At 37.7% G+C, this 57671-nt stretch carries 55 protein-coding genes and 1 pseudogene (2 of these 56 running past the window's edge); 39 read left to right on the top strand and 17 right to left on the bottom strand.

What is annotated here, in order from left to right:
• A protein-coding gene (locus H3R21_RS04650) for a M13 family metallopeptidase (protein ID WP_046307844.1) crosses the window boundary here: on the top strand, positions 1-218 show its final stretch. The gene continues 1732 nt to the left of window position 1, outside the view; the window shows 218 of its 1950 coding nt (coding positions 1733-1950); its start codon lies off the left edge, out of view; it ends in the stop codon at positions 216-218.
• Between the two features lie 114 nt (positions 219-332).
• Here H3R21_RS04650 and H3R21_RS04645 read toward each other — a convergent pair whose 3' ends face one another.
• Both H3R21_RS04645 and H3R21_RS04640 read right to left on the bottom strand, forming a co-directional pair.
• Entirely contained in the window at positions 333-974 is a 642-nt protein-coding gene (locus tag H3R21_RS04645) for a hypothetical protein (RefSeq protein WP_198183354.1), read from the bottom strand.
• An 18-nt stretch (positions 975-992) separates the two neighbouring features.
• A complete protein-coding gene (locus H3R21_RS04640) occupies positions 993-1505 on the bottom strand; it encodes a hypothetical protein (protein ID WP_278953950.1) in 513 nt (170 codons plus the stop codon).
• A 177-nt stretch (positions 1506-1682) separates the two neighbouring features.
• On the opposite strand from H3R21_RS04640, the gene lepB reads away from it, so the two are divergent.
• Positions 1683-2324: a signal peptidase I gene (lepB, locus tag H3R21_RS04635; RefSeq protein WP_046307842.1), complete on the top strand. Its 642-nt coding sequence runs from the start codon at positions 1683-1685 to the stop codon at positions 2322-2324.
• 71 nt (positions 2325-2395) lie between these two features.
• On the opposite strand, the gene H3R21_RS04630 is transcribed toward lepB, so the two are convergent.
• The 3 genes from H3R21_RS04630 to H3R21_RS04620 all read right to left on the bottom strand — a co-directional run bounded on the left by H3R21_RS04630 (position 2396) and on the right by H3R21_RS04620 (position 6098).
• A complete protein-coding gene (locus H3R21_RS04630; RefSeq protein WP_198183352.1) occupies positions 2396-4426 on the bottom strand; it encodes a KUP/HAK/KT family potassium transporter in 2031 nt (676 codons plus the stop codon).
• A 122-nt stretch (positions 4427-4548) separates the two neighbouring features.
• A complete protein-coding gene (locus H3R21_RS04625) occupies positions 4549-4983 on the bottom strand; it encodes a hypothetical protein (protein ID WP_198183350.1) in 435 nt (144 codons plus the stop codon).
• Between the two features lie 242 nt (positions 4984-5225).
• Positions 5226-6098: a hypothetical protein gene (locus tag H3R21_RS04620; RefSeq protein WP_198183348.1), complete on the bottom strand. Its 873-nt coding sequence runs from the start codon at positions 6096-6098 to the stop codon at positions 5226-5228.
• A gap of 217 nt (positions 6099-6315) precedes the next feature.
• Here H3R21_RS04620 and H3R21_RS04615 point away from each other — a divergent pair, with 217 nt between their 5' ends.
• From H3R21_RS04615 to H3R21_RS04575, 9 genes are all read left to right on the top strand, one after another.
• Positions 6316-6540: a DUF1659 domain-containing protein gene (locus H3R21_RS04615; protein ID WP_198183346.1), complete on the top strand. Its 225-nt coding sequence runs from the start codon at positions 6316-6318 to the stop codon at positions 6538-6540.
• Positions 6541-6594: 54 nt separating this feature from the next.
• Entirely contained in the window at positions 6595-6870 is a 276-nt protein-coding gene (locus H3R21_RS04610) for a DUF2922 domain-containing protein (protein ID WP_232352316.1), read from the top strand.
• A gap of 498 nt (positions 6871-7368) precedes the next feature.
• Positions 7369-9102, top strand: a complete 1734-nt coding sequence (locus H3R21_RS04605; protein ID WP_198183343.1) for an SLAP domain-containing protein — start codon at positions 7369-7371, stop codon at positions 9100-9102.
• A gap of 131 nt (positions 9103-9233) precedes the next feature.
• Positions 9234-10076 (top strand): hypothetical protein, encoded by an 843-nt coding sequence (locus H3R21_RS04600; protein WP_198183341.1) that lies wholly within the window; start codon positions 9234-9236, stop codon positions 10074-10076.
• Positions 10077-10292: 216 nt separating this feature from the next.
• Positions 10293-10805: a sigma-70 family RNA polymerase sigma factor gene (locus H3R21_RS04595; RefSeq protein WP_198183339.1), complete on the top strand. Its 513-nt coding sequence runs from the start codon at positions 10293-10295 to the stop codon at positions 10803-10805.
• Between the two features lie 122 nt (positions 10806-10927).
• The gene (locus H3R21_RS04590) at positions 10928-12145 is read left to right on the top strand and encodes a glucosaminidase domain-containing protein (protein ID WP_198183337.1); all 1218 of its coding nucleotides are present in this window, start codon (positions 10928-10930) and stop codon (positions 12143-12145) included.
• A gap of 45 nt (positions 12146-12190) precedes the next feature.
• Positions 12191-13333, top strand: a complete 1143-nt coding sequence (locus H3R21_RS04585) for an SLAP domain-containing protein (protein WP_198183335.1) — start codon at positions 12191-12193, stop codon at positions 13331-13333.
• A 185-nt stretch (positions 13334-13518) separates the two neighbouring features.
• Positions 13519-15342 carry a cation:proton antiporter family protein gene (locus H3R21_RS04580; protein WP_198183333.1) on the top strand — a complete coding sequence of 608 codons (1824 nt, stop codon included), beginning with the start codon at positions 13519-13521 and terminating at the stop codon, positions 15340-15342.
• Positions 15343-15731: 389 nt separating this feature from the next.
• Complete coding sequence (locus tag H3R21_RS04575; RefSeq protein ID WP_198183331.1) at positions 15732-16961, top strand: SLAP domain-containing protein; 1230 nt, start codon at positions 15732-15734, stop codon at positions 16959-16961.
• A 179-nt stretch (positions 16962-17140) separates the two neighbouring features.
• Here H3R21_RS04575 and H3R21_RS04570 read toward each other — a convergent pair whose 3' ends face one another.
• The 3 genes from H3R21_RS04570 to H3R21_RS04560 all read right to left on the bottom strand — a co-directional run bounded on the left by H3R21_RS04570 (position 17141) and on the right by H3R21_RS04560 (position 19863).
• Complete coding sequence (locus H3R21_RS04570; protein ID WP_198183329.1) at positions 17141-18109, bottom strand: Gfo/Idh/MocA family protein; 969 nt, start codon at positions 18107-18109, stop codon at positions 17141-17143.
• An 18-nt stretch (positions 18110-18127) separates the two neighbouring features.
• Positions 18128-18943, bottom strand: a complete 816-nt coding sequence (locus tag H3R21_RS04565; protein ID WP_046307826.1) for a DUF6612 family protein — start codon at positions 18941-18943, stop codon at positions 18128-18130.
• 125 nt (positions 18944-19068) lie between these two features.
• Positions 19069-19863 carry a DUF6612 family protein gene (locus tag H3R21_RS04560; protein ID WP_198183327.1) on the bottom strand — a complete coding sequence of 265 codons (795 nt, stop codon included), beginning with the start codon at positions 19861-19863 and terminating at the stop codon, positions 19069-19071.
• A gap of 160 nt (positions 19864-20023) precedes the next feature.
• Between H3R21_RS04560 and H3R21_RS04555 the strand changes: the two genes are divergently transcribed.
• On the top strand, positions 20024-20716 hold the full coding sequence (locus H3R21_RS04555) for a 2,3-diphosphoglycerate-dependent phosphoglycerate mutase (RefSeq protein ID WP_074425900.1): 693 nt from the start codon (positions 20024-20026) through the stop codon (positions 20714-20716).
• 147 nt (positions 20717-20863) lie between these two features.
• Here the strand turns inward: H3R21_RS04555 and lepA are convergent, their stop codons facing one another.
• Entirely contained in the window at positions 20864-22678 is a 1815-nt protein-coding gene (gene lepA, locus H3R21_RS04550; protein ID WP_198183325.1) for a translation elongation factor 4, read from the bottom strand.
• Between the two features lie 6 nt (positions 22679-22684).
• Positions 22685-23341: a TetR/AcrR family transcriptional regulator gene (locus H3R21_RS04545; protein ID WP_198183323.1), complete on the bottom strand. Its 657-nt coding sequence runs from the start codon at positions 23339-23341 to the stop codon at positions 22685-22687.
• A gap of 174 nt (positions 23342-23515) precedes the next feature.
• Here H3R21_RS04545 and H3R21_RS04540 point away from each other — a divergent pair, with 174 nt between their 5' ends.
• The 17 genes from H3R21_RS04540 (at position 23516) to H3R21_RS04460 (ending at position 41479) form a co-directional block, all read left to right on the top strand.
• Complete coding sequence (locus H3R21_RS04540; protein ID WP_198183321.1) at positions 23516-23953, top strand: MerR family transcriptional regulator; 438 nt, start codon at positions 23516-23518, stop codon at positions 23951-23953.
• Positions 23943-24356, top strand: coding sequence for a cupin domain-containing protein (locus H3R21_RS04535; protein ID WP_198183319.1), 414 nt, complete (start codon positions 23943-23945; stop codon positions 24354-24356). The genes H3R21_RS04540 and H3R21_RS04535 overlap by 11 nt, the downstream gene beginning before the upstream one ends.
• Complete coding sequence (locus H3R21_RS04530; protein WP_198183411.1) at positions 24356-24676, top strand: carboxymuconolactone decarboxylase family protein; 321 nt, start codon at positions 24356-24358, stop codon at positions 24674-24676. The genes H3R21_RS04535 and H3R21_RS04530 overlap by 1 nt, the downstream gene beginning before the upstream one ends.
• A 110-nt stretch (positions 24677-24786) precedes the next feature.
• On the top strand, positions 24787-25755 hold the full coding sequence (locus tag H3R21_RS04525; RefSeq protein ID WP_122036122.1) for an asparaginase: 969 nt from the start codon (positions 24787-24789) through the stop codon (positions 25753-25755).
• A 289-nt stretch (positions 25756-26044) separates the two neighbouring features.
• Complete coding sequence (locus tag H3R21_RS04520; protein ID WP_198183317.1) at positions 26045-27853, top strand: FAD-binding protein; 1809 nt, start codon at positions 26045-26047, stop codon at positions 27851-27853.
• A 225-nt stretch (positions 27854-28078) separates the two neighbouring features.
• Positions 28079-28531, top strand: a complete 453-nt coding sequence (locus H3R21_RS04515) for a MarR family winged helix-turn-helix transcriptional regulator (protein WP_198183315.1) — start codon at positions 28079-28081, stop codon at positions 28529-28531.
• A gap of 57 nt (positions 28532-28588) precedes the next feature.
• Complete coding sequence (locus H3R21_RS04510) at positions 28589-29995, top strand: MDR family MFS transporter (RefSeq protein ID WP_198183313.1); 1407 nt, start codon at positions 28589-28591, stop codon at positions 29993-29995.
• Between the two features lie 165 nt (positions 29996-30160).
• Positions 30161-30916, top strand: coding sequence for a DeoR/GlpR family DNA-binding transcription regulator (locus H3R21_RS04505; RefSeq protein WP_198183311.1), 756 nt, complete (start codon positions 30161-30163; stop codon positions 30914-30916).
• On the top strand, positions 30916-31830 hold the full coding sequence (gene pfkB, locus H3R21_RS04500) for a 1-phosphofructokinase (RefSeq protein WP_198183309.1): 915 nt from the start codon (positions 30916-30918) through the stop codon (positions 31828-31830). Before H3R21_RS04505 ends, pfkB begins: the two co-directional genes overlap by 1 nt.
• 16 nt (positions 31831-31846) lie before the next feature.
• Positions 31847-33817, top strand: coding sequence for a fructose-specific PTS transporter subunit EIIC (locus tag H3R21_RS04495; protein ID WP_187158323.1), 1971 nt, complete (start codon positions 31847-31849; stop codon positions 33815-33817).
• A gap of 460 nt (positions 33818-34277) precedes the next feature.
• Positions 34278-35168 (top strand): metal ABC transporter solute-binding protein, Zn/Mn family, encoded by an 891-nt coding sequence (locus H3R21_RS04490; protein ID WP_198183307.1) that lies wholly within the window; start codon positions 34278-34280, stop codon positions 35166-35168.
• Between the two features lie 20 nt (positions 35169-35188).
• Positions 35189-36331, top strand: a complete 1143-nt coding sequence (locus H3R21_RS04485; protein WP_232352313.1) for an SLAP domain-containing protein — start codon at positions 35189-35191, stop codon at positions 36329-36331.
• A gap of 56 nt (positions 36332-36387) precedes the next feature.
• Entirely contained in the window at positions 36388-37008 is a 621-nt protein-coding gene (locus H3R21_RS04480) for a metal ABC transporter ATP-binding protein (RefSeq protein WP_198183407.1), read from the top strand.
• The gene (locus tag H3R21_RS04475) at positions 37008-37805 is read left to right on the top strand and encodes a metal ABC transporter permease (RefSeq protein ID WP_074425878.1); all 798 of its coding nucleotides are present in this window, start codon (positions 37008-37010) and stop codon (positions 37803-37805) included. The genes H3R21_RS04480 and H3R21_RS04475 overlap by 1 nt, the downstream gene beginning before the upstream one ends.
• Positions 37806-38083: 278 nt before the next feature.
• Positions 38084-39580 carry an ABC transporter substrate-binding protein/permease gene (locus tag H3R21_RS04470; RefSeq protein WP_198183305.1) on the top strand — a complete coding sequence of 499 codons (1497 nt, stop codon included), beginning with the start codon at positions 38084-38086 and terminating at the stop codon, positions 39578-39580.
• Positions 39573-40322 carry an amino acid ABC transporter ATP-binding protein gene (locus H3R21_RS04465; RefSeq protein WP_222710197.1) on the top strand — a complete coding sequence of 250 codons (750 nt, stop codon included), beginning with the start codon at positions 39573-39575 and terminating at the stop codon, positions 40320-40322. Before H3R21_RS04470 ends, H3R21_RS04465 begins: the two co-directional genes overlap by 8 nt.
• A 14-nt stretch (positions 40323-40336) precedes the next feature.
• The gene (locus H3R21_RS04460) at positions 40337-41479 is read left to right on the top strand and encodes an ArgE/DapE family deacylase (protein ID WP_198183303.1); all 1143 of its coding nucleotides are present in this window, start codon (positions 40337-40339) and stop codon (positions 41477-41479) included.
• A 44-nt stretch (positions 41480-41523) separates the two neighbouring features.
• Here H3R21_RS04460 and pepF read toward each other — a convergent pair whose 3' ends face one another.
• Entirely contained in the window at positions 41524-43329 is a 1806-nt protein-coding gene (gene pepF, locus H3R21_RS04455) for an oligoendopeptidase F (RefSeq protein ID WP_198183301.1), read from the bottom strand.
• Between the two features lie 144 nt (positions 43330-43473).
• Here pepF and H3R21_RS04450 point away from each other — a divergent pair, with 144 nt between their 5' ends.
• From H3R21_RS04450 to H3R21_RS04430, 5 genes are all read left to right on the top strand, one after another.
• Complete coding sequence (locus tag H3R21_RS04450) at positions 43474-44682, top strand: LCP family protein (protein ID WP_198183405.1); 1209 nt, start codon at positions 43474-43476, stop codon at positions 44680-44682.
• A 45-nt stretch (positions 44683-44727) separates the two neighbouring features.
• The gene (locus H3R21_RS04445) at positions 44728-45087 is read left to right on the top strand and encodes a hypothetical protein (RefSeq protein WP_198183299.1); all 360 of its coding nucleotides are present in this window, start codon (positions 44728-44730) and stop codon (positions 45085-45087) included.
• 418 nt (positions 45088-45505) lie between these two features.
• The gene (locus tag H3R21_RS04440; protein ID WP_198183297.1) at positions 45506-47053 is read left to right on the top strand and encodes an ABC-F family ATP-binding cassette domain-containing protein; all 1548 of its coding nucleotides are present in this window, start codon (positions 45506-45508) and stop codon (positions 47051-47053) included.
• Between the two features lie 11 nt (positions 47054-47064).
• Complete coding sequence (locus H3R21_RS04435; RefSeq protein ID WP_046307791.1) at positions 47065-47841, top strand: threonine/serine exporter family protein; 777 nt, start codon at positions 47065-47067, stop codon at positions 47839-47841.
• 2 nt (positions 47842-47843) lie between these two features.
• Positions 47844-48320, top strand: coding sequence for a threonine/serine exporter family protein (locus tag H3R21_RS04430; protein ID WP_198183295.1), 477 nt, complete (start codon positions 47844-47846; stop codon positions 48318-48320).
• Between the two features lie 212 nt (positions 48321-48532).
• Here the strand turns inward: H3R21_RS04430 and H3R21_RS04425 are convergent, their stop codons facing one another.
• Positions 48533-49243, bottom strand: coding sequence for a C39 family peptidase (locus H3R21_RS04425; RefSeq protein WP_198183293.1), 711 nt, complete (start codon positions 49241-49243; stop codon positions 48533-48535).
• A 163-nt stretch (positions 49244-49406) separates the two neighbouring features.
• The gene (locus H3R21_RS04420; protein ID WP_198183291.1) at positions 49407-51068 is read right to left on the bottom strand and encodes a multicopper oxidase family protein; all 1662 of its coding nucleotides are present in this window, start codon (positions 51066-51068) and stop codon (positions 49407-49409) included.
• Positions 51069-51430: 362 nt separating this feature from the next.
• Here H3R21_RS04420 and H3R21_RS04415 point away from each other — a divergent pair, with 362 nt between their 5' ends.
• Together H3R21_RS04415 and H3R21_RS04410 are read left to right on the top strand one after the other, a co-directional pair.
• Positions 51431-51973, top strand: a complete 543-nt coding sequence (locus H3R21_RS04415) for a hypothetical protein (protein ID WP_198183290.1) — start codon at positions 51431-51433, stop codon at positions 51971-51973.
• 94 nt (positions 51974-52067) lie between these two features.
• On the top strand, positions 52068-52688 hold the full coding sequence (locus tag H3R21_RS04410) for an LVIS_2131 family protein (RefSeq protein ID WP_198183288.1): 621 nt from the start codon (positions 52068-52070) through the stop codon (positions 52686-52688).
• A gap of 140 nt (positions 52689-52828) precedes the next feature.
• On the opposite strand, the gene H3R21_RS07565 is transcribed toward H3R21_RS04410, so the two are convergent.
• From H3R21_RS07565 to H3R21_RS04395, 4 genes and pseudogenes are all read right to left on the bottom strand, one after another.
• Complete coding sequence (locus H3R21_RS07565) at positions 52829-53131, bottom strand: hypothetical protein (protein WP_341464129.1); 303 nt, start codon at positions 53129-53131, stop codon at positions 52829-52831.
• A gap of 3 nt (positions 53132-53134) precedes the next feature.
• Positions 53135-53335: pseudogene (locus tag H3R21_RS07560) on the bottom strand (cell division protein); the annotation flags it as partial.
• 166 nt (positions 53336-53501) lie between these two features.
• On the bottom strand, positions 53502-53921 hold the full coding sequence (locus H3R21_RS04400) for a helix-turn-helix domain-containing protein (protein WP_198183286.1): 420 nt from the start codon (positions 53919-53921) through the stop codon (positions 53502-53504).
• 152 nt (positions 53922-54073) lie between these two features.
• Complete coding sequence (locus H3R21_RS04395) at positions 54074-55609, bottom strand: O-antigen ligase family protein (protein ID WP_198183284.1); 1536 nt, start codon at positions 55607-55609, stop codon at positions 54074-54076.
• A gap of 284 nt (positions 55610-55893) precedes the next feature.
• On the opposite strand from H3R21_RS04395, the gene H3R21_RS04390 reads away from it, so the two are divergent.
• From H3R21_RS04390 to H3R21_RS04380, 3 genes are all read left to right on the top strand, one after another.
• Complete coding sequence (locus H3R21_RS04390; RefSeq protein ID WP_198183282.1) at positions 55894-56070, top strand: hypothetical protein; 177 nt, start codon at positions 55894-55896, stop codon at positions 56068-56070.
• 298 nt (positions 56071-56368) lie between these two features.
• The gene (locus tag H3R21_RS04385) at positions 56369-56683 is read left to right on the top strand and encodes a YxeA family protein (RefSeq protein ID WP_074425861.1); all 315 of its coding nucleotides are present in this window, start codon (positions 56369-56371) and stop codon (positions 56681-56683) included.
• Positions 56684-56892: 209 nt separating this feature from the next.
• Positions 56893-57671, top strand: partial view of a hypothetical protein gene (locus tag H3R21_RS04380; RefSeq protein ID WP_198183280.1) — the beginning only. It continues 1231 nt past the right edge of the window; the window shows 779 of its 2010 coding nt (coding positions 1-779); its start codon is at positions 56893-56895; its stop codon lies beyond the right edge, outside the window.

Raw genomic sequence — 57671 nt, 5'->3', positions numbered from 1 at the left:
AAGACTTGAAGAAATTGTTCGAGAACTTCGCTCGCATTTGGGCTAACAAGCAATTGACTGAATCAATTAAGAGTCAAACTGCAGTTGATGTTCACGCTCCTGGTCCATTACGTGCTAACGTTCAGACTCAATGTCAAGATGACTTCTACAAGGCTTTTGATGTTAAGCCAGAAGACGGTATGTGGTTAGATCCAGATAAACGCGTTTATATTTGGTAATATAACTTAAAAGACAAAAAACAGTAAAATTAAAAGTCCCATTTCTGTTATAGAAATGGGACTTTTTTGATGTTGCAGATGTGTTTTAGTAAGGGAAGCAACTCTTTCTTTAAGTTATTCGCCTAATACTTTACCTTCTTTATCCAGCAAGCTTACACGCTTATCATTTTTGTCCTTGAGCTTCCAAAAACTTTCACTGTGGAAGCTTAGAGGACTATTATCCGGCTCGATTTTCCAGCCACCTTCTTCTTCGAAAGAGTCAGTGCGATATTCGCGCTCAAATTTCTTGAGGTAAAGGCCTTGCTGAGTAATCAATTGATCAACTATTTTTAGTGCTTCACCAGAGAGATTTCCAAAATAGACATCACAGCCATCCTCAATTTGCATTAAGGAATATTTACCATCATTTTTAAAAAGAATGGTTAGTCCTGACCAGTTTTCCATAATCACTTCTTGGATGAGTTCTGCTAAACTATCTAGTTCCAACTCTTTCAGGTCGTCATCAATCAGGTCAGGATAAACTGGATCGTCACAGTCATTATCCAAATAGACAACTGACTCATAGTAATAAAGAATAGTGAAAGCAGTAAAAATAATACCTTTAGCAAAACCTTTTTTATAGTGTTTTTCTAAATAATCAGCTAATTCCGCGAAGTCCGCATTCTGAAAAGTAATGGGAACAAAGTCAACGTAATAACTATCTTTGTTTTCGCTGAGTATCTTATTAATTATTTCGTAGTCTTTTTCAACTGACATCGGTAAGTTCTCCTTGATTTAATCAATATTTTTAACTTTTTTGAAAAATAAACCTTGGTGAGTTACTAGCTGTTCAATCATCTTTTGTGCTTCCCCAGAAAGACCAAAAAAATGTGTACTGTATTCATCTTCGATACTCATTACAGAAATGTGGTCTTTGTCTTCGGTTTGAAAGAAAATATACAAACCCATGCGGTTTTTAATTATTTTGTCTCTAATTTCTTTAGCGATGCTCTCCAAATCAGTATGGCGCAAGTCTTTATTAGTATATTTTTCTAAATAGTCATCGCCAGCTAAGAAGACTGCTGAATCATAATAACAAAGAATGGTAAAAGCAATAAAAATAATCTTTTTGGCAAAATCTGGTTTGTAATTAATTGCCAAATAATCAGCTAGTTCAGCAAAATCCTCATTCATAAAAGTGATAGGAACAAAATCAACATAGTAATGACCTTGATTTGTTTCAGATGAACAATAAGCATCAAATAGTGTAGTAGCTCGTTGTTCATCGATTAGTAGTTTATCTTTCACAAATTATCCCTCCATATATAAAACTAACACTACAGTTATTATATTTTAAAAAGCTAGAAAATGACAGTTCAATAATAGATATGCGTTTGCTTTTGATTTTTAACTTTTTCATTCTAAAGTTTATAATGTATTTATTGTATAAAATTATTCTCAGTAATAGAAAAGAAAGTTAAGTTCATGAAAGATAACCAGCAAAGTAAAAAAGATTTCTACGATATTTTTAAGTATACAGTTGTTTTATTCATCGCCTTTGTCGTAATCAATTTTTTGTTAACCAAGTTTGTAATAGTTAAATGCTCTGTATCAGGCATTTCAATGCAACCAACTTTTGAAAATCAAGAGCGCGTCATTGCTTATCGCCATAGTGAACTAAAGCGTAACGAAGTTATCATTCTAAAAGCTCCTGATGAACCAAAAGCGTTTTATATCAAACGAATCATTGGCTTACCAGGTGATACAGTTACTGCAAAGAACAATAAGATTTATGTTAATGGCAAAAAGATTGACCAGAGTTATTTAGAACCTGGCTTTAAACTGATAGACCATGAGGATGGTTTCAATGGTACGCACTACTCTGACACTGGAAACTTTTCAATTCGCTCGTTAGCAACTAAAAAAGACTATAAGAAAATTTATACGGCAACGCAGTTGAACTTGATGAGAAAAACTAATAAGGTTCCGAAAGATTCATACTTTGTATTGGGTGACCACCGGAGTGTATCAAAGGATAGTCGTTACATTGGAGCAATTCCTAGAAGTAAAATTGAAGGTGTAGTCAAAGTTCGATACTGGCCACTTAACCGACTTAGTTTGTATTAGTGACAATACGTTGGACACAATTTTATCGACATAAAAAAGCATCTGAAGATTTTTCTTCAGATGCTTCTTTTTTATTCAGTTTCCTGATCTTTTAAATTAGAGTAGTCCTTTGGTGCAACGCGCTTAATGTGCAATTTTGTCTTAGGACGGCCCAGAATTAATGGGACTTGCTCAACCACCGTATCGGTATATTCTAAGCCAAACCAAGATGCTGGATTGGAAGACAAGTTTTGTAGCCAGATACGAGCTTTTAGCATTAGCTTTTCAAAGCCTTTAAGTTTGGTAAGTGGGCTGAAGACTTCATTAACGATAACGAATGAGAAGTCTCCAACTTGGCGACCAGGCGTAGTAGTGTAATCCTGCGGTTGTGCTTCAATTGTTCCATCCTTGATTAAGTCCTGAACGATTTGCCGTAAGTAAACATTCACGCTGGTTTGCTTTTTAAAACCTAAGAAAAGCTGAACGTTGATGACATTTTTGGTGCCATATGTATTAACCGCATAGCGCGCAGTGTAAGGCTCATTAGTAATGTTAACTGATACGAACCAGTAAGCAGCAGCTCTTTTTGGTCGTTTATCCAAAATGGAGTACATGATTTCACGTTTAATAAATTTGTTGTACTTCACCTTAGCCATATAGACCAAGTTAGTTGCGTATACTGGATAATCATCATCATGACTTAAGTCAGTCAACATATCAGTGTATTCGTCCAAACGGACATAAGTTTTTGCCCCTTCGTGTTTATCACGTACTTTGTTACCGAAGTACCAAATGAACATGATTACACCGATAAAGCCGGCAATTAAGACAGTTACGTAACCGCCGTGCATAAACTTGGTTAAACTTGAAAGCAAGAACATGCCTTCGATAAAGCCAAAGACAAGCAAGAAGCAAAGACGCAAAATAAATGGATGATGCTTAGAAGCCAAGTACTCGAATAAGAGCAGGGTGGTCATTAACATGGTGACCGTAATCGACAGACCGTAGGCTGCTTCCATGTGTTCCGAAGTACGGAAGAAAAGAACGACGCCAATGGTTGCGACACAGATCATCTTGTTAACAGATGGAATATAGATCTGACCATGCTCGGTGGTTGGGTAGTTGATTTTCATCCGTGGTAAAAACTTCAAACCACTGGCTTCAGATACAAGTGTGAATGAACCAGTAATCAAGGCTTGTGAGGCGATAATTGCGGCAATGGTTGCCAAAATGATGGCAAATAATCGTAAGTTAGCTGGCACGGCCTCGAAGAATGGGTTTAATTCGCCACCGTTAGTTTGATAATTAGGGTTTTGCAAAATCCAAACACCTTGACCAAGATAGTTTAGGGACAAGCAAACAAATACGTAAGGCCAGGAGCCAAGGATATTACCGCGGCCAACGTGACCAACATCTGAATATAGTGCTTCGGCACCGGTAGTTGCCAAGAAGATTGAACCTAGAATGAAGATACCGGCTTTGTTAGCAGGGCTGAATAAAATTTTAATTGCCCATACAGGATTAAGTGCTTCGATAATTGACCAGTCATGAGCCATATTGCTAATACCGATTACACCTAAAAAAGTGAACCAGACCAACATTATTGGCCCAAACGCTTTACCGATACTACTGGTTCCCAACATTTGAATTGAAAACAGTATCAGCAAAATGATAATGGTAATCACAATGACGGAGTTCTGATTAGGAACAGGAACACTACTGCCAAAATGCATATTTTTCAGACCTTCAATTGAGGTCGTAACGGTAACTGCAGGTGTCAGCGTTCCGTCGGCAAGTAGTGCAGCCCCACCAATTAAGGCAGGCATGACCAACCATTTAGCTCGCTTACGAACGAGTGCATATAAGGCAAAAATACCACCTTCACCACGGTTGGTTGCGTTAAGTGCAATTATGACGTATTTAACAGTCGTTAATAACGTAACTGTCCAAAAAATCAGTGAGATTGAACCTAAAATCAATTCGCGGTTAACGTTGGCGATGCCGCCGTTACCATTAACAATCGACTTCATAACATAGAGCGGACTAGTTCCGATATCACCGTACACAATCCCAATTGTGATTAACAAACCGGCCGCGGAAATCCGCTTCTTCTTGTGATCCATAGTAATCTGATACTCCCATTAGACTATTTCAAGATTTTATTTAATTAAGTAAAAAAGAATGTCAACCGACATTCCCATTTAAGTACCTATTTTGTTCTTTTTTTCGTAATAGTACAAGTAAATTATGATAAAGAAGTAGAAATATTATTACGACGGTCTTCGTACCAGTTGTCCCAATCGCTGTATGAAGTCATTTCTTCAGGCTTAATACTATCTTGCTTAACAATTTCGTCTATTATATTTTGGAAGTTGTTAGCGTGGTATTGCAAAGCATGCTTAACCAATTCATTACGTGAAAATTTGATGTTGTCCATTACATAGTGGTTAATATCAACCATGTTTGAATCAATATCATAAGTGTTCATGATTTCCAAGTCACGTTGATTGAATTTAGCAATGTAGAAGTCAGTGAAAACTCTTAAATAATCAGGTTGTTCAGCAAACTCTTCTTCAGGCATTGTTGTCCATTCAGCCTCAGGCATGACAACCTTTAATTCTTCATTTTCTTGTTCTTGTTCATTATCTTGCTCTTTGATATTTGTTTCTTTTTCAGTCAAAGCAGACACCCCTTTAGTAAAAATAGGAAACGTGAAAGTCAATAGTCATTTTACAGAGTTTAAGCGGTAAAAGCAACTATACAGTAGCTACTTGAAAAAAACCTAGTAGCTCATTTTTTCAGTTAGTCAAATTATAGCATTATTGTTGCACATGATTAAATGGCTAAAAATGCCCAAGTTAAAAGCGTCTTAGCTAAAATACTTAGACGCTTTTAAAACTTTTCTTCATTATAAAGTATCAATTATGGTTTTAGATAGTTTTGCACATCATTCTTAGTAATTTGATCAGGATTTGCACGTCCAGATTTACGGTAAAGATCGATTAAGTCTTGCGGACTCCATGCCATACCTTCGTAGCCAAGTTTAGTTACACGTTTACGCAGTTGAACAATTTGGTCATTTGTAACGGTTTGACCGTGAACCTTGTGGTCGCCCATTGAGCCTTCACCAGTTTTACCTGCATTACCAGTGTCACCGCCATTAGAATTGGCACTGGTAGAACTACTATTAGAAGAAGATTCAGCTTCATTCTTATTATCTTTAGCAGCCTGCTTGTTCTTATCAAGGCCATCGCTAGCTTGTTTCTTATATTTAGCGTAGTACTTGCCATCAATATAAGGTAGGTCTAACACCTTTTGGTATTGGTCAGCAGCTTGATCGTACTGCTTGTCATCTTCGTTTTGCTTAGCAGTTGCAAAAATTGGTTTGATTTCGTGTTCATAATTGTCTTGAACATCCTTGATGGTCTTAGTCAGCTTTTTACCGTGACTGACTAAAACGGAATAACCGTTGCTCTGCTTAATGACATCATTAGTCTTGGCAAGGGCATCGTTGTATTCACCATCTTTAGTTGCTTTAATTGCGGCCGTCATGTTGTCAGCTTGTTCTTTGTAAGCTTGTGCTTGATTGGTCTTCTTAATCGAAAGGGCCTTATCAAATGCATCACTTGCTCTAGTGTAATTTTTATCTTTAACGGCTTCTTTACCAGATTGAATGGCACTGTTATAAGAAGCATCTACTTGATTGCTATTTGATTTTTGTGTTGCGTAAAAGACGCCACCACCGAGGGCAATAATGACCACAGCTGCGATCGTCCAAATCGTGGATTTTTTCATAATAGGAATTTATCCTCCTTACTAATTCTTACATTAATTATAGAGGGTTAATGTTTGTTTGACTACCGATACACGTTTTTTTGCCAATAATATAAAAAATTCTCAAGAAATTTGTTACACTTTGCCGTCTCATTTCGTTAGTAATAGTGTAAGACATCTAGCGCGCTACTTCTTACATTGTTAGTTTCAATAATTCAATCAAAAGGATGGTAAAAATATGAGTTTAGATTTATTAGAGCAAACAATCCAATACACTTTCTACAATCAACAAGATGGCAAAGATAATATTAAGTCGCGTGCCTTTAAAAATGTGAAAAAGGGTGCGTCTGCTGCTGGTTTGGCTAAGGTGGGGGATGCACTTGCAGGTTTGCAAGGTGCTGACTTGACTGCCGCAACCTTAATTCAAAAGCAAGCAATTCCGCTAATTGACACCGTTAACTAAAAAAGATTTTTGCTAGCTAATTAAATAATGGGAAAGAAAAGGAGCGAGATTAATTTGGTAACTAAATCAAAAACTTTACAATTAGTATTTTTAAATGGTGATGATAAAAAGGTCACATTGGCCTTACCGGATGCCGCTGATCACTTGACTTCAGTAGAAGTTAAAACGGCAATGAAGACAATTGCAGAAGCTGATGCATTTGCAAAAGATGGAGTTGATGTCTATAAGATTCCACAATCTGCTTCATATGTTGAACGTGTGGTTACAAATTTGTTCGATGATTCTGCGGGTAATTCAAAAAGGGTTGCAACTGTTCAAACTCACAACTAGTTTGATTAGAAAAATCAAAAAGTTTACTAGTCGAAGATAATTATTTATTAAAAAGTCATGCCTTGTTTAATTAGGCGTGACTTTTTACTTTAGTTCCTGTTAATTTGTTAATGTTTTGTAAAATTAATGTTGCATAAAATAATTTAAGAACACTGGCTGATTTTTAAAAGTAGAAAAATAATTGCTACATAAGCTTTTGCGAATTAATTAAAAAATAATTTTTGCAACAATCTGTAAGCGTTTATTACAAAAGTGTGTAAAATATCCGCTCACCTTGCAATTTTAGCTAAAGGTAGGTACAATATGAAATGTGGTAAGTAATAGCTATGCTTCAGGCACGTAAGTCTGTACGCATGCGCGTTCTTCAGCCTGAAAGCTACCTCATAAGAGTTATAAACTTATGGATTCGGCTTGAAGGATGTTGTAACAATGTAGGCTCTAAACGACTGAACCTATAGCCTATTACTATTTTGTATATACACAAGGAGGAAAGACCACATGAAGAAAAATTTAAGAATTGCTAGTGCTGCTGCAGCTGCTTTATTAGCTGTTGCACCAGTTGCTGCTTCTACTGTATCAACTGTTTTAGCTGATACTACTGTTACTGTTGAAGGTGGTACACAAACTAACCCAACTACTTCAGCTGAGTTGATTTTGAATGTAACTAATGCTGCAACTCTTGTTGATGGTGATACACCAGCTAAGGTTGCTGCCTCAATCTCAACACCATCTATCCCTGCTGGTGCTACAGTTGCTCCAGCCAAGGCACAAGTATATGTATTAAATGCATCTACTGCAACTACTGACAAGTTAACTGCTGGTACAACTTACGTTGTTAAGGTTAAGGTTAACATTACTGGTTTGACTAGCCTTGCAGGAAAGAGTATTACTGTTAATGGTTCTAAAGTTAATGTAAACGCACAAGGTATTTCAGATGAAATTGAATTAACTAGTGCTTCATTCACTATTCCAGATAAATCTCTTGTTGGTGCTCCATTCCTTATGGAAAAAGCTACTGATGGTAAACCAGCAGTAGCGGTAACATCAGGCTCAGTAGATCTTGATGCAAGTGCACTTAGTGTTGACGGTATAGTAAAAGCTATTACAGACAAGTATGCAGTAGCAAACACTAATGCTGGTGCTGCTGGTGCTGCTGAAGTTAACTGGGATGTTAAAAAAGATGTTCGCGCTGCTCTTAAGGCTGCAGGCATTACTGTAAAAGCTGATGGTTCATTTACCAAACCAGCAACTGCATTCCCAGTTACTTTAAACTTAACAGCAACTAATGGTGCTACTTCTACTGCTGTAATTACTGTTAACCCTGCTGCAGTGGCTGATACTAGTTACCCAGTAATTTCTTACAAAGGTGGAAATTACAACAATGGTCAAACTATCGTTCTAGATGCTAATGAGAGCTTTGACTATGTTTCAGTAAACGGTGACATTAACAAGACTGCTCTTGAAGCTGCATTTACTGCTAAGGTAAGTGGTACTAACTCAGCTACTTTGAAGCCAACTTTTGATTACTCAAAGGTTAACACTAAGGTTGCTGGAAAATACCCAGTAGTTGTTAGTGCAACTAACGCTAATAAGAAGACTTCTAGAGTTACTTTCATGTTAACTGTTGGTGTTAAGGGTGCTTCATACAAGACTGTTCAATCAGACGGCGATGTACCAGTTTACGAAATCAACGGTAACACTGTAACTGACACTAAGACTGTTGTTAAGAACGGTGATCAAATTGCTGTCTTTGGCAACCCAATCACGGTTGGTGACAAGACTTATGCACGTATCAATAGTGCAGATTCTAACAAGTACGTAGAAAGCAAATATGTTGACGGTACTTTCAAGCCAGCTAACAAGGTTGCTAAGAAGGTTATGCACAATGCATACATCTACGACAAGGACCACAAGCGCGTTGGTACTAAGACTTTAGCAGCTTACTCAAACGTTAACGTTTACGGTGCAGCTACTAAGCTTGCTGACGGTAGCTTGGTTTACCAAATCGGTGACAACCAATACGTAATGGCTGATAACATCGATGGTACTGTTCGTACTTTAACTCACAACGCTTACGTATACAAGACAAGTACTAAACGTGCTGACCGTCGTGTATTACGCAAGGGTGCTAAGGTTACTACTTACGGTACACCATACAAGTTCAAGAATGGTGTTTCATACTACCGTATCGGTGGCCCAGCTAAGCAATACGTTAAGGTTGCTAACTTTTAATTAATTAGTTAAATTAATTACAGAAACGGAAACGACATTAGTCGCTTCCGTTTTTTGTTTCCTCTTCTATGAAACCGATAACAATTTGTGTATAATTGTATAGGTAAAATCAAATAGAGAGGACTGAATGAATGTTAGCAAAGAAGCAGCAGACTTTAAATCTACCGCGAGAAAAGGAACACCGTGTGTGGTCCAAGGATATTTTGCGACAAAAAGTTGGAGTAGATCAAACAATTGAGATGTATCTTACAAAAGATGCAAATTATCAAATTAACCGGGATACGATTGCGATATATGAATTCCAGAAGGAACCGCTATTAGGTAAATATAAGAGTGTAATTTTTGATTGTCAGGAAGGGATAGTCTTATGTCAAAATAGTACTCGCTCATTATTTACTGCTTTTGGACAGAAATGTCTTTTAGCCGGCTTGGAATTTCAACGTGATTTTGCCAGTAAATTAAACCTGACAAGCCGTAACATTATTGCTACAGGGAGACTGGCATATTTCTCATTGCGGAGTTACAACTCAGGCAGTATTGATTGGGTATCATTGCATCAGATGATTGGTTTTCGAGCCATTAACATATCCTCTGTTGTATTTAAAACGGTACCCTATGGAGAAATAAGCTATATTTTTGCTTATTATGATTGTAGTCGTTATGTGGTTGATCAGGTTTCCAATAGTCTGGTTTATAATCATATTCTCTGTGAGATGCTAATTGCGCACTTTGAGCAGTCACTTGGTTGGCAAGTGCAGCGGCCTACGGGAGAATCCTTAATAGATCAGCCGGAGTACTTTCATCCCCATGATCCATACAATGACCTAGCAATTAAGCCATTACTGCTCGAATTACAGGATAAAAGACAGCAACGATATGGTCGCTGTTTAGCTGATTATTTGGAATTGCCGTTGTTAACTGAATTTCATCGGGCAGTTAGGAAGGCTACTCAGCGCCGTGATACCCTATTTTGATAAAGAAGCGAATTAATTTTGGGTTAATTCGCTTTTTGTTTACACTTTTTTGGCACGGATTATTGGATTTATTAATCCTCAAGTAGCACAGGGCTATGTTTTACTCTTGAATTAAGAATGCGGTTAACTCAATTGTTACCGCTTACGATTATTGTTTTTACGCGGTACTAATAACTTGCTAGGCTACTATATGCACAAGCGCTTGTGACACCAAAGATGAAAAGGAAGATGTCACAAATGGAAATAAGTCAACAAGCTTTTTTACAAGCATGGGAGAACCAAAAACTAGTTAGAGGCGCACTGAAGCACGCACATGTGAGACAGGACTATACTAATTATGAGGATTTTTTGCAGGAAGGGATTATTACTTATGCGCATATGCTCACCCAAAATCAAACCCTTCCACGTGAAGAAGTCGATCGAAACAGTTTTCGCAAGATAATCTGGCGCACAACGGACTTGTTACGCAAGGAGCAGCACTCATCTGAACGTGAGAGTGAACTGATAGACCTGCAAATAGTTGAAGAGAAACATAATTGGGATAATTATTTAGCATTAGAAGCAGAGCTACCATACTTGTCTGACATAGAGCGGAAGCTATTTTTAAAGCACCTGATTGAGCGTGAGTCGGTTCAACAGCTTAGTAGGCAGATAGGTGTTAGCAGGGGTCAATTACAGCGTATTAAAAATCAATTATTAAATCGATTACAGGAAGTTTTAGAAAGATAACTTTTTCTTGTAATAAAAGTCGAGCTATATTACTTTTTGACTACAATTAAATGCAATCTATTGTTTCTCGTGAAATTGCTCGATACAATAAAGATGTCGATTAAGGAGGCAAACACACATCTATGAAAAAGAAACTAATCACTGGTTTTTCGGCGGCGTTACTCGCTGCGTCAGCTGTAATTCCGGTTACCAACAACTTAATTGCCGCTTCGCCAGCTCGAGCTGATCAAGTTTCAGCTGCTACAGCAACAGAAACAACTTTTTTAAATACGGCTACCAGACAGGCACAGAAGGTCGCTAAGAAGTATGGCCTATATCCATCAGTAATGATTGCACAAGCAATTGTTGAGTCGAATTGGGGTCAATCAGGGCTTGCAGTAAATGCTAATAACTTATTCGGTATGAAGGCCGATGATAGTTGGCCAGGTGGTACTTATTCCGCTAAAACGCGTGAAGAAGACAAGAACGGCAAGAGTTACTATGTCACTGCTAAATTCAGAAAATATAAAACCTATCAAGAGTCCTTCGATGACAATGGTAAGAAGTTGCGCCTAGGTGTTTCTTGGCAACCTGACCGTTATCAAGGCGCTTGGCTTGAAAAAGCGTCTTCATACACCGCTGCCACCAAGGCATTGACTGGAACGTATGCAACAGCCAATAACTACAACACAATTTTAAATAGTCGTATTACTGCTTATAATCTTACGCAATACGATCCGACAATTTCCAACGCGTCTAAGTCCTATGTAGTGAAAAAAGCTGGTGCTACCTATGCTTGGCCAACTGACCACTCAGTTTCTGCTAAAACAAGCTCAGTTAATAAGGGTGATGCGGTAACCGTAACAAAGACTATCACTTTTTATAACGGCAAAAAACGGATGTACATCTCAGGCAAAGGTTGGGTTAATGATACATTGTTAGATGCTGGTAGTGCACTGCCTCCTGCTTCTCAAGCACCTAAAGGTGATGAGAAGGTTAATAAGACCTTGATGCACACTTCTTACGTTTATGACGCGGAAGGTAAACGCGTTAAGGGCATGAAAGCAATTAAGGCTGGCGATGAAGGTAAGGTCATCGCAACCTATGGCACTAAAAAGATTAATGGCAAGAAGTACTACCGAATCGGTGAAGATCAATACATTGCAAGTGGCAACATTGACGGCACTTTTAGAACATTAAAGAAGAACTCTTACGTTTATAACGATTATGGCAATCGCGATAATATGAAGGTCTTGAAGAAGGGGCAATCAGTTGCAACATATGGTGCTGCAATAACAATTTATGGACACAAATACTACCGGATCGGTGTTCATCAGTATGTAAAGAAGGCTAATTTTTAAAGTAAAAACCAGCTAACAAAAAGAAATGAGGAATTAACGTTTAGAATGAAGATAAAGAAACTAATAACTACTGTTGCTATCGGAGTAGGTTTAGTTGCGCCTGTTTTTAAAGTCAGCCAGACTCAGACAGTTGAGGCGGCATCGATTAATGCAGTTGCTAAGCAAAACAGCTATGTTGGGGAAACTTACTTGTACAAGATGTTGCAAACAGCCAACATCAAGTACAACAAGTTTTATGCCAATGGCAACATTATCAAGTACAGAAAAGGTAAGCCAGAAGGAATTGTAATTCACGAAACAGCAACACCAAATGCTTCTGCATATAATGAAGCTATCTACTTCAACCGTGAATGGATGAATATGTATTCCTACGTTCATGCCTTTGTTGACAGTAAACAGGTAATTCAAATGATGACACCAAATTATGGTGTCTGGGGTGCTGGTGCAGTTGCCAACAGTCGCTACATCCAAATCGAACTTTGCCAGGAAAACACTAGAGATAAGTTTGCCAAGAGTGTTAACAATGATGCAATCTATGCAGCTAAATTGTTGCACCGTTATGGCATTGTCCCAACTAATGCTTCAAACACTGGTCAAGGAACAATTTGGTCACACCACGCAGTTTCTCGTTTTCTAGGCGGAACCAATCATACAGATCCAGATGGCTATTTTGCTAAATGGGGCTACTCAATGGATGATTTCTTCTCCTTGCTTAAGTCTTACTACAATCTTCAAGCTGGTGAAACAGATTCCTCTACTGGTCAAGACGGCGTGTCTGACAGTGACAACACTGCTACTGATCCTGTTTCACAAGCGCCAACAGGTAAGAAGAAGTTGATGCATGATGCTTACGTCTATGATGCAAATGGTCAACGTACTAAAGCACCACTAAAGACTGCTGGTGTCGAAGTAAACGTAACGGCTACTAAAATGATCAATGGTAAGAAGTACTTGCAAATTGGTGAAAATGAATATGTTGTTGCAAGTAACATCATTGGTACCTCAAGAGTTCTAACTCATAACGCATATATTTACGATACTACTGGCCTACGTGCTGACAATACTAAACTATTGCGTGGCACTAGTGTTCATACTTACGGTGGTAGAATTAATATTGCTGGCCAAGTCTACTACGCAATTAGTGAAAATCGCTTCGTTAAAGCGGCAAATTTCTACTACGCTAGTTAGTTAATTTTTAAAGACTACCAAAAGAGCTAATCGCAAATTTCTATTGCGATTAGCTCTTTGTTACTTTGTCTTCAATTTTTTAAGTAATTAAATAGATTGCAAACTATTACTAAAACTGAATTGTTGTCCGTTTTGCTTGATACTATTTTCGTGTATAATTTTCACAGTATTTAAGGAGGCTTTTCATGGCACAGCTATCTTTATTCTTGGTTGTTTTGTTTGCTTTAATAGTGCCGATTATGATGGCACGGCTTAAAGTAACGGCAATCCCAACTGCAGTGGCAGAAATCATTATTGGCATCATTTTGGGTGCTAGTGGCTTTAACTTTGTTCAACCAACGCATGACTTAAATTTTTTATCCAGTTTGGGTGTAATTTTGTTACTATTTCTGTCAGGGATGGAAATTGATTTTGAATTATTGAAGCCTGGCAAAAAAAAGTCAGATCAGCAAGTCGATCCTTTGAAAACAGCGATTAGTGCCTTTATTGGTGTTACTGTTTTGTCGGTGTGCCTGGCGCTTGTCTTAAAGATGCTAGGGCTATTTAGTGATGTAATGCTCGCAACTATTATCTTTATGACCGTAGCCTTGGGAGTCGTAATTGCGACACTAAAAGAAAAGGATATTTTGGGACGACCAGTTGGACAGACTATTTTGTTAACAGCTGTTTTGGGTGAGGTTATCCCACTGATTCTTTTAACAGTTTACGCCGCAATCAATGGTGGTAACACTAGGCAATTATGGCTGATTATTCTATTGTTTGGCGCGGCAATTTTATTATTGTGGCGCTTTAAGCAACCATATTTATGGTTTGCCAAGGTAACTAAGTCGACAACGCAATTAGATGTGCGCCTTGCCTTTTTCTTGATTTTTGCCTTAGTGACAGTTGCTGAAAAAGTTGGCGTGGAAAATATTCTTGGTGCCTTTTTGGCAGGAATTGTGATGAAACTGCTTGAACCTAGTCATGAAACGGCAGACAAATTAACATCGATTGGTTATGGCTTTTTCATCCCGATTTTCTTTATCATGACGGGAGTAAAGCTTAATTTAAGGTCATTGTTTGCTCATCCTAGTTCATTGATTTTACTACCTGTTCTTGTTGTATTTTTGCTCTTAGCTAAACTACCAGTAGCCCTGATTTTTATGAAAAAGTTTGGTTCGCGTAATGGTCTTGCTGGTGGCTTTTTGACGGCAACCACAATTACAATAGTTCTGCCAGCACTAGAAGTTGCACGTAAGCTAAATGTCATTTCTCGACTTCAATCAGACGTCTTTATCTTGGCAGCTGTTATCGTCTGTATTCTTTGTCCAATTTTGTTCAACGCTCTTTTTAAATTGCAGCCTGAAGATCGCATAAAAGAAGAAGTTGTCATTATGGGGACTAATGCGCTAACTGTGCCAATTATGCATGATTTGCACGACAACTGGTATTCCGTGAAAATGTATACGACAAGCAGTGAACACTACGATATCTATAAGAGTCGGGTGCCCAACTTAACTTTGTTACCGCATTTAGAAGAAGCTGACCTTGATCAAGCCGGTGCATTCAGTGGCAATATTTTTGTTGCTGCTTTACGCTCGGATGAAACCAATTTACATTTAGGTGAGCAGGCAAAAGCAAGAGGTAAATTTAAGCGAATCATTATTTGTCAAAAACGGGCAGATATTGCCAAGGTAAATGAACTACGGCAAAATGGCATGGAAGTTTATGATTTAAGTAATGTGACTTCATCATTATTGCGTGCGTTGATTGAATCACCGGGAGTATATAGTGTACTAACAGATACAAAGAATGCTGTTTACTCAGTTGTTGTCCGTAATATGAAGTATTCAGGCCGTGAACTAATGGACTGGGATTTAGCTAAAGATATTACTGTCAGCCGTATTCGTCGTGGGCAAAAGTGGCTGGTTCCACATGGCCATACTGTGATTGAGGTTGGTGACGAATTAATCTTTTCTGCTAAATATGAAGCAGCAGATCGGGTACGCCGAATTGTTGGTAAAAAATAGTTTAAATAGCTAATCAATTTGATTGGCTATTTTTATGTAGACTCACACTTTAGTGCTTGCTAGATACAAAAATCTAAATTTTATAATTACTTTTTAGGTTAAAAAGCTAATAAAGGGTTTAGCTCATATTACGCCATTTTTTAGCTCATATTACTTTATAGATTTGTAGTGACAATGCAGTTAATTATTAATACTAAAATATTAAATACTGAGGAAGATTATTTTATTTAAACTTATTTTGCCTGTACTATATAGCTGCATGTAATTATCTATTTGTATATAGTGTTCAAATATAAAAATGCAACGATATTATTAACTATATCGTTCTTAATACTAGCTATATTGGGAACAATAGAGTAAATGTAAAACTAGTGTGAGGTTTTTAAGAGATGAGTAAAAATAATTTTTACAAAAAAGTAATCGTTTCCGTTGCAGGTGCAACATTGTTATTAATTGGTTTAAATCAAGTTCCAAAAAATGTTATAAACAGCATACCTACCGAGGTCCGTGCAGCTCAAAAGGCTAAGGTAATTGGGGCTAATTCTGCTGTCTATAAACAAACAGACCAAAAAGTTATTAAAACCAAAAAAATCATTAGAGTCGGCGAAAAGATTCGTGTATATGGTCGAAAGACAATTGACGGCAAACTCTATTACAAGATTGGAAAAAAACAATATATCAAAGCTTCAAATGTCGATGGCAAACAGCTTCAAGCAGCTAAAAATACAGTTTTGTATACCAGAAGCGGCAAAGTAATTAAGAATAGTAAAATTCTTAAGGGGCAAGACGTTAAAGTCTATGGTGGACAAGTAACCATAAAGGGTAAAAAGTACTATTCAACAAAATATGGTTATATCAAAGCAAGCGCACTGGTTGGCATGATACAGCCTACTGAGCCTGATAAGGAACCAAATGAGGGATCTACTACACCTAGCACACCAGCAAGTGATGGATTAAAAGATAAGAAAGCAGCAGCTAATACTGAAGTTAAGAAGGCTGCGGAAGATGCAGTTAATGCAATCGAGACTAGTCCTTTATCAGCTGATGATCAGATGGCTGCAATCGATCGAGTTAATAAAATTGTCCAAACAGCAGCTGATACTATTAATAACGCACAATCTGAAAAAGAGATAACTAGCGCCCAAAAAGATGCTATTGATGCTTGTCAACTTGAACCAAGCAAAATCGAAAGCACCGATTTAGCAACAAAAGCTGGCGAATTCGTTATTAGTACAGCAGGCGGTGATGCAGCTAAGGTAAAAGCTGCATTAGATAAGGCTAAGGAAGCAATTGTTAATGCAAAAACACAGGCTGAATTAGACAAGGCAGAAACAGATTTACAAAATGATCTTAATGCAGTAGTTCCTTTTGCAAAGCAACAAGAAGCAGCAATTAATGCAATCAAGGCAACTACCCAAGCAGCAAAATACAAAATTAATAATAATGAAAATCTATCAGATGATGATAAAGCAACAGCAAATGCTATAATTGATACTATCGCTGAAGCTTTATTAAGTGATGTACAAGATGCCACAAAGGCTTCAGATTTAGTTACAGCAGTAAATACAGTGCAAGCAGCATGTGCACAGATACCTACTGATTCAGAGAGCACACGTTAATCAGATACTTAAATTTATTCTTCAGTAGTCAAAAATAAATAAAAAGACCATAAGCTTATCCCAGATTATTGAATCTAAATGATTTAAGTAATTAGGTAGCTTAGGCCTTTTTATTAAAAAACACAGCTTTTCTAAATTAATAGAATAGCTGTGTTTTAGTTTGTCTTATTTTAATGTGATTACTTTGCTACCGACTTTTTCGCTTGTGCCAGCACATTCATGACCGTGATGCTATGATCATATAATTCATTAGCGGTTTTAGTGTCGTGGTTATCAATGATCTTAACAAAGTCATTGAACTCACTAGCCATCCGGTGCTTGTAATGATTAAATTCAAAGCTATCAGTATCGCCATTTCTCAACTCAATGCTGAAGCGATCAATCACACCAGTTGAGCCGTCAAAGAAAATTGAACCTTTTTCTCCCTCAATAAAGGAACGTGGAGTAGTGTAGCAATCTTTTGAGGCAATTAGACTAGCCTGCATTTCAGGATAAGTCAGATTTAGAATACCTGAAGTATCGATTCCTTTTTGCATCACAGGATAGTATTGCACGGCTTCTGGCTTGCCAAAAAGTCCAACGGCTAAATGAATATTATAGATATTTAAATCCATTAACGTGCCGCCGTCTTTTGCAGGATCAAAAACTGGTGCGATTTTTCCTTCTAGGAAATCATCGTAGCGACTAGAATACTGCGTGTAATTAAGGCTAGCGATATGAATAGGCGCAATTTTAGAAAGAGCACGTTTAATTGCTAAGTAATTTTCTAAATGAATATTAGTGATTGCTTCAACGATAATGACGTGATGTTCATCAGCTAATTTTTTCAATTCCTTTGCTTCAGCAACCGTAGCAACGTATGGCTTTTCACAAATCACGTTTTTGCCATTTAGGATAGCCTGTTTAACTACACCGTAATGTAAGGAGTTAGGGACAGCAACATAGACAGTATCGACGTTTGGATCACAATAGAGCTCGTCATTATCGGAAAAAACTTCAGCAATCTGATATTGCTCAGCTAAATCCTGTGCAATTTGTTTGCTGCGTGGAGTGGTTGAAATAGCTGCTAGTTCTAAGTCGGCTATTTTATCCGCAGTTGTCAAAAAATCATGAACAATTTTTCCACTACCAATAATTCCTAGCTTCATCGATATCCTCCATTAAATTTACTTTGATTTTGCCTTTTTGGCATTTATAACCTCATCGGGTAGTTTAAGATCATTATACCCATCAAAGTGATTTGTGGATATGGTCTCACTAAATTTCATTAATTTTGCCAATTTTAAGGTAACATTGCCAGTATAGCCAACAAGTTTTTCATCTTTAATTGTGTAGGCAAATTGGATGTTGGTAAACTTGACACTTTTCTTGAACTCCTTAATTTCTTTCTTACTAAATTTAGCTTTTTTGTAAAACTCCAGGAATAGCTTTTTCATTTTAGATGCACTTACATTAACAGTTAGGGTGTACACGCCATCTTGATCTGGTCCAGACAATTCACTATTGTCATCTAGAGCTTTAATAAACAAATCACTGGTTTTGGTATATGTCTTAGGATCGCTCAAGAGATTAAATAATTGAGCCTCTGCACCTTTAGGCTTCTTTTTTGAAGGCTTTGGTAAGGTCGTGTATTCCCACTTACCCTTATTTTTGCTGTAAAGACGATTAGTTTCTTCTGAAGCCCACATTTCCTCAGTTTCACTCGTCTTTTTGCCGTAGCTAGTCTCTAGTGTTACATGAGCTAAGGCAGGATTAATTTTTAATTCACTATTTATCTTGAGTATAATTGGCTTTTCCTTGTTAACCTTTACATTAAAAGTAGCATTTAAGCCTGCACTTTGGGTTTCTGGTGAACCTTTTTTAACAATTGATACTGCTTGTTCTTTATCAAGAGCAGCCGAAACATTGTGTGTTTGACTTAAACCTCCTGCTAGGAAGGTTAAGGTTAATAATATACTAGAAATAACCTTTTTAGTTTTCATAATTTTTCTCCTTGTTTAATCTTAATTTAATCATGATTCTACAGTAATTAATTAATCTAGTCTATTCTTTTCGATAAAAAAACACTATTTCTTCAAGAAATAGTGCTCTTTTTTATAAATTTAAATTACTTTTTCTTATTTTCTTTTGGTAGTGGCTTACCATCTAGCGCATTGTTAGGAACCTTCAGGAAGTCGTGGCGACCAAAGTTACTATAACTTTGTCCTGCACTCATTTTCATCATCTTACCAATTTTGAGGTTAACGGTATAACTGAAAGTGGATAACTTAGTGCCTTTTACTACCAGCTTCACGGTCATGTCTTCAAATTTGCCTACTTTAGCTAACTTTTGATAGATTTTTTGCTGCTGTGGACTTTGGGTATTAGTTGTAAAGATTGGCGCAACTGCAGCCTTCATGATTTTTTTATCAATGATTTTTGCTGTTAACGTGTAGGTTTTACCAGAACGCTTCATCTTATAAGCATCAGTTAAACCCTTAGGTGGATTCATTAACATTTCGTTGTTTAAAACTGCATCTAAAACGTCGGCATATGAGTGACCGGACATTTTTTCAATTTCAGTTTTATACCATGTGCTCTGACCATTGATGTAAAGATTACCGGTGTTGCTAATCCATTCATCCATGTTATGAATTTTACCCTTAGCTTCGGTTTGGTAGTTAACGTGAAAGACGGTTGGGTCACCACCGAATGAATAGTTAGAAGCAACGACTTGACTAGAAGTGTCAGTTTTCAAATTGACAATTTGCTTTGCTTCACCACTCTTGAAGGACTTCTGTGATTTTTGGATGACTTGCGTTTTAGTTAAAATTGGATCAGCTTGCTTTTTTTGTTTAGAGCAACCGCTAGAAACCAGTGCAACGACAACGCCTATACTTAACAATACTTTTTTGAATTTCATCTTGGTTAGATATTCTCTTTCCTTATATTCATTAATATCTCTATTGTATCGTAAATCAAAAATTTAAAAAACGATTTTTAGCTCTAAACCCTATGAAAACAAAATTTAAATGTGTAAAATAGTAAGTGAAGCTTTTAATTTGCAAAGGAGATATTTTTTCATGTCGAAATTAGTTTTAATTCGTCACGGCCAAAGTGAATGGAACCTTGAAAACAAGTTCACTGGTTGGGTTGATGTTAACTTGTCAGAAAAAGGTGTAGAAGAAGCAAAGAATGCAGGTAAGTTAATTAAGGAGCACGGCCTCAAATTTGACCAAGCTTATACCTCAGTTTTGACTCGTGCAATCAAGACTTTGCACTTCGCTTTAGAAGAAAGTGGTCAACTTTGGGTTCCTGAAACTAAATCATGGAGACTTAACGAACGTCACTATGGTGGTTTACAAGGTTTAAACAAAGAAGCAACTGCTGAAAAATATGGTGACGAACAAGTTCACATTTGGCGTCGTTCATACGATGTTTTGCCACCAAAGCTTGAAGATGATTCAGAGTTTAGTCAAGTACATGACCGTCGTTATGCAGATCTTGACCCACACATCATTCCTCGGACTGAAAACTTAAAGGTTTGTCTTGAACGAGTAATGCCATTCTGGGAAGATCACATTGCACCAGACCTATTGGCTGGTAAGAACGTTATCATCGCTGCTCACGGTAACTCACTTCGTGCTTTAACTAAGTACATTGAAAACATTTCTGATGAAGACATCATGAACTTAGAAATGAAGACTGGTGAACCAGTAGTTTACACATTCGATGAAAAATTAAACGTTACTAACAAAGAAAAGTTAGACGACTAATTTAACTTTGAACTAAAACCATTTCGAAATTATTTTCGAAGTGGTTTTTTGCTTAAATAATTTAGTCATAAAAAGAGCTCCTAATAGACAGGCTATAGGTCTAAATATTAGGGGCTCTTTTACTTTTTACTGGTTATTCGTTAGTTTTTAGTCATCTTCATTAAGGTTTAAGACAGCATCGAAAACACTTTGTGGCAATTTAATATCGCTTTTGACCGCTTGACGCTTGTTTAAACTTTGCCGACGCAATAGTTGTTGCTTTTTAGAAATGCTCCGCTTTTCACCGTTAACAGCTGCATTTTTACGTAGTGGAGGAACGTCCACACGGGCAATTGATTTGTTTTCAACCATTGCTTGAACCGGCATTGGATAGAGACGACGTGGCACAGTGTATTTTAGTTTTTCAACCAGTTTATGGGCAATTTTATCCGCATTTTGGCGTGGCACAATGATGTCGAGTGCATCAACGGCTGCGTAGTTAATCTGAATTTGAATTTTGACCACATCAACAAGTTCGTAATCAAGAAATTCAGTATCTAATGTTGCATATCCATGGGTAATTGACTTTAAGCTATTGAAAAAGTTATAGGCAATTTCCGAAACAGGTAGCTTATAGGTTAATGTTACTAAATCCTGTTGGTTATCGAGATCAACCATTTCACCAAAATGTTGGTCGCAAAGCTTCATTACGGCACCAAGATAACTTTCTGGCGTGGTGATGACTGCTTTAACATAAGACTCAGTCACGTAGTCAATTTCTGAGAAGTCAGGGAATTTAGCTGGATTAGTGATGGTCAGGTATTCTTGCTTTGGATCAGGTGACTTCAAATAGACGTGGTAAGTAGCGTTTGGTGCAGTTGTTAGTACCTCAACGTGGTACTCGTCACGCAAACGTTCCTGAATAATTTGTAAGTGGAAAATTCCCAAGAAGCCGCACCGGAAACCGGCATCAAGAGCCTCTGATTGTTCAGGTGTGTAGTGAAAAGCCGAATCATTAAGTGCGAGCTTGCTGATGGCCTGCTTCAGTGCTTCATAGCTGGTATCGCCTTTAGGGTAAAGTCCAGCGTAAACCATTGACTGTGCTGGCTTAAAGTTAGGAAAAGCTTGTGTTGTTGGATGAGCTGCATCAGTTAGGGTTTCACCTACTTGAACAGCAGCCACGTCCTTTAGACCGGTAACTAAGTACCCAACTTCGCCAGTTTCGAGTTTTTCAACGGGCTTCATGTTAGGTGTAAAAATCCCAACGGCTTGAGCATTAAAGGTTTCGCCTTGACTCATCAATTTCAATTTCTGTTGGGTGGTTAGTTGACCATCAATCATTCTTACTTCAGCTACGATTCCTTGATATGGGTCGTATTGAGAGTCAAAAACGAGTGCCTTGAGCGGAGCTTTGGGGTCGCCAGTTGGAGCAGGAATCTTTTGATAAATTGCTTCTAGAACTTCATGCACATTTTTACCCGTTTTAGCGGAAATTCTCAAAATATCGCAGTCCGCAAATTCGGGGCGAAGTGCGCGAATTTGCTTTTCAGTTGCTGCAACGTCTGCGGATAAACTATCAATTTTGTTGATAACCGGAATAATGGTTAGGTGATGCTTCACTGCCAGTCGCAGGTTGGCGATTGTTTGCGCTTGAACACCTTGAGTGGCGTCTACAAGCAAAATCGCCCCGTCACTAGCGGCAAGACTTTTTGAAACTTCGTAAGAAAAATCAACGTGTCCAGGTGTATCAATCAAATTATATTCATATTCCTGACCATCATCGCCAGGATAAAAGTTACGTACAGAACGCGATTTGACAGTTACACCATGCGCTTGCTCAACTTCCATGCTGTCTAATAATTGGGCACTAAGTTCACGCTCACTCACTGTTTCGGTTTGCTCCATTATTCGATCGGCAAGAGTAGATTTACCGTGATCAATATGAGCAATAATGGCAAAGTTACGAATATTTGCAGTTTTCATTTTCAATTATCTCTCCAATTCTTTTTGCAATCCTTGTAGATAAAACTCGAGCAGTTGGTTTGCTTCTGTTTCTAAATCAATTTGAAATTCTTTAAAATCGACTGGAAGTTGGTCATGATGAAATTCATCAAGATTCATCATATTCATTAAGCCGCTAATAATCGCACTCTGAATTACAAAAATGTGGCTAGCTTTTTTAGCCGCTAATTCTGTAATACTATTTGCAATTGTCTGACCAAGTTCTTGACTGATTTGATAGAGAGCAGCTCTTCCGGTAAGCGTTTGTTCACGGTCAGCAGCTGCTTCCAAGATGGGTGCGCGCAGTGCATTAAGCCGCAATAAATCAGACTTTTCGTGAATTAAATAGTGATTTTGCTTTAATAAAAAGGCAGTTAATTGGCCCCAGGTAGTAATTTGGGGACCATTTTGCCAGTCGAATAAGACTTCTGTTAAATAGTTTTGGTAGCCGGATAAAAGAAGGTACATAAAAATATTTTCTTTGGTTTTAAAGTAGTTAAATAATGTACCTTTGGCTACGCCAGATTCATTGGCAATTTGTGCCATTGAGATTTCGGTAAAATCATGTTCTTGAAAAAGCTTGCTCGCAGCTGCTGCAATTATCTGCTTTTTGGCTTGCTTTTCTTCAGGAGTTAAGACGTGCATAATTGCCTCCTTTTTAATAATGACCAACGGTCATTTTACAAGTCGGTCGAAATTTTGGCAAGCAAAAATACCCATTAAAAGTCAAAAAATAAAAATTAAAAAGCGCTTGACTTAAAGTACACTTGAAGGGATATCGTAAAGTTGTCAAAAAAAATAAGTTAAATAGGAGTAATGATGACTGCAAAAGAACATTATCGTATTGGTCAATTCAGTGAATTGACGCATTTGACACCATCGACTTTACGCTACTATGAGCAAGAAGAATTACTTGTTCCCAAAAGAGATAAAGCTGGGCAACGTTACTATATAGATGATGACCTCAGCTGGCTTGAGTTTGTTTTACATCTAAAAGGTACTGGAATGACAATTCCGCAGTTAAAAGAGTACATCCAGCTGCGTGCCCAAGGGGATGCAACTATTCCACAGCGACTAGCTTTGTTAAAAGAAGTTCAAACTAGTGCTGAGGAAAGATTGCTAGAGCTGAAGAGCAGTATGAAAGTGCTTGGACAAAAAATCGACTGGTACCAGTCAAAGCAGGATCACAGCATTGCTGACGACGAAACTTTTGCAGCTTATCTAAAACAGATTGGAGAGACCAAGAATGACAAATAATGAAGAAAGCGTCAAAAAAGGTTTGTTTCCTTTAGGCGAAAAGAATGAAGCATATCAAAAATATTTCATTGGTCAAAGTTACTTAGAGAATTTAGTTGCAGATCCTGCATTAAATGTTGGTGTTTCAAATGTTAGTTTTGAGCCAGGATGCCGTAACAATTGGCATAAGCACAACAATGGTTTCCAGATTTTAATTGCAACAGCGGGCGAAGGCTGGTATCAAGAGGAGAATAAGCCAGTGCAGAAATTACATCCTGGAGATGTAGTGGTAGTTCATGATGGTGTCAAGCATTGGCACGGTGCTACTAAAGATAGTTGGTTTGCGCACCTTGCAGTTACAGCGGGAACGCCAGAGTGGCTAGAACCCGTAACAGATGAATATTATCAAGGATTGGAGAACTAATTATGAAAAAGCAAACAGCAGGCCATGATAATTTAGGCAAATTTGCTCCTAAATTTGCAGAATTAAATGATGATGTTTTATTTGGTGAAGTTTGGTCTCGTGAAAAGCAGTTGCCAGCACGTGATCGTAGCTTGATTACTTGTGCTGCTTTGATGGCAAAAGGGGCATATCCACAATTAAAATCGCACATGGCTATTGCAAAGACTAATGGCGTGACTAAAGAAGAAATGGTGGAACTGATTACTCATTTAGCCTTTTATTGTGGATGGCCTAATGCATGGACTGCCTTTGATTTAGCTAAAGAAGTTTATGGTGAATAGTTATCAAAAGTATCTCTAATTAAGGCGTAAAAATTCCGTTTTAATCATTTCAATCCCGGCTATATAAATGTTAGAATTGGCTTAATCGCTTATAGCTAGGAGAGACGAATATGACAAAGAAAATTCTGATTTTGCATACTGGTGGGACTATTTCAATGTCTGAAGATGCAGATGGCAATATTAAACCGAATGACCAAAATCCACTTGCTACCATTCAGCTAGAGAATAAAGGCGAAGTTGAATTAGTAACGGAAGAAATTTTTAATGTACCGTCACCGCATATGACACCCCAAAGAATGCTTGAACTTTCTTTACGAATTCGTCGTGCCGAAGCAGAAGGCTTTTTTGGTGCAGTTGTTACCCATGGTACCGATACGCTTGAAGAAACAGCAATCTTTTTAGATTTAACTATTTCAAGTAAAATGCCAGTTGTGGTAACTGGTGCAATGCGCTCGTCTAATGAAGTGGGTAGTGACGGTTTATATAACTTTAGAACTGCAATCACAGTTGCTAGTTCACCTGAATCCGTGGGTAAGGGTGTAGTAGTGGTAATGAACGATGAGATTCATTCAGCCCGCTATGTGACAAAAACCCACACCACCAATGTTGCGACTTTCCGGACACCAACTTTTGGTCCAATTGGAATTGTTTCCGAAGGGCATGTTAATTATGTTCAAACGATTAAACCACAAGCGCATGAACCAATTGATCATGTTGTCTCAAATGTTTATTTGGTTAAAGCATATGCTGGAATGGGTACCGAGCTACTCCACGCATTAAACAAGCCGGAAACTAACGGCATTGTGATTGAAGCTTTGGGTGCCGGAAACATGCCACCAGAGACTTTGCCTGAGCTGCAATCTTTAATTGACCACAATATCCCGCTAGTCTTAGTATCACGCTGCTTCAACGGAATTGCTGAACCAGTTTACGACTACGAGGGCGGCGGCGTTAACCTTGCTAAAATGGGTATCATTTTCTGTCGTGGATTAACTGGACCAAAAGCTAGAATCAAGTTGCTAGTTGGTCTTAGCGCTGGACTTAAAGGTGAGGAATTAAAGAAATATCTCAATAACTAACATTGATTTTCACATAGATGAATATAAAAATATCTCGGTAAAAAGAAGGAAGATAACTTCCTTCTTTTTTGCATAGTCATAAATTGAAAATATAAATACAATTTATGACAAAATTTCTGATTTAAGCTCATTAAAAAGAGTCTATGTGATTTATGGAACAAATGACAAAAGTGTTTTTTTGTTTAAATAATTAGGACAACTTTTTAAAATTAATCATTCCAAAAGTAATATTAGTGATAAAATTAACTTATTAGTGAAAGTGATTACAAAAAAGAAGAAGGATAGAATCATGATTTATCAAAAAGATACTAAATGGGATGCTAATTACGATGTTGTTGTACTAGGCTTTGGTGGTGCTGGTGCAACTGCTGCTCGTTTTGCAGCTGATAGTGGCTCAAAAGTACTGCTTGTTGATGCAGCACCAGAAGGTCATGAAGGAGGCAACACACGTTATTCAGCCCAGTTAATCGGAACTGGTAATGATTTTGATGAGTTAAAGAAGTACTACAAAAACTTGACTGCACCAATGTCACTTGATGAAGAGATGATCGATACTTACGTTAAAGGGATGGTTAACACACCAAACTACGTCACAAAATATTTGGGTGTAAAACCATGCAGTGCAAAACAATACGCACCTGAACGTTTACATCATGCCTACGAAGAATTTCCTGAATTTGAAGGATCAGAATCCTATGATTTCACAACTGTTCGCGAATCTTGGTTTGACGCAGCCTTATGGAAAATCCTAAGAGCAAAAGTAGTTGAACGTAAGGATAACATTGATGTTATGTACAGCACACCTGCCAAGGAACTGATTCAAGACCCTGAGACTCGTAAGATTGAGGGAGTTTTGATTGAACGCGAAGGCAAACTGCTTAAGGTTCAAGCTAAAAACGGTGTGGTAATGACAACCGGTGGTTTTGAAAATAACCAAACCATGGTTGAAGACTATCTTGGCGCTAAGAGATTAGCACCTTTAGGTACTCTTTACAATAAGGGTGACGGTATTAAGATGGCTGAACAAGTTGGTGCAGACTTCTGGCACATGCACAACTTTGAATCACTTGGCTTACTTCACGGAATGGCTTTTGCAGTACCAAAGGGTGAACGTGGTCGTTTGATGCTTGGTGCACAAAATATTGCTGTTGCTCATGGTAGTTCATTTGTTATTGGGGATGATGGTACAAGATACTTCGATGAAGCTGAAGAAAACCGTCATGGTCACATTAAGAACCATGGCCAATGGAAAGTGCCAATCAATCAGGAACACCCATACCTAATTTTTGATGAAGCTAAAAAGGCAGAATTGGATGCAGACCCAATTATTGGTAGTTATCCAGTATACAAGGAAAATGTAGTTAAGGCCGACTCTGTAGAAGAACTAGCAGATGAGATTAAGGTAGATCCTGCTATTTTGAAAGATTCATTGGAACGCTTCAACAAGGCTGCTCAAACTGGTGATGATCCTGAGTTCCGTCGTGATCCAAAGACCATGCGTGTGTTTGCTGATGGCCCAATTTATGCTATTCAAATGGAGCAGACAATGCTTAACACCCAGGGTGGTGCAAGAAGAAATGCTCAAGCTGAAATCTTAGATACTAAGGGTCAACCAATTCCTCACCTATATTCAGCTGGTGAATTTGGTGGTATTTGTGCAAACCAATATCAAGGTGGTAACAACATTGCTGAGTGTTTGATTTGGGGTAAGATTGCTGGTGAAAATGCTGCTAAGGCTAAAGACGATGTTGCTGTTGATGCAGCAACTGGTGCTTCTAGTCATGATGTTCACTTAACTTCTGACCTTAACCATGAAACTTTTGAAACTGGCAAAGATCAATACATTGGTAGAACCAATGGTGGTATGGGTGGTGAAATCGTCGTTCGTGTTACTGCAGACAAGGACAAGAACTTGAAGAAGATTGAAGTTCTAAAGCAAGCAGAATCCGAAGACTACGGCTTAAAAGCCGTTAAGACATTGCCTGAAGAAATGGTTAAGCAAAATAAAGTTGATGTTGATGCAGTTTCTGGTGCTTCAAGCACAAGCCGCGGACTAAAAGATGCGGTTAATGACGCATTAAGTAAAATCGATAAATAAACTTAATTAATACGTATTAAAAGACCAGTTCTTATATTTTAGAGCTGGTCTTTTTGCTTCTGACTAATCTAGAATGTTTTTAAAAATTTTTAGCTGATAATTCAGCTGAATTACTGTTTTAAACAAAGTGAGGCGTTCAACGCCGATAATTTTACAGCTAAATTTCAAACCTTCTTGCAAAAATAATTTTGTGTAGTATACTACACAAATGAATTGAGGAAAATTATGAACGTATATTTAAACCGAATTGGTCCTAAAATCAAAGCTGCGAATACGCTAATTGAAAAACAACTAAATAATCAGTTTGGAGAAATGTTCAAGGAATATTCTTTAACTGGTGCACAGATATCGCTAATGGTTTTTCTGTATGAGGCCAAAGATAGAACAGTGACGCAAAAAGAAATAGCGGATATGTTTGTGCTAAGTCATCCAACAATCAGAGGAATTGTGCGACGCTTGGAAGAAAATGGTCTAATTTATACAACCCACCTTGAAACTGATCAACGTCAAATAGTTTTGCAATTATCTGACAAGGGCTTTGCTCTTGTTGATAAGAACATCACCAAAATTCATGCAATTCTTGATAACACTAATGCACAAATCACACAAGGTTCATCAGTTGTTGAAGTCGAGCAATTTGAAGCTTTTCTCGATCAAATAATTGAAGGTTTTAAATAAATTCATGCTTTATTTCTGTCAAATGTAGCTTGCTACATATTTTAAAAGGGAGAAAAAATGGAAAAAGAAGTGAAAGAAATTTCTGGTAAAAAAAGAGTGCTGATGATGGCTGTACTGCTGTTCGGTGCCTTTGTTTCATTATTGGCTGAAACTTTTTTAAATAATGCATTACCGTCAATCATGAAGTCGTTTAACGTGGGACAGGCAACAGCTCAATGGTTAACCACGGCATATTTATTGGTAGTTGGGTTAATGATTCCAATTTCAGCTTGGATTTTTGAGTCATTTAGTCTCAAAAACAATTTTTTAACTATGATGGCAATCTTTTTTGCTGGCTCGTTAGTTTGTCTGTTTGCGCCAAATTTTGAAGCTTTGCTATTAGGGCGCATTATTGAAGCTATTGCCGCGGGAGGACTGATGCCATTTATTCAAAATGTCATTTTAATTCTGTTTCCACCAGAAAAGCGTGGAATGGCGATGGGAATCACTGGATTGGTAATTGGTTTTGGACCGGCTGTTGGACCAACCATTTCAGGCTTGATTTTGAAATACGCAGAATGGCAAATGCTATTTATAATTTTAAGCTTTGCCAGTGCTTTAGTATGTGTACTTGCCTTTTTTACAATTCAAAATATCACTGTTGCTCATTTAAGCTCAGTCGATGTGGTTTCTTTTCTGGAATCAATTGTAGGATTTGGGTTGATCTTGTATGCACTGTCAGAAATAGGTAATACTGGTAAAATCACCGTAACTTTAACTTTGATTTTTATTATTGGTATTGTGATTATTTGGCTATTTTGTCGTCGCCAGTTGAAGATGTCTAAGCCTTTATTAGATATCAGAGTTTTGAAAAATTCAGGCTTTGATCTCTGTACATTGCTTAGCACAATTAGTAACATTTCAATGGTAGGAATAGAGTTAGTTTTGCCATTGTATTTACAAACAACGCGTGCGGAAACTGCATTAACTTCTGGCTTAGTGATGATGCCTGGAGCCTTAATAATGATTATCTGCAATCCGATTTCAGGTACTTTATATGATAAATTTGGCATTAAAAAACTGTCTTTGTTTGGCTTTGGGATGTTGTTGTTAGGTACTCTACCAATGCTGATTTTCAACACTAAAACAAGTCTAGTTTTAATTAGTTTATGCTATGCGCTAAGAATGATTGGTATTTCTTTTACCATGATGACTACTTTCACTGCTGGAATTAATCAAGTGGATATAAATATGACAGCTCATGCGAATGCTGTTTCATCAACCATTAGACAAATAGGTGGTTCACTTGGGACTGCCTTGGCGATGCTAGTTATAACATTAGGAGCAACTGGCAGCGGTGTAAGCGAAGCAATAAGGTTGGATAATGGCTATCGCTTAGGCTTTATCATGATGTTAATTTTTGCAATTATTGGGTTTGTTTGCTCATTTATTTTGCCGTCTGCGCAAAAAGAATTACGTAAATAGTGAAAAGAAAGCTGTGATGCTAATAGCGTACAGCTTTTTTGTTGTCTTTAAGGTTAGGAGTTAAGAATATGCTGCTTGTTTTTGCATAAAAGTGAGTGATTTTGAGTAAAAATGATTGATTTTGAATGGAAACGCGCATAAAATACTCTTCGGAGGTGAGGGAAGATGCTAACACAGGAACGTCAAAAGCTGATTGAAAACTATGTTAATCAACATGAACTATGTCGTGTTTGCGACTTGTCCAAACTGACGGCAACGTCAGAGTCGACGATTCGGCGAGACCTAATTCGAATGGAAGAAAAAGGTTTAGTTCGGCGAGTTCATGGTGGTGCACAGTCGGTTAAGAAATTTGCTCATGATGTTTCGCAGCATATTCGCTTTACAATGAATCACGATGATAAGGTTCGAATTGCACGCTATGCGGTTGAGCATTACGTGCATGAAAACGATTATCTTTTTATCGATGCAGGTACAACTGCTTATGAAATGGTCCCATTTCTTGCTAATGTAGCAGGTATAACCGTTGTCACTAATGGAATTGAAACAGCTCTAAGTGCTGTTGGACATGGCATTAACACCATGCTTTTAGGTGGCAAGATTAAAGAAGATACTCATGCCGTGATTGGTCAATTTGCGATTGAGCAATTGCAAAGCATGAACTTTGCCGCTAGTTTTATTGGTACTAATGGAATTGATCACAATGGTAATCTGACAACGCCAGATCCAGAGGAAGCAGCCATTAAGAAGCAAGAAATTGCCTGTGCAGATCATACTTACGTTTTGACAGATGAAAGCAAAATTGGTGAACGTAACTTCGCTGTTTTTGGTAATGTCAAAAATCTCACCGTGATCACAAATAAACTTGGGATGCAAAACAAAAAGATTTTACCTGCAAAGGTTAATTTGAAGGAGGCCAAATAATGATATATACGGTAACCGTTAATCCTGCTTTGGATTATGTTATTCAATTAGACAAAGTGGATAGCGGTAATGTTAACCGTAGCAATAATTGCTCATTTCTTGCTGGGGGTAAGGGAATCAACGTTTCCCAAATTCTAAATCAGCTTGAAATTGACAATACTGCTTGGGGCTTTGTCGGTGGTTTTACCGGTAAAGAGTTGGTGCGTCAACTAAATCAACGCCGCATTGTTAATGACTTTGTGACTATTTCAGACGATACACGCGTCAATGTGAAGGTTCATGCACAAGACGAAACCGAGATTAATGCTGCGGGACCAAATATTACAGATCAAGAAATTACTGCTTTCAAGTCACGAATGGGTGATTTACAAAAGGGTGATATTGTGGTCTTAAGTGGATCACTTGCACCAAGTTTGCCAGTAGACTTTTACAAAGAATTATTGCCAGAAATTAAGGAAGCTGGTGCCGAGTTTGTCATTGATACAACCGGTCAGGCACTACTTGACACACTGAGCTACAAGCCATTAGTAATCAAGCCTAACCATCACGAACTTGCTGAGCTGTTCAACACTACCTTTGATTCAGATCAAGATATGCTTGAATGTGCACGTAAGCTACTCGATATGGGAGCGCAAAACGTGATGGTTTCAATGGCTGGCAAAGGCGGTTATTTGATTACCAAAGATCATTTCTATCACGCTAAAGGAGCCGTGGGTACTGCTGTTAATTCAGTCGGTGCTGGTGACTCAATGATTGCTGGTTTTGTTGGAACTTATGTTAAGACCAAAGATCCAGCTGAAAGCTTCCGTATCGGAATGGCATGTGGTGCAGCTACCGCCTTTACCAAGGATATTGCTGTGATGAGTCAGATTGAAGCTGTTTTACCACAGATTAATGTAGAGCAACTATCGTAATTAAGGAGAAGAACTAATGAAAATTAAAGATATTTTAGCTCCTGAATCGATGATTATGTCGCTTAATGCGACTAATAAAGAAGATGCTATTAAGGAAATGGCCGACTTAGAGGTCGAAACCGGCATCGTCAACGATGAAGATGAATTCATCAAATCGATTTGGGCACGGGAGAATGAATCAACAACCGGTATTGGTGACGGAATTGCAATGCCTCACGCGCGCAACAAGTCTATCAATAAGGCACGTGTACTTTTTGCTAAGAGTGCACAGGGAATTGACTACAACTCACTTGATGGTCAACCAGTTAACCTCTTCTTTATGATCACTGCTCCTGATGGGGCAGACAATACTCACCTTGAGGCTTTGGCAAAACTTTCAGGTTTACTAATCAATCCTGATTTAGTTGCTGCACTTAAGGAAGCAAAGAATCCAGAAGAAGTTATTAACTTATTCGAAGAAGCTGAACAAAAGAGCGATGCAGATAAGAAGGCTGAAAAAGAACAAGCTGCTAGTCCTGCTGCTTCAACTGGTGAAGAAAAGCCATTAATTGTTGGTGTTACTGCATGTATTAACGGTATTGCTCATACTTACATGGCTCAAGAAGCTATTATTAAAGCAGGTAAAGCACGCGGTGCGGATGTCCGCATTGAAACTAATGGTTCTGAAGGTGTTAAAGATAAATTGACAGCTGATGAAATTAGTCGTGCTAAAGGTGTCATTATTGCTTCAGACAAGAAAGTGGACATGCCACGTTTTGATGGTAAGCCATTAATCAGTCGTCCAGTTGTCGATGGTATTAACAAGCCAGATGAATTAGTTGAAACAATTTTAGATTCAAAAGCTAGTGTTTACCACTCAGACGGTCAAGCAAGTTCTGAAACAAGTGATGATTCAAAGAAGGGCTTCTGGGGCTCAATTTACCAAAACCTAATGAACGGTGTTTCGCACATGTTACCATTCGTTATCGGTGGTGGTATCTTAATGGCCATTTCCTTCATCGTTGAAAACTTTGCTGGTGGACCAAAATCACCTGCTTTCATTTTCTTAAACAATGCTGGTAACATGGCCTTTGCCTTCATGGTGCCAATCCTATCAGGTTATATTGCTGAATCAATTGGTGACCTGCCTGCCTTAATGCCAGGTTTTGTTGGTGGTTTCATGGCTACCGTTTATAGTGGAGCATACGGCGGTGCTTATGTTGCTAATGTTGTAACTAATGCTAAATCACCAGCCGGTTTCTTAGGCGGGCTTGCTTCCGGTTTTATTGCTGGTTACTTAGTAGTTGGCTTAAAGAAGCTGTTTGCTAAATTGCCAAAATCACTTGAGGGAATGAAGCCGATGCTCATTTACCCAATTTTGAGTTTGCTGCTGATTGCCTTAATTATGTACTACATTATTAATCCAATCTTCAGTGCAGTTAACTTTGCAATTACTAACTTCTTAAACCAAATGGGTACAGGTAACTTAGTAGTCTTAACAACTATTTTGGCTGCAATGATGTCAATTGATATGGGTGGACCTTTCAACAAGGCTGCTTACGTATTTGCATCAGGTGCCTTTGCTAACGACCCTCATTCAACTGTTGCCGCTGTAATGATGGCTGCCGTAATGGTTGGTGGGATGGTTCCACCATTTGCTACTGCAATCGGTACTACCTTCTTCAAGAACAAGTACACTTTGGATGAGCGCCGTGCAGGTTTAACCAACTGGATTTTAGGTTTCTCATTCATTACCGAAGGAGCTATTCCATTCGCTGCTGCAGATGCAGGTCATGTTATTCCTTCATGTATTATTGGTTCTGCTGTCGGTGGTGCTCTAGTTGGCCTATGGCGGATTGGTGTTCCCGCACCTCACGGTGGTCTATGGGTATCACCACTTGCTAACCATATTGTGCTTTACTTTGTAGCCACTATTATTGGTTCAATTGTTGCTGGTGTAATCTTAGGACTATGGAAGAAACCAGTTGACAAGCAAGATCAAAAATAACTAGATAAATTAACCAAGTCCAGTAATGGGGATATTGCCCCTGTAAAAATGAAGAGACATCACACTTTTGAAGTGAGTTGTCTCTTTTTTTGTTATCCAACAGTTACTGCTTTGGGATGGTAATAATGAAAGAAATAATCGGCAAAAAATGAATAGTACATCGAATGAAGAAAAGAAAAAGATAACTAAATGTACTGAGCCTAAAAATTGTCCAGCTTCTGGGCTTTTATGATGAAAGTATATTATAGAGCTCAGTTATTTACTTACTTTAAAAGCGCGCGAAATTTTCGTACGCTTTTTTGTTTACCAGCAACTATTAGAGCTAATTTTGGTTATTATTTGTAAGTAACTTCAATTGCTGTATAATGGTTATTAATAGTAAGTGAAAATACAAATCTACGACTTACTATGTGATAACGGGGTAAAAGCCGATTATTAAATTGAAAGGTTTTTTAACAAGATGAAATTTGAAAAATTGAAGAAATTTTTTGCTGTAACTGTTTTATTTAGCGTGGTAGCGATCACCCTGGGGGCATGTTCGCAAAAGCCACAGAAGAGTAGCAACAAAATTTCGATTATGACAACCACTAACGTTTATGCAGATATTGCGCAAAACGTTGTTGGCAAATATGGTAAAGCAGAAGCTCTCATTAGAAATCCTAGTGCGGATCCGCATGACTTTGAACCAACTACTGATGATGCCAAGGCTCTATCAAGTGCTGATATTGTAGTAGAAAATGGGCTAGGCTACGATAGCTGGATGGATAAACTTGCGTCTTCTGTAGAAAAAGAACCAGTTAAAGTTGGTGAGGACCTAATGGGACGCAAAAAAGGTGATAACCCGCATATCTGGTTTGATTTGAACATGCCAAAAGAGTATGTTAATTACTTAATCAAGCGTCTAAGCAAAAAGGATCCAAAACACGCTGATTACTATCGTGAAAATGGATTGAAGTATTTAGCTAAGATTGACCGAATTAAAAAAGATGCGGCAAAAATAGATCATCAGGTTGATAAGCCAGTTTATGTTAGTGAACCTGTTTTTGATTATGCCTTATCTTCTGTTAATATTAAGGTAGCAAACCAGGACTTTGAAAAAGCAATTCAAAATAATACAGATCCTAGTGCTGCGACCGTTCAAGAAATGACGCATGGAATTGAGAAGCGCAAGATTGCCTTCTTTGTTGATAATGAACAGACTTCTAGTACGACGGTTAATAATTTTATTAAATTGGCAAAAAAGAATAAAATACCAGTTTTAAAGGTTAGAGAAACGATTCCGACTAAGATGACTTACCTTGATTGGATGACTGAAAGTTATCAAAAGTTGGCTGATGTAGCCAAGAAATAGTTGTTACGAGGGAATAAAAAATGAGGAAATTAATTGCTGCTATGGCTGTAGCCGCGGGAATGGCAGTTCCAGCCACGGCGGTTGCAATGGTCCAAAATTCTGTGGTTGTTCAGGCAAGTTCAATTAATGACATGGCTAAACAAAATAGTTATGGAGGCATAACTTACCTTGAGCAAATGCTTAAACAGCAAGGCATAAAATATAACGATTTTTATGCTAGCAATCCTCTGAATTACCGTTATGGCAAGCCTGAGGGTGTGGTTGTTCACGAAACCGCCACGCCGGGCGCTTCCGCATATAATGAAGCAATTTATTTTAACCGTGAGTGGATGAATATCTATTCCTATGTTCATGCTTTTGTGGATAAAACTGGTGTAATCCAGATGACCTCACCAGATCATGGTGTTTGGGGTGCTGGCCCTGTTGCCAACAGTCGTTTTTTCCAGGTTGAACTGTGTGAAGACAATAATTTGGCTGACTTTGCCAAAAGCATCAATAACGATGCAATTTACATTGCTCAAATTATGCGCCAGTATAATCTTGCTCCTGTTAATGCTGTTCATACTGGTAAAGGAACTGTTTGGTCACATGCAGCAGTTTCTAAATTCTTAGGCGGTACTGATCATGGCGACCCAGATGGCTATTTTGCTAAATGGGGCTATTCAATGGATGATTTCTTCGACCTGATTAAATATTATTATGACAACGGGTCAACTGGTTCTACTACACCAACACCGTCAAAACCTGCTACACCACCAAAACCAAAACCAACAACGCCTAAACCGACGCAACAGCCAAAGCCGATTGATACTAAGCTATTGATGCACAATGCTCTAGTTTATGATGGTAATGGTGAAAAAACTAAACAATCTACTAAGAAGGCTGGAACAAAGCTAAGCGTTTATGGTACCAAAACAATTAGAGGCAAAAAGTATTTCCAAATTGGGACAGATCAATATGTTGTCGCAACCAACATTGAAGGAAGATTGCAGCTTTTAACGCATAATGCCTATATTTATGATGGTAATGGCGAACGTTTTGGTACTGGTAAATTCAAACGTGGCAGTTATGTTAGAACATACGGTGGCCGAGTAAAGATAGACGGTCGTAAGTATTATATTATTGATGAAGATCAATACATTAAAGTGGGAAACTTTAAGTAAAAGATATTATTAAGGAGAGAAAATTGTCTGACATTTTAGAAGTGAAAAATCTCTCAATGAGATTTGATAAAAAGACTGTTTTTTCGAACCTCAATTTTAATTTGGAAAAAGGTTCAACAACAGCTCTTTTAGGACCAAACGGTACAGGCAAAACAACCTTAATTAGTATTTTAATGAAAATGCTAGCACCAACAACGGGCTCTTTTAGGTTCGCTGATGGTGTCAGGCTAGGTTATGTACCGCAGTTTCGTAATATTGATGCGGAATATCCACTATCAATCGAGGCTTTTGTTGGTTTAAATGCGCCAACTTTTAAAAAGCGTGAAGTTAAAGAAGCCATCAAGAATCAATTACAGGAAACTAATTTATATGAAATTAGGCATACCAGGATGGGCGAAGCCTCTGGCGGACAGAAGCAGCGCGCTTATTTAGCACAGGCGCTACTTGATCACCCGAACGTAATTATCCTTGATGAGGCAACGGCAAGTCTGGATCCTATGGCTAAAGACGAACTGATGAAGCTAATTAGACATCTAAATGAAAAACATAATATTACTGTTTTATTTGTTACCCATGATGTTGCATTAGCACAAAAATATATGCAGAACTATTTATATTTAATTAATGGGCACATTGAACAAGGTGAAATGGCTCAATTTAAGGAGGCGTATGAATAATGTTTGCTTTTGATTTTATGCGTAATGCCTTCTTGGCCAGTACCTTTATTGCAATAACGTGTGGTACCGTTGGCGTTTATGTAGTTGCCCGTAATTTTAGCTTTTTGGCGCACACATTATCTGAGATTGGTTTCGCAGGTGCAGCTTTTGCTGTGTGGCTTGGGATTGGACCACTTTGGGGGATGCTACTGTTTACATTACTTGGTTCAATTAGTGTTGGCGAATTATCACTTCACAGTGATCAAAAAGAATCATCCATTAGTGCAATTTCGGCACTTTTTACAGGACTAGGAGTGCTATTTTTAGCAATTTCTGGTGCAAACAGTAACTACGCAACTAATATTTTATTTGGAAGTATTGTTGGTGTTGACAAGCAGGGGGTTATCCAGCTGGTAGTCTTGTCAGTAATTGTTTTACTGATGATTTTTAGTATTCAGAGGTCGCTCAACTTTGATTCATTCGACCATATTGGAGCAGTAGCTCACGGAGTAAAAACTGGTTTAGTCAGCGTAATTTTCTTAATTGCACTGGCAATGTCTGTTTCGATTGGTGCGCAAATTGTTGGCTCATTGCTAGTTTTCATTTTGCTCACTTTACCACCCGCAACAGCCAATTATATTGGTAAAACAATTGGCTCAATGATTGCATGGTCTGTTTTCTTTGCTTTAATTGGGGTTTGGCTAGGATTGTATCTTGGCTTTATTACTAATTTACCTGTAACCTTCTTTATTGCAGTGATCGAAGTAGTAATCTATCTTGTTACGTACTTCACCCATTTAATTAAGCGTAGCCTATAAGGAAAATAATGAAGAGGAGTCTACAATGATAGATTCCTCTTTTTGCTTGTGAAAAAGCGAACGCAAAAAGGTTGATATTTACCTTTTTTGTAAATGTCACTAATAACTAAATAAGATTATTCAAGAGCTTTGTCTATATTAGGTAAATCAATATGCGACAAGGCTTTTTTTTGCGGTAAAATATGATAAATGAGAAAATAACCCAAATATATCGTTGTATTCTAATTTTCATATTATTATAATTGCAATAACTATACTAACCTCGGAGGGCAGGAATAATGAAAAAAGCGTGGAAATGGCTTGAAGCGCTTTTGGTAGCAATGATGATGTTGGCGTTAGTGCCACAAACTGTCAATGCTGCCGAAAGCACGCAAGCCCCAAAAGTAACGGATAATTATTTGAAAAAGGTCAAGGAAAAGGGCGAGTTAGTTATGGGAACTAGCCCCGATTTTCCTCCTTATGAATTTGTCCAAAATGTGAATGGCAAATCCAAAGTAATGGGTATGGATGTCGAAGTTGGCCGCAAAATTGCCCGAGACATGGGGGTTAAGCTAGTCATTAAAACGATGGACTTTGATTCATTATTGGTTGCCCTTGAGACAGGTAAAATTGATATGGTCATTTCCGGAATGACCGCGACACCCAAGCGGGCGCAAAGTGTTGACTTTAGCCAAACTTACTATAAAAGCGGTCAGAATCTAATCATTAGAAAGTCCGACAAGGGTAAATTCCATGATTATCGGTCCTTTGGCGGCAAAGCAATCGGTGCACAAACTGGTAGTATGCAAGCTACACTGCTTAAGGAACAAGCTAAAAAGTCTAAAATTAAAACAATGGATAAGACTAATGACCTTATTTTAGGCTTGAAAACTAACAAGTTTGATGCAGTTCTAGTTGATACTGCATCTGCTGCTGCTTTTGCTAAGAATACTGATGGCATAACATCGATACCTTCTGGGCTTAAAATACCTTCTCAAGGTAATGCTGTAGCTTTTCATAAAGGTGCTAAAAGTTTAGTTAAGTCTGCTAATAAATCAATCGATGAAATTAAAGAGAAGAAATTAGTAACCAAAGTATATTTACCTAATGTTGGTAAATATATTGCTAAAGGCAAAACTAAAAAAGAGGTTAAGGCTTCCAACTCGATGTGGGCCTACAAGGACTTCTTTATTGCTGGTGTTGGCTACACGTTATTTATCTCGGCAATTTCAGTTTTCTTCGGTTTTCTTTTAGGAGCAATCCTAGCCTTAATGCGCTTAAGTCACAATAAAATTGCGCACTCAATTGCTACAGCATATATTGAATTCATTCGTGGCACACCATTAATGGTGCAATTATTATTCATTTACTTTGGCTTAGGCCTAGTTATTAATATACCTGCACTTTTATCAGGAATTATTGCAGTCTCACTGAACTCAGCGGCCTACGTTGCTGAAGTAATTCGGTCGGGAATTAGCTCAATTTCTGTTGGACAAACCGAAGCTTCTCGCTCATTGGGACTGTCTAAGACTGCTACAATGCGCTATGTCATCATGCCGCAAGCAATGAAGAATATTTGGCCAGCACTTGGTAATGAATTTGTTTCCCTAATTAAGGAAAGTTCCATTGTATCGGTTATCGGTGTGAAGGATCTGATTTACCAATCAAGAATTGTCCAAGCTGATACTTACCGTGGAGTCATGCCATTAGTAATCACTATGATTTTGTACTTCATCATAACCTTTGGCTTGTCTAGCTTAATGAAAGTTTTTGAAAGGAAAATGAATCATGACTAAAAATGCGCCAGTGCTGAAAGTTGAACACTTGAAGAAAACTTTTGGCAAAAATGAAGTTTTAAAAGACATTAATGCAGAAGTTAAAGATGGCCAGGTTATTTGTTTAGTCGGACCATCAGGAGCTGGTAAGAGTACCTTTTTGCGCTGCCTTAACTTATTGGATCAACCAACTGCAGGCAAAGTGCTGTTTGAAGATAAAGAATTAACTGCTTTAAGCGAAAAACAGCTTGATACCTTGCGTGAAAAAATGGGCATGGTGTTCCAGCAATTCAACTTATTTCCACATATGAACATTATTGAAAATATTAAGCTAGCACCAATGAAAGTTAAAAACGCTAGTGATGAAGAGGCAACTGCTAAAGCTGTTGAACTTTTAAAACAAGTTGGATTAGAAGAAAAGGCGGAAGCTTTTCCGGCTAATTTATCAGGTGGACAACAACAACGTGTAGCGATTGCGCGTGCATTAGCAATGGATCCGGAAGTAATGCTTTTTGATGAACCAACCTCAGCACTAGATCCTGAAATGGTCGGTGAAGTACTTAAGGTTATGCAGGACTTGGCTCAAAAAGGAATGACAATGGTTGTTGTTACCCATGAAATGGGTTTTGCCAAAAACGTTGCCGATGAAGTGTGGTTTATGGCAGATGGTTATATTCAAGAAAAAGCAACGCCACAAGAATTCTTTGAGCAGCCAAAGACTGAACGTGCACAGGACTTTTTAGCTAAGGTACTTGAAGCATAAGAGGGGATAAAGCTGTGGAAAAAGAACGAGCACTTAAAATTTTGACCGATTTAATTGCAATTGATTCGGCTAATGATCATGAAAGCTTAGTTGCAGATTACCTGACAGATCTTTTTAAAGGATATGACGTGGAAATAGAACGTGTATCTTATGCTCCAGGACGTGATAACCTAGTTATTACAATGGGAAGCCATGGCCCCTTGCTTGGCTTTTCAGGACACGAAGATGTTGTTTCCGCAGGAGAATTAGAGAACTGGCAGTATCCGCCTTTTGAAGCGACTGTTCAAGATGGCAAAATCTATGGCCGTGGAACTAGCGACATGAAATCAGGCCTAGCTGCCATGGTTGTAGCCATGCTCGATTTATTAGATAGTGGAAAAGAACTACCAGGTCGAATTAGGTTGTTAGCTTCCGTTGGCGAAGAGACCGGTGAATATGGTGCAGCCCAGCTAGCAAAAGAAGGCTATGCAAACGACTTAGATGGATTAATAGTCGGTGAACCATCCAATTTTGACGTCCGCGTTACGCACAAAGGTGTGATTGACTATTATGTTACTTCTAAAGGTCTTTGTGTTCATTCTTCTACACCTGAAAAGGGCCGCAATGCAATTATGCCATTGGTCACTTTTGCCCAGCGTGTACAGGAACTAATGGATCGTCATGACCAAAAAGATCCAGTCTTAGGTTCGCTTACCCATGTCATTAGTCAGATTCAAGGTGGTAGTCAAATTAACTCGGTCCCTGATAGTGCATGGCTTTCAGGAAATATTCGGACAACGCCACTTTATTCTAATGATCAAATTTATCAGGAATTAGAAGGTTTAATTGCTGAACTCAATAAGCAAGGTGCGGAATTAACAATTCGCTATAGTTTCCCTGAAGTTCCACTACCAAGTCAGGCAGGGACAAAGCTTGCTAAATTGGCTCAGGAAGTTGTTCAAAATGATTTTAATCGTTCCTGTGATTTCACTGCAGGAACTGGTGCAACGGATTCATCAGAATATATTCAGGCTGGCGCTTTTCCAATCATTATTTTGGGACCATCTGATGGTCTAACAGCACATCAGCCGAATGAATTTGTTAAAGTTGATGACTATCTTGTGGGATGTCAGCTTTACCAAGCAATTGCACGGAAATTTTGGCAAGAATATGCTTAAGCAAGCAAAAAACCACTTCAAAAAATATGAAGTGGTTTTTATTCTTATTTAAAATCATTTTTGATGATGTCTTTGAATTCGGCTAGGCGCTTTTTAAAGGTTTCAAAGGCTTCTTTCAGATAATCTGGTTTAGTCATATCAACTCCGGCTTTCTTCATGATTTCGACTGGGTAATCACTTGAACCTGATTTTAAGAAGTTAATATAAGCTTCTCTTTGTTTTGATGTGCCGTGCACAACATTATTGGCTAGTGCAGTTGCTGCTGCAAAGCCAGTTGCATATTGGTAAACGTAGAAATTGTAATAGAAGTGTGGAATTCTTGCCCACTCTTTAGCAATTTCACTTCCTGGTTCAACCGCATCGCCATAGTAACGCTGGTTTAAGTCACCGTAGAAGTCGTCAAGCATGTCTGCAGTTAATGGCTCACCTTTAGCGTCTAAGTCATGAATATACTGCTCAAATTCAGCAAATTGAGTTTGTCTGAATAATGTTCCTTTAAACGAATCAAGGTAGTAGTTAAGCACGAAAGCACGTGTTTTTGGATCAGTAATATGATCTAAAAAGTACTCGGTTAAAATATTTTCGTTGGTAGTTGATGCGATTTCAGCCACAAAAATAGGATAGTCGCCATAAACATAAGGTTGAGTTTGACGTGTGTACATACTGTGGACAGAGTGGCCAGTTTCATGAACAAGGGTGTAAAGTGAATCGATATTATTTTCCCAGTTCAAAAGCTCATAAGCATCTGTATCATAAGAACCACCAGAATAAGCACCAGTAACTTTATTTTGTGATTCAACGACGTCAATTACACGGTTATTAAATATATAATCAACTTGCTTTAAGTAATCTTCTCCTAATGGAACTAGAGCTTTTTTAGCCTCTGCTTTGGCCTGCTCAAAAGTGTATGACAATGATGGCGTTCCAGTTAGTGGAACATATAAGTCCCACATTTGCAGATCATCCAGTCCGAGAATTTGTTTGCGTAAAGCAACGTAGTCATGAAGTAAATCAAGGTGACTATCAACTTCACTAATCAAAGTATCGTAGACAACAGTAGGCACGTGATTCTCTGCCAAAGCAGAGCTACGTGCAGAGTTATAATTATGAACTCGAGCCAAGTAATTGTGTTGCTTAACAACCCCGGAAAGAGTTGAAGCAAGTGAATTTTCAAATTGGCCATACGTAGCATACATTACATCAAAGGCATTTTTACGCACTTCACGGTTTTGCGATTGAATGAGGTTGGAATAAAGTCCGTCTGACAGCTGAACCATTTCGCCGTCATCAGTTTCAACGTAGCCATACGCCATATCTGAATTTGTTAAAACGTTGAAGGTGTTTTCTGAAGTACCAAGAGCATCCCCAGCATCAGCAATTATTTTTTCTTCCTGTGCCGAAAGAGTATGTGGCTTTTGCTGCATAATTTGTTCAAGCATATGAGCGTAATTGTTTAGCTTGGGCTCATCTTCCATAAACTGTTTTAACTCTGCTTGCGAGAGCTCTAAAATTGAAGGGTTCATAAAGGAAGTTGCTGCTTCAAATTGGCTTACTAAGGTTTGAGACTGAGCTACATAGCCAAGATAGTGTGAGTCGCTTGAGTCAACGTCGCTGGACATTGTTGCATAAACATAGACTTTTTCTAAACGGCGACCAACTTCCAAAATCTTAGTTAAGCCATCGTACAAATAATGACCGTCCTTAGTAAAATCTTTCTTAAGTTTGCTTAAGTCTTGCACTTCTTTTTTGATAAGAGTATATTCTTGTTCCCAGTCATTATCTGAACTAAATACTCTTGTTAAGTCCCATTTAAGTTCTTCTGGGACTTCTGTTCTTTTAGGTATAGCCATAAAAATCTCCTTACATGTGTTAATAATAGTTATGCCAAATAATAAAAAATAAGATATTATTAATTATATTTGGTAATATTCTAATTCAACTTTGAAAGTGATACAAATAAACTTGGATAATTATGAAGGGAATTGAATAAAGGTATGGAACCAAGTTCAAAACGTAGAGAAGATTATCGTAAACATCAATCTTCTCTAAATCTTCACCGCAATCATGTTTTTGCTTCACCAGCACAAAAAATGACGGGTAATGTAATTGCTCGAATTTGCGGTATTGTAGCTGTCTTATGCTTAAGTTGTGGACTCGCTTGGGCAGCTCATATGTACTTTGCTTTGCATAGTGCCATCGATGGGCAAGACGGTAACACCGCTACCTCTGCTCGAATCGCTAATCGGCAACCTATTTCAGTTCTAATTCTTGGCGTTGATCAGGGGCTTGAGGGACGTCATGACAAGGGTAATTCTGATACAATTATTTTGGCGACGGCTAATCCAGGTAAAAATAAGGCAACGATGACCTCGATTCCGCGAGATACTTTAGCCAACATTTTGGGAGATCCTGGGGACAAATATGACATGTTCAGGGTAAATTCAGCTTATGGTATCGGCGGCAGTAAAGCGTCAATGAATACCGTATCTGCATTGTTAAACGTACCGATTAACTATTACGTAGAAGTCAACATGAAGGCCTTAAAGAGCCTAGTTGATGCTGTTGGTGGTGTCGACGTTAATGTCCCATTTAAGTTCTCTTATGACTGGTGTGATTTCCATAAAGGAAAGCAGCATTTGAATGGTCGTCATGCTGTGGCTTATGTCCGTATGCGTCATGACGATCCTAGAGGAGACTACGGCCGCCAAATGAGGCAACGACAAGTAATTAATGCTGTCGTACACAAGGCTGTTTCTGTTGATTCAATTGCTAACTACCGCAAGCTAGTTAAGATTTTTAATAAATATGTCCGAACTAACTTAACCTTCAATGACATGCTGGCTTTGGCGTTAACTTACCGCGGCTGTTCGCAAAATATTAGTAGTGGGTACATTCAAGGTCACGATGCATGGATTAATGGTTCTTCAATCCAGGTTGCATCAACTGAAGAATTACAAAAAGCTTCAAACAAAATGCGTGCCAACTTGGGACTAGAACAACAAGTTTTGGATAATGATGAAACTAAGCTCAATAAGTTGAATGAGCAAAACAATCACATTAATTGGAAGGATCCTAATCCGTTTACTAATTATCAAATTTATCATTCTGTTGTTACTAATGAAAGCACTGATAGTACCAATAATACTAATGGCTCTTCTGATACTGGGAATGGCACAGGCAGTGATAATTCTACTGGGCAGTAAGTTTTTTGAAGTAAGTTATTTAAGTGAAACTAAGAGGAGAACGAAATGCAAAAGAAGGCACTTTTTCCCATTATTTATGGTGTATTGTCTGCACTAATTGTCTTTATTGCGGCATTCTTCATTTGTCTGCGATCATTCCATTTGACACTCCCTGTCTCTGTCATGGTTGCTGGGATTTTCGCATTATTCTTCTTTGCTCTTTCATGGTTTCGTGGGCATGCTTCCTATGAAATTAAGCGGATTGCACGTGAATTTCATTTGTCAGATGAAGATTTGGCGAAAATAACAGGGATGAAAGCAAGTGATTTTCCTATCTATAATGATAAATTGCAGTTAATCTTGCCCAAGCGCTACTGGCCTAAAGTTCTAGATGCTCTGCAAAAGTATGAGCAGGAACAAAAATAAAAGATGTCTGATGAAAAGTCAGACATCTTTTATTTATGACTACCTTTAAGACACAAAATTTTACCAATCAAATGTATTCTTTCTTTGTGCCAACTGCAACGGTGCTTTGGATAGTCTTGACTTGATTTAAGCAATAATAGATAATTATGAAACAGTACGCAGACTATTAATAAGACAAAAGAATTTTGACTTAAGACTAATTTTGGCTTATATGTAGCTAATAGTCTAAAACAGACAGCTGTTATTAGGGATGATTAAAAATCCTAGCAATTACAACTAAAGAAAAGCACTTGGAATAAGATGAAAATAAAAGGGTGGGCAAGACGTCCGCCTTTTTATTTCGGATGTAATTAATTAAAACTGCAAGCAAAAAAGATTACTTTACTATATAATTTGATTAACCCAAAGGAGATGCACAATGAGCTTACTAACAGTTAAAGATTTAGGTCAGGGCTTTGAAGATAAGACTTTGTATCAGGATGGCAATTTTGTGCTCAATAAAGAAGACCACATGGGAGTCACCGGCCAAAACGGAGTTGGCAAATCAACTTTAATTAAAATTTTGACTGGTGAAATTCTTCCTGATGAGGGTCAGATTAAATGGCAAAATCGCGTGACAGTTGGCTATTTAGACCAATATGCCAAATTAGCACCTGGTGTGACCATTCGACAGTTTTTACGTACAGCTTTTGAAAAGCTATACCAAAAAGAGGAAGAACTAAATAAGCTGTATGAGGAATATGCGGAAGACGGTAACGATGAGTTATTGGAAAAAGCAGGAAAGATTCAAACATACTTAGAAGAAAATAACTTTTACGGAATTGATACCGAAATCGAACGTGTTGCTTCTGGCTTAGGGCTAGCAGAATTGGGCTATGAACATGACGTTAGTCAGCTTTCAGGTGGTCAGCGATCGAAGATTATTTTAGCCAAGTTACTACTACAAAATCCTGATGTCCTTCTTTTGGATGAGCCAACTAACTACCTTGATGTGTCACACATTGATTGGTTAGTCGATTACTTAAACGAGTTTGCCGGAGCATTTATTGTTGTCAGTCACGATTATGATTTTCTTGGTCGAATTGCCAACTGCATTATTGATATTGACCTCGGCACAATTACTCGTTACACGGGTACGTTGAAACAGGCAATGCGTCAAAAAGAGGCTAATCGCGAAACTTACCTAAAGGCCTATACTAATCAACAACGAAAAATTGCTAAGACTGAAGCCTATATTCGAAAAAATAAAGCAGGTACCCGTTCAAAGAGTGCAAAATCACGTGAACGGCAACTGGCTAAAATGGACGTATTGAATCCGCCTAAGGGTAACCGCAAACCTCACTTTGAATTTCCTTATGTAGCGACCGCTGCCAATTTACTTTTACAAACCCAAGACTTAGTTATTGGTTATGATGAGGCAATCGTAAAGGAACCATTTAATTTTTCAGTTGGTGGTAATGAAAAAATTGCAATTACTGGTTTTAATGGGATCGGTAAGTCGACTTTATTAAAAACGTTACTAAGTCAAATAGAGCCAATCTCTGGTTCATTTAAACTGTCAGAAACGGCAAAGGTTGCATATTTTAAGCAGGATTTAGCTTGGCCAAATAAGAATATGACACCGCTACAATACTTGCAGGAAATTTTTGAACGAATCAAGCCTAAAGAATTGCGTGGGGCCCTAGCTAGACTAGGTGTAACTGCGCAACAGGCAATGAGTCCACTGAAAAAGCTATCCGGTGGGGAACAGGAAAAGGTTAAGTTGGCAAAAATGCAGTTCGAACCGGCTAACCTGCTATTTTTGGATGAGCCAACCAACCACTTGGACCGTGATTCAAAGGATGCACTTAGGGATGCAATCGTGAAGTTTCATGGTGCAGTAATTATCGTTAGTCATGAGCGTGATTTTTTCCAAGGTAATTGGATTGATAAGACGATTGACATTGAGACAATGAATAATAATTAGAGGAAAAAATTATGTCTAGCAAGCAAGATAGCTCTTTTTACCATGATTTACTAGATACATGCTTAACAGTTGGCGAGCTAATGATTGAAGGCGGTAGTGAGATGTATCGTGTTGAGGACACAATGGTGCGAATCGCAAAAACCGCCGGCGAACCTGATCCACGTGTCTTTATCGTACCGACAGGAATTTTTATGAGCCTTGATCGAGGGAACTATTGCCAAAGCATTTTGGTCCATGAGCGGAATATCAACTTGGAACTAGTTGACCGCATTAATTCATTATCACGTGATTTTGCTGCGCATAAAATCACTTTGCCACAAGTAAAAGAGCAGGTTTATAAAATTGCTAATGGCGATTTTCCAGTTTTTCCTTTATGGATACAAGTAATTGGTGCTGCTGTTTTAAGTGCGACACTAATGGTAATGTTTATTGAAAACTACGATTGGCTTGATTTCCCCGCTGCTGCAGTTGTTGGTGCAATTGGTTTTGTTTCAGCATATTACTTTAAACGCTTTACAAAGGTTAAATATTTAGCTGAATTAGTTGCGGCGATGATTATGACGACAGTCGCGGTTGGAATAGTTCACCTTTTTCCAGCAATGATTATCGACAATATTTTAACAGGAGCACTGATGCCACTAGTGCCAGGTTTGGCCTTAACAAACGCGCTACGTGATTTGTTTAAAGGTGATCTGTTATCCGGGATGGTTAAAATTTGTGAAGCCTTGCTTACCGCCTTTGCACTTGGTGGCGGAGTAGGTATTATATTGAAATTTTTGGGAGCTTAAAAATGCCATTTTGGTTAGAGTTAATTATTAATATCTTATTTGCCTACCTTGCTTCTGTTGGCTTTGCACTGACCATTAACGTTCCGCATCGAGTACTGAACTTGGCGGGAGTGAGCGGAGTAGTTAGTTGGATTATTTATTGGTTAGCAATGAGAGCATCAATGGGTAGATTAATATCAAACCTTCTAGGCTCATTTGCAATTGGAATTTTGGCAATTGTTTTTGCTAGAAGAAAAAAGTGTCCTGCATCTGTATTTTATATTCCGGCAATCGTACCATTAGTTCCAGGTGTACCGGCTTACCAAGCCGTCAGGGAATTAACAGCTGGAAACATTAATGGTGCGAGTGATTCAGCGCTAAGAGTGATTATTGTTACAGGCTCAATCGCGCTGGGGATGTTACTATCAAACATGTTCGTCGAGATTTTTTTCAGAGCAAAAAAATTTTACAAAGAGAAGAAAAATTCGTATAATAGTTAATACGAGTCGACAAAACGCGAGATGCGTATTTGGATGAGGACACCAGCCTTAATTGGCAGACACGGGAAGTGTTGGTGCTTGACCAACCTGATGTGAACAGAAGTAGTCACCTATTTTTTAATGGGCCTCGATTTAAAAAGAGCAGATTCTTAATTGAATCTGCTCTTTTTGTTTATCAAAAACGCAATCCCATGTAATCTGGGACTGCGTTTTTAATTAATATAGATAGCCTGTTTGCCTTGCTGAATATAACTGCTTTCCAAGTTCTTCCATGAGACTACTTTGTTTTTATGTCCGAACGGGTCATTTACTAGCACTGTACCATTTTTCTTATTGAAACCTGTAATTACACATGCATGTGAAGAAGGAGTTACATGGACCTTTCCTTGAGCAGTGTCCCAAGTCTGCATGTCGTTGACACGGTTAAACTTGATTGTGGTGATAATCAAAACAGGCTGGCCTTCAGAAACACGTTTCAGGACCTGAATAAAGTCGTGGCCGGTATAGTTTTGTACTCGATTAGTGTATTTACGTGCAACCTGTTCAAGGGGCTCGTTGTAAACGCACCAGCCAGCGTTGGCTTGGCTCATATATCCGACAAAGCCAACATGAGGATTACCACGGTATTGACCGTTATCTGTGTATGAAGCAACGTGTTTGATATTTTCTGATAAATCCAGCTTATTGACCTTGAAGCCATAATATTGCAATAGCATGGATAGTGAAGTAACTTCACAACCGTTTGGCAGGTCAGGGTACTGATTTTCTAGTGGTACATCAAGTTTTTGTTCTGACTTCAAGGTTAACCAATCGTAGCGGTCTTGAAATGCTCTTGAGTTAAGAACTGCGAAGATCAGTTCTAAAAAAATTACACCCAGAAGTAGATACATAATTTTTCGGGTAAGTGTTCTTTTCTTTCTCATAGGGCTATTTAACCACATGGTAAAGAAGAAAAGCAAAGGAATTTACTAAGTTTCATAACAATTCCAAGCTATTTAGGGGAATTTTAACCACTATATTTTGGAAAAAGAAAAACCACTCAATTGCTTGAGTGGTTTTAATTGATTTATGCAAAACTAAAATTAATTAGTGATGACTTGCACCAGAAGTAGCGTCTTCGTGGCTAGGTTCTTCATGACTAACTGGAGCTTCTTCACGATGCTCTTCATGGTGACTGTGGCTAGCACCTGAAAGTGCGTCTAATGAGTGGTCAACACCCTTAACAGCCATACCTTCAGTATCCATACCTGGGCAGTAAACTTCATCCATTGGGATACCCTTTTCTTCTGAGAAGGCCTTAGTTAAAGTTTCCATGTCCATTAATTCGTATGTCTTATCTGGATCCTTTGGATCAACAATTTGAATTTGAGCCATCATACCTGCATCTTCGTGTTCGATGATGTGGCAGTGGTACATGAAGACACCAGTGTTTTGGAAGTAAACCTTCAAACGAACAGTTTCTTGTGGGGCAACTTCAACAGTGTCCTTGTAAACGCCCTTTTCGTTTGGATATGGTTCTTCACCATTACGTGAAACGACTAAGAAGTGAGCACCGTGAATATGGAATGGGTGTAACATACCGTTAACCTTGTCGTTAGTGTTAGTAACGTCCCAGTATTCTGCGTTCATTAAGTCTTGCTTCAAGTCGATACGTTGCATAGCAAACTTCTTACCGTTGATCATGTTGTGGTTGTCCATAGTAACATGAGGAACTGGTGAGTTAGGGTTAACAACTGGATCATATGGCTTGAATAAGGTGTCAGGAATTACGCTGTCATCTTTTTCGTAGTTATGAATTCTAAATTCAACTAACTTGAAGTCATCAGTGTAAAGGTTAACAACGTCACCTTCTTTGTAGTTGCTGAAGTCAACAACCACTTGTTGACGTTCACCAGGTCCGATTAATACCTTGGTCATCTTAACTGGATGCTCCAAGAATGAATCATCACCACCGATTTGAGTCATTACCAAATCGTCACTAAAGTGTAAACGCCACTCACGACGGTTAGAACCACCTAAGAAAATCAAACGAACTTTTTGAGTTGTAACATCAACGTAAGGACGAACAACACCGTTGATAATTGGAGTATCACCAAAGATACCCATTGCGTTGTAGTCTGCCTTATAGTCGAATTGGTTATCTTCATGGAAGATTCTATCTTGCAAGATAATTGGGAATTCGTCTTTGCCATAAGTCTTAGGAATTGGTAATTGTGCTTCATTAGCATCAGTAACAACAACACCCATTGCAAGTCCCATCCAAACTTGTGAAGCAGTTGATGGACATGGGTGAGCGTGAAGCCATGTAAGTGCGGCTGGTTGGTTAACAACGAAGTCGATTTGCTTTTCTTCGCCTGGGTATACAGGTGAGTGACATGCACCATCGTTACCAGGACCGGAAACTTCCATACCGTGCCAGTGGTAAGTTGTTAATTCTGGTAAGCTGTTTTTCAAGGTTACATGTACATGTTGACCCTTAGTTAAAACCATTGTCTTACCAAGAACTGGGAAATTATAGCCCCAAGTATGAGTCTTCTTACCTGGCAAGAATTGGAATTCACCTTCTTGAGATTCAATGGTGTACCAAACATCATTGTTTTCTTGCTTATCAGGCTCTAGTACTGGAGGAACGATTAATGGCTGAGCCTCTACTCCTTCTGGAATATGAAGTTCTTTGTACCCCATACCATGGTTTTTGTCAAAATCATCTGAGTTATAGAAATAATCTGTGTAAACTTTGTCTGACATATTTGTCTACCTTTCAATTTAAAACTTTAGCTAAAAATTTTATATTCAAGTTAAATTTTATTCTTTGTGAAAACGCTTGTAAAGTGCGGAAAGTAATGTTTTTTAGGCTTGAAAAATATAAAAATGCTTTTTTGATTTTTAGACTATCAAAGTGTTATTTAATCCTTTTCACAAACAGCTTGAACGCAAGTGATTGTAAAGAAAAATGAATAAAAAACGGAACAAAAGTTCACTTTCTTCAAACAATTGTTCTTTAAATTTTTTTTTTAAAGAGAGAAAAATAAATTGTTTTTAATCCTGAATTTGAGTATCGTAATAGAAGACTGATAACAAATTGATTAACTTAAAAGGGAATTTTTATTTTGAAGATTAACTTAACAGACTTAGCAGAAAGAATTGAAGAACAAAACTACCTGCAAGATTTAGAAGCCGTTAAATATGCTGACATTAGCAAGTCCAAAGCCAAACTTAAGGAGCTAGCGACGAAAATGGTTAAGGAAACAGTTGCCGCAATCAAGCATGATTCTTTAAGCCATGTCGCCCTTGAAGTAACAGGACAAAGACCAGTCACTTTCATTTTAGAAAATAATATTATCAACTTACCATATAGCAATTACAAAAAGGTCAGCAACTTTTTTGAAGAGGGTAAAGACTACCCAATCTACGTTTACTTTGAAACGCAGTCAGAATTTTTGAATGCATCGAATTTTCGGATTGATCAATTAGCTACTGAAGATGAGATTATGCAATCCGAAGATGAGGTCACTGCAAAGCTAGTGGAAGCAATTGAGGGAAAAATCAAGCAAGTAAGAGAATATGCTAAGCCTGAGCCAGCACCTGCTAAAAAGCCTGCCGCTAAGAAAGCTGCTACGAAAAAGAAAACTACAAAAGCCAAGAAAAAATAGCCCGATTATTTATGAACAGGAGATAGTTTAGGCTTTTTTCACTATTCAAAATCAAGTTTTTACAATATAATGAAAGCAATTACAGGAGGGTGTTATGTTTAGTTGGAATTTGCTCGGCGTCTTATTGTGGGTCTTTGTCATTTTATATTTTATCTTTGTCATTCAGAACATTCGCAGACGGCGAATTACAATGATTATCAAGGAGCACCGCAAATTTAGCTGGACTAATTTTTTAATTGATCTAGTTGAAGTGGTGATTTTTTTAGTGGCACTTATTTGGTTATTTGATCGCACAATGCTTGATAATCCAGACCTTGAGGATACGAGCAAAATCACGTCAACAGTAACCTATGAACCACTGGTAATGAACACAGGTGAGGGTAATTCTTCCTATGTAACGATTAATTCAAAGAAGAAAAAGATTGGCACCCAAACATATACTTATTTCCGTAATGGTAGAAAAGCGCAAGTTTCAAGCGATTTTGCAACGGTAGCATATGGTAAAAATCCAATCGATCTTAATGCTACTAGGATTCCTTATGACAAAAAACAACTAGAAAAAATGGATCAAAAATATCAGCGTGCGTATGTAGCTGTTTACTCTGCTGATTATAAAAAAGTCTGGCAAAATGGTATTGGCATGCATGCTGGGCACAATGCTATTAGATATTATCTAATCAGGATTCCAGACGCGTCATTTATCAAAGAAAAGTAAAATTAATTTTAATAATAAAAAGGGTCCTGAAAGTTGTTTAGCTTTCAGGACTCTTTTCGTTTGGTAATAGCTTTAAGGATATTATTAAGTTATAAAAAGTCTTACCAAGAATTAGGGCATATAATAAATTTCTAACCTCACTAAAGGTCAGGATTATCATCGCAATCGATTTCTTGCTGTCCAGAGTTTTTGGGGAGTCTAGATTGGTTAATTTGCTTCTGCGCATTCTTTTGCTGTGAAGCCAGTAATTGAAGTGTTCTATTACGACTTGGAGTATTTTCAACTTTAATTAATTTCGCAATTTGGTCAATATTGGCTTCATTTTGCGCTTGAATCATTTCTTCGTTTTTTCTTGGATAATCAATCATTTGACCATGATTAGCTGCATATGCAGAAAGGAAAATTTTGCAGCTACGACCATTGCCTTCTCTAAAGGGATGCATAAAGTTAATTGCGTCTAATAGTTCAGCATAGTCTTTAGCAGATAAGGGCGTTGTTTTTGGGATGCTTATGTAGCATATATTGATGTCTTTTTCGGCGAAATCAAATCTGGTGAAGTCAAAAAACTGATAGCCATTTTTACTAAAATTACCTGGGCGATATTTACCAGCCCAATCGTATAGTTCGCCAAATAAGAATTGGTGAATTTTTTTAAGGTCATTGATATCTTTTATCTGCGGCTTTTTTTGTAATAGGAATAAAGCATTTCGAGCAGATAATTCATTCTCTTTTTTCTCTAACTCTGCTGCATCGTGAATATGGAGCTTGTTTTTAATACACCATTTGAATATAGAGTTTTACTAATCCAATCACTCACTGTTCTTGCTCCCAAATTTTTTCAAAACATTCAGCTACTTGAGGATTGGGATTGATTGCTTCATCTAGCAGTTCCTGAATATCTGATTTTGTTGGATTCCATCCTTCTAGGTGGTTAACTTCGACAACAGTTCTAATTTGTTGATAAGTCTCTTTATCAGCAATAAAAACGCCTTGGATAGTTTGCGTTTCATCATTTATATCTAAAATATATGGTTGCGCTTCTAATGCGTTTAATAAATCCCCTGGTCTTTCTCCTAAGCCAATTGCAAAAGCATTAAGCACACGGATTGACCAGGTTTCAATCGGTTTAACGATTGCATTTCTTAAGGTACTAAGTGGAACATTACTAATTTCAGAAACTTTTGTAACACTCATATTTTTGCTTTCAAGCAGTTTAACAATTGTTGCACTCATTTTAGAACCCCCAGTGTTTTGTCTCAGTTTTACCATATTTAGACACTTTTTTGATGATATATGGGATAGAGAGCATGACACAGTATATTTTTAATTAACTAAAAAAACCTAACAAAAGTTAGGTTTAGTTATTATATCTATCACGAGTCTTTTCAATTTTGATTTAAATTGATAGTCGTATTAGTTTTCGTTTTTCGCACCTGTAATAATAAGTTTCCTTCAATGAATGCGAAGATAAAGCTGGCTGTTAGGAAGTCCATTACGTTGCCTGAATAAAAAGCTGCAAGCAAGATAAAAGCGCTTGAGACAATTAATGAACTAACCAGATATGTTCGGGCTGATTGATACCTGAGCCAGCGATAAGCAGCATAAAGTAGTATTGCCAAGTAAGGTCCGACAAAGATTAACATGCCAATCCAGCCTAAAGAATAAATCTGAGCCGCAAAGTCACGCTCTAAGTTAAAAATGTTGTTTTCACGGACATAGGAGATACCTAGGAATTTGTCTAGCTTATTGTCATTAGTCTTAACAACTTGATTCAGCATAGCCTTTTCAAGATGGCGATTTTCCATACGTGTTTGACCGGGCTCGATAATAATTTTTAACCAAAACTCAGGATCATACTGGTAAGGATAGCTCTTGAAGACGAATTTTGGATTGAGTGCATAGGCTTGGTAGTTTTCCTTAATAAAGCTACGTAAAAAGTCTTCACGTTTTTGACCAGTAGGATATTTTTTAAGGCCGGCATTCAATTCACGTGTTTCGTCGGATAAATCATGATCGGATTGCTTTGCCAAATATATTTCGTAATTATAGCGTTGAATTGCTGGACCAAAAGGTAAGATTGCAATCGAGCCTGCTCCAATGAGCAAACTAACTATAACGGCAAGCATATTTTTTTTCGCATTCTTAAGGATATAGCGGTGGAATAGGTAGAGCAGAAGCCCAACTAGAATTCCGCCAATTAAGCCGATTGCGGCAACCTTAGTTCCGATTTCAATCATTGCTAAAGCCTGAACAACGTTCAATGTGATTGTGATCCAGTTGAAATCAGTAAATAGATAATAAATAAGTAACGGTAACAGCATAAACAAAACAGCTGAAATCATGTTGGTGAAATTAAAGAAACCTTTCGAAGCCATATGCGAATAGCCGATATTTGGATTGAAAAACCACTCGAAAATATTAGCGCTGATTACGCCTGTTTCATAAGATTTCAGTGAAATTACGAACAAGTTTGATAGGACAATTGTGCCTGAAAAAAGTCCAGAAACGCCCCCGATTACTTGTTGTAACTGTTTTGTGCCAAAATTAAGTTCTTTGGTTAAATAAATAATGACGAGTGGCAGACACATGCGAATCAAATAGAATAGCTCACCACTAGTGGAGTAACCGTAATTAGTGGGATTAACACTGGTAAATGTCCGTACGTGCACTAAATGCAGAACGCTATAAATAATTAATAAAATTAGATAGGCGATTAACCATTTTTGTGTACTCAACTTCTGCCACGACTCTTTTTGGCTAAAAAATAGACAAAATAAAACAGCTACGGCAATGAGTCGAATAATGGTCGGCAATGTAAAAGGTAAAATAGTAGCAAGGCTGCCATGGTAAAACCAGTACAAGTCAAGAAACGGTTGAACAAGGATAAACCAGAATAAAATGTTTTTTGCTTTTTCTTTCACTGTTTTTCTCCCAAAATGCTAAGTAATATGTAAGCCTAATTTTAGGCAAAAATGAACGAAAAAAAAAGAGTTTAAAAGTTTAGCTGAGCTAAAATTAAGAGGATTTTTATATCTTATCCACTAGATTAGCTATGTACTCAGAAAAGTATCATATATTACGAGAATTGACTTGTAACTTATTTGATGTGATAATTGTATTGAATTTATTAAAATTAAATTAAGCGATTCAAGCTGAAGACGTGTTTTAACAGTTACGACTACTTGTTAATTAAAGAGGATTTATTATGAAAAAAGGCACTTTAAGTGATAAACAAATTCTAGAAAGTTTGCTTGTATTCTTTTTCTTATTAATTGCTATGCCTAGGCCATATAATATACTATTGAAGGTAGCTATTATTGTTACTTTGATTCTTTTGTCTTTCATGCTTATTAAAATATATAAGAATGAAAAGGGCGCTTAAATCAAGCAGCTGGCCATTTATAGTATTTTAAAGGGGTAGAAACGTTTTAGGTTTGTATACCATTTTAATTATCTGCAATTGCAATAACAAATTACTTTCAATGAATGAGAAGATTAACATATAAATATGGTTAAGCTTTTCTAAATTTAAACTAAACTAATAATGAAGTAAGTATAATTATCATTATAGACTGGAAAAAAGTCATACTATGTTAGAATTCGGGAGTGCTTTTCAGTCATAATGGAAGCTGATAATTGCAGTAGTAATTCAAAATAAGTACATTAAAAAGGAAGAATATATGAAAAAACTATTTTATTCTATTATTGGTATTATCGCACTCGCAATTGCAGCCTTGGTGGTTATACCTAATCAGTATACGGATTACTTTAACCCTCACATTAAGATGGAAACCGATTATGCAAAGGTACCGAAGAACACACAAAAATATTACAATGTTCAGGCCGTTGACCGTAATGGCAGAAAACTCCCTTATAAGATAATGTATGTTGGCGGTTATGATCCGTCACAGGAGTATATTGCAATTCATCATAAGAGACAGTATGTAAAACTAATTGAATATATCCCTAAAAATAAAATGCCAAAAAATGACTAACTGAAAAAATGTCCAAACAAGAAGGTCTCATTACGGTATGAGACCTTTTTAATAGCAATTATACACATAGTAGTTAAACTCTCCTAAATTCAAATTAAGTTAATGCTGATGTTTCTATAACTATAGTACAATTAACTAAATTGTGATTTTAAGCAAAAAGTATGGGTATCAATAGACTGTGTTTTTTTTGTATATTAGAAAGATAAAACATGTTACGGAAATTAAAAATTATACTTTTTTCACTAACCACAGTCATTGCAATTGGCTTATTTGCTGAGAGTATTCACACTTATGATGATGAAACACTGCCAAACAATCAAACTTGTATAAATGTTTATGCCGCCAAGCCTGTAAAAAATAGTGCCCCTATAAATCAAAAAGTCACTAAGAAGGCATTTTTTGATAAGCTTCGGGGAATAGCTGACGATAAAAATGTTTCTTTGATTAAATTACGGATTAATAAGACTAACGGACGTACAAGCAAACTAGTATATAATCTTGGCTCCAAAAATGAAACTTATGCAATTTATAAAAATGCAGCAATAAAAAAGCTGACAAATAATGAATTTCAATTAGAAGATATATACGGCTTATATTTTACCAATGCTAAAGGTGAGGCTTTAAATCGAATAGTTTCATTCCTACGTAAAGAAGACCTGAAAGTAGAAGTCAGAAGCACTGCCCCAACTCCCAGTATTTTATTAAGCTCAACTCTTAGTGGCTTTCCGCAAGGTACAGCAACTATTTTTATTAGTGTTATTAGTATCATATTTATTATTATGATACTGGAAAAAGTATACCGCTTTAAAGCTTATGCCATAATGAAGATCCATGGCTTGAGTAATTGGCAAATAATCAAGTCTGATTTCAAAGATGAAATGCTATGGTTTTTGTTGGCACTGGGTGCTATTGCTATGATAGTGATTGCAAGGAGTTTATATGTGTTTACATTTGCAGGCTTGCGAATGTTCTTACCGTATTTACTTAT

Source organism: Lactobacillus sp. W8172, from assembly GCF_016102055.1.
GTDB lineage: Bacteria > Bacillota > Bacilli > Lactobacillales > Lactobacillaceae > Lactobacillus > Lactobacillus apis_A.
Note: the sequence above shows the minus strand (reverse complement) of the source record. Positions and strands in the feature narration are given on the sequence as shown.

Excerpts from the sequence above, each read along its gene's own strand:
- H3R21_RS04645 (WP_198183354.1), bottom strand. The coding sequence starts at position 974 with ATGTCAGTTGAAAAAGACTACGAAATAATTAATAAGATACTCAGCGAA.
- lepB (WP_046307842.1), top strand. The coding sequence starts at position 1,683 with ATGAAAGATAACCAGCAAAGTAAAAAAGATTTCTACGATATTTTTAAG.
- H3R21_RS04630 (WP_198183352.1), bottom strand. The coding sequence starts at position 4,426 with ATGGATCACAAGAAGAAGCGGATTTCCGCGGCCGGTTTGTTAATCACA.
- H3R21_RS04620 (WP_198183348.1), bottom strand. The coding sequence starts at position 6,098 with ATGAAAAAATCCACGATTTGGACGATCGCAGCTGTGGTCATTATTGCC.
- H3R21_RS04615 (WP_198183346.1), top strand. The coding sequence starts at position 6,316 with ATGAGTTTAGATTTATTAGAGCAAACAATCCAATACACTTTCTACAAT.
- H3R21_RS04605 (WP_198183343.1), top strand. The coding sequence starts at position 7,369 with ATGAAGAAAAATTTAAGAATTGCTAGTGCTGCTGCAGCTGCTTTATTA.
- H3R21_RS04600 (WP_198183341.1), top strand. The coding sequence starts at position 9,234 with ATGTTAGCAAAGAAGCAGCAGACTTTAAATCTACCGCGAGAAAAGGAA.
- H3R21_RS04595 (WP_198183339.1), top strand. The coding sequence starts at position 10,293 with ATGAAAAGGAAGATGTCACAAATGGAAATAAGTCAACAAGCTTTTTTA.
- H3R21_RS04590 (WP_198183337.1), top strand. The coding sequence starts at position 10,928 with ATGAAAAAGAAACTAATCACTGGTTTTTCGGCGGCGTTACTCGCTGCG.
- H3R21_RS04585 (WP_198183335.1), top strand. The coding sequence starts at position 12,191 with ATGAAGATAAAGAAACTAATAACTACTGTTGCTATCGGAGTAGGTTTA.
- H3R21_RS04580 (WP_198183333.1), top strand. The coding sequence starts at position 13,519 with ATGGCACAGCTATCTTTATTCTTGGTTGTTTTGTTTGCTTTAATAGTG.
- H3R21_RS04575 (WP_198183331.1), top strand. The coding sequence starts at position 15,732 with ATGAGTAAAAATAATTTTTACAAAAAAGTAATCGTTTCCGTTGCAGGT.
- H3R21_RS04570 (WP_198183329.1), bottom strand. The coding sequence starts at position 18,109 with ATGAAGCTAGGAATTATTGGTAGTGGAAAAATTGTTCATGATTTTTTG.
- H3R21_RS04565 (WP_046307826.1), bottom strand. The coding sequence starts at position 18,943 with ATGAAAACTAAAAAGGTTATTTCTAGTATATTATTAACCTTAACCTTC.
- H3R21_RS04560 (WP_198183327.1), bottom strand. The coding sequence starts at position 19,863 with ATGAAATTCAAAAAAGTATTGTTAAGTATAGGCGTTGTCGTTGCACTG.
- H3R21_RS04555 (WP_074425900.1), top strand. The coding sequence starts at position 20,024 with ATGTCGAAATTAGTTTTAATTCGTCACGGCCAAAGTGAATGGAACCTT.
- lepA (WP_198183325.1), bottom strand. The coding sequence starts at position 22,678 with ATGAAAACTGCAAATATTCGTAACTTTGCCATTATTGCTCATATTGAT.
- H3R21_RS04545 (WP_198183323.1), bottom strand. The coding sequence starts at position 23,341 with ATGCACGTCTTAACTCCTGAAGAAAAGCAAGCCAAAAAGCAGATAATT.
- H3R21_RS04540 (WP_198183321.1), top strand. The coding sequence starts at position 23,516 with ATGACTGCAAAAGAACATTATCGTATTGGTCAATTCAGTGAATTGACG.
- H3R21_RS04535 (WP_198183319.1), top strand. The coding sequence starts at position 23,943 with ATGACAAATAATGAAGAAAGCGTCAAAAAAGGTTTGTTTCCTTTAGGC.
- H3R21_RS04525 (WP_122036122.1), top strand. The coding sequence starts at position 24,787 with ATGACAAAGAAAATTCTGATTTTGCATACTGGTGGGACTATTTCAATG.
- H3R21_RS04520 (WP_198183317.1), top strand. The coding sequence starts at position 26,045 with ATGATTTATCAAAAAGATACTAAATGGGATGCTAATTACGATGTTGTT.
- H3R21_RS04515 (WP_198183315.1), top strand. The coding sequence starts at position 28,079 with ATGAACGTATATTTAAACCGAATTGGTCCTAAAATCAAAGCTGCGAAT.
- H3R21_RS04510 (WP_198183313.1), top strand. The coding sequence starts at position 28,589 with ATGGAAAAAGAAGTGAAAGAAATTTCTGGTAAAAAAAGAGTGCTGATG.
- H3R21_RS04505 (WP_198183311.1), top strand. The coding sequence starts at position 30,161 with ATGCTAACACAGGAACGTCAAAAGCTGATTGAAAACTATGTTAATCAA.
- pfkB (WP_198183309.1), top strand. The coding sequence starts at position 30,916 with ATGATATATACGGTAACCGTTAATCCTGCTTTGGATTATGTTATTCAA.
- H3R21_RS04495 (WP_187158323.1), top strand. The coding sequence starts at position 31,847 with ATGAAAATTAAAGATATTTTAGCTCCTGAATCGATGATTATGTCGCTT.
- H3R21_RS04490 (WP_198183307.1), top strand. The coding sequence starts at position 34,278 with ATGAAATTTGAAAAATTGAAGAAATTTTTTGCTGTAACTGTTTTATTT.
- H3R21_RS04485 (WP_232352313.1), top strand. The coding sequence starts at position 35,189 with ATGAGGAAATTAATTGCTGCTATGGCTGTAGCCGCGGGAATGGCAGTT.
- H3R21_RS04480 (WP_198183407.1), top strand. The coding sequence starts at position 36,388 with ATGAGATTTGATAAAAAGACTGTTTTTTCGAACCTCAATTTTAATTTG.
- H3R21_RS04475 (WP_074425878.1), top strand. The coding sequence starts at position 37,008 with ATGTTTGCTTTTGATTTTATGCGTAATGCCTTCTTGGCCAGTACCTTT.
- H3R21_RS04470 (WP_198183305.1), top strand. The coding sequence starts at position 38,084 with ATGAAAAAAGCGTGGAAATGGCTTGAAGCGCTTTTGGTAGCAATGATG.
- H3R21_RS04465 (WP_222710197.1), top strand. The coding sequence starts at position 39,573 with ATGACTAAAAATGCGCCAGTGCTGAAAGTTGAACACTTGAAGAAAACT.
- pepF (WP_198183301.1), bottom strand. The coding sequence starts at position 43,329 with ATGGCTATACCTAAAAGAACAGAAGTCCCAGAAGAACTTAAATGGGAC.
- H3R21_RS04450 (WP_198183405.1), top strand. The coding sequence starts at position 43,474 with ATGGAACCAAGTTCAAAACGTAGAGAAGATTATCGTAAACATCAATCT.
- H3R21_RS04445 (WP_198183299.1), top strand. The coding sequence starts at position 44,728 with ATGCAAAAGAAGGCACTTTTTCCCATTATTTATGGTGTATTGTCTGCA.
- H3R21_RS04440 (WP_198183297.1), top strand. The coding sequence starts at position 45,506 with ATGAGCTTACTAACAGTTAAAGATTTAGGTCAGGGCTTTGAAGATAAG.
- H3R21_RS04435 (WP_046307791.1), top strand. The coding sequence starts at position 47,065 with ATGTCTAGCAAGCAAGATAGCTCTTTTTACCATGATTTACTAGATACA.
- H3R21_RS04430 (WP_198183295.1), top strand. The coding sequence starts at position 47,844 with ATGCCATTTTGGTTAGAGTTAATTATTAATATCTTATTTGCCTACCTT.
- H3R21_RS04425 (WP_198183293.1), bottom strand. The coding sequence starts at position 49,243 with ATGAGAAAGAAAAGAACACTTACCCGAAAAATTATGTATCTACTTCTG.
- H3R21_RS04420 (WP_198183291.1), bottom strand. The coding sequence starts at position 51,068 with ATGTCAGACAAAGTTTACACAGATTATTTCTATAACTCAGATGATTTT.
- H3R21_RS04410 (WP_198183288.1), top strand. The coding sequence starts at position 52,068 with ATGTTTAGTTGGAATTTGCTCGGCGTCTTATTGTGGGTCTTTGTCATT.
- H3R21_RS07565 (WP_341464129.1), bottom strand. The coding sequence starts at position 53,131 with ATGCATCCCTTTAGAGAAGGCAATGGTCGTAGCTGCAAAATTTTCCTT.
- H3R21_RS04400 (WP_198183286.1), bottom strand. The coding sequence starts at position 53,921 with ATGAGTGCAACAATTGTTAAACTGCTTGAAAGCAAAAATATGAGTGTT.
- H3R21_RS04390 (WP_198183282.1), top strand. The coding sequence starts at position 55,894 with ATGAAAAAAGGCACTTTAAGTGATAAACAAATTCTAGAAAGTTTGCTT.
- H3R21_RS04385 (WP_074425861.1), top strand. The coding sequence starts at position 56,369 with ATGAAAAAACTATTTTATTCTATTATTGGTATTATCGCACTCGCAATT.